Below are 57,671 nucleotides of genomic sequence, written 5' to 3'. Positions count from 1 at the left end.
TTCTTCTTACATTAAAAAAGCTTCCAGAGGAAGCTTTTTACTTGTATAAAAACCGTATCGATTTCAACTTGCTTTCCACATCTTACTTCTTAATATCAATGATTTCGTACTGAATCGTTCCTGCGGGAACATTAATATCCACTTTAGTTCCTTTGGGTTTGCCGAGAATAGCCTTACCTACAGGACTTTCATTGGAAATTTTATTGTTGAATGGATCAGCCTCTGCTGTACCCACAATATTATACTCAACGGTTTCACCAAATTCCAAATCCTTCAGCGTTACAATGGCTCCGACACTGACCGTATCTGTGTTCACATCAGCGTTATTAATAATACGTGCGTTACGCAGCATTTTTTCTAAAGTAATGACTCTGCCTTCAATAAAAGCCTGCTCATTCTTGGCATCCTCATACTCAGAGTTCTCACTGATATCGCCGTATCCAATTGCCACTTTGATCCGTTCCGCCACTTCACGGCGTTTGACCGATTTCAAGTGCTCCAGTTCGTCTTCTAGCTTTTTTAAACCTTCCTGCGTGAGGATGACTTCTTTCTCGGCCACGGTAACGATCCCCTTTCATGTGAAAAATTCCCGTATTATGAGCGTATTCATGGAGTATGAATTCACTGTTAATCATATGTTGACCATCTTAATCTTAATGACTAATATCTCATGAGGATGACTATTGACTGATTATATTGCAAGCCTATACAAATGTCAATCTAAGCCAAACCTACAACTTTTAGACCAATTGTCGCATAATCGGCATTCCATCCTGGGAATCGGTATTGTCCAATGAAGCAACAAATTCCTCCAGCACGCCAGCCATGATATCTCGCTTGGTAGTCTCCATAACGATGTCCTTCACCCGTGCTCCACCCGGTAAACCTTTCAGATACCAGGCCAGATGCTTACGCATTTCCTTAACGGCAACATGCTCACCTTTGAGTGCTACCAATCGATCCATATGCAAAATCGCAATGCGAATTTTTTCCTGACCTGTTGGCTCTGGAGGCAGCTCTCCCTTGGTCAAGTATTGAATGGTCCGGTACAGCATCCACGGATTACCGAGCGCAGCCCGCCCGATCATAACACCATCGACACCAGTTTCATCCAGCATTCGCTTGGCATCCTCAGGTGTTGTCACATCGCCATTCCCGATGACAGGAATCGACACCGCCTGCTTAACTTCTCGGATGATATCCCAATTGGCGTGTCCCGTATACATTTGTACACGTGTCCGACCATGTACAGATACAGCAGAACCACCGCCATTTTCGACAGCTTTGGCATTTTGCACCGCATATATATGCTCATCGTCCCAACCGATCCGCATCTTCACTGTAACCGGCTTACTTACGGCCTTCACGACGGTTGTGATCATCTCTTCAATTCTCGATGGATCGAGCAGCCAACGGGCTCCAGCCTCACACTTCGTTATCTTGGGAACGGGACAGCCCATGTTGATGTCAATAATATCGGCATTCGTATGACGATCCACGTGCTTTGCCGCTTCCACCAGCGTTTCTGTATCTCCACCAAAAATTTGCAGACTGAGTGGCTTTTCACGATCATCTACAAACAGCATATCCATCGTACGATGATTACCATGAATAATGGCTTTGTCACTTACCATTTCGGCACATACCAACCCGCAGCCGAATTCCTTGGCGATCAGCCGAAAAGCCGGATTGCAGACCCCTGCCATAGGTGCTAATACGACTTGGTTGGGTGCGACGACATTTCCTATTTTCAACATTATAGTACCTCCTTTCAATTCTTGCTTATTTTGCAGTTGGAAAAAGCTCTTCCGGGTCAATCCCGAGTACTTCGGATATTTTACTAATAATCTGTGCGTCTGGGCTTCGTGTTCCTCTTTCAATAGCTCCCAGAACAGCAATCGATACATCCAATTGATCAGCCAGTTCCGTCTGTGTAAAGCCCTTCAGCTTACGAAAAGCGCGAATGCGTTGTGCTATTGCATAGGATTCCATACTCTGACACCCTCCTTCCCATCCACCTGATCCAACCGCCCAGCCCACTCATCCGCTTGCCTGGAGTGTCTCTGCTGCATAACCTCGACCAGGGGTACCAATACAAACGCCCGCTCTGTCATTCGCGGGTGCGGCAAAATGAGCTGTGGATCTTCCTGTGAAAGATCATCATACAGCAATAAATCCAAATCGATCGTTCGTGGTCCGAAACGAATCTCTCTTATACGACCGAGCTTATTTTCTATACTTAGCATAACAGCAAATAGCTCCTGTGCCGATAGTCGAGTTTCTACCTCAATTACCATATTCAAAAAAGCATCCTGATCCACATAACCAACAGGCTCGGTTTCATATATGTGTGAACGTCCGGAGACGTAAATATGTTCGTGATTATCGAGGCATTGAATGGCATCCTCCAGATACCGTTCCCGATCACCCATATTGGAGCCAAGTGCAAGGTATGCACAACATGGCAGCTGAGAGCCCATAAAGTTATACCCGCTTTCTGTGAATTTCAACCTTGACACCATCAAAAAACATTTTCACTGGCGGATGCGGCTTCAGTACTCGTACAGTCACTTCAAAGATACTCGCGTACGTTCGCAGCAGTACAGCCGCAATTTCCTCTGCCAGCGCTTCAATGAGCTTAAATACCTGTCCTTCCACGATATTGCGAATGATCTCATAAGCTTCAGCATAATTCACAGTATCCTCAACACGGTCACTTCGACCGGGCTTATCAAGCGGCAGCATCAGCTCGACATCCACCTGATAGCGTTGACCGAGCTTGTTCTCTTCTGGAAACACACCGTGATAGCCATAAAATTGCAAACCCGTCATGATGATTTTATCCAATGCTTGTTCCTCCCTTATGATTTAGCATCGTATCCATCATCAATGCGACACGTTTCATTTCCAATACATCATGGACTCTAATGATCGAGCAGCCCTGATGAATCCCCATGCAGGCTGTGGCCGCGGTTCCTTCTTGTACATCATTCGGAGGAAGCCCCAGCGTTCGAGTAATCATGCTTTTTCTTGAAGTCCCTAGTAAAACAGGATAACCAATAGCGACAATTCGATGCAGCTCATTCATCAGCTGTAAATTCTGCTCGTATGTTTTGGCAAAGCCGATGCCTGGATCGAGTATGATCTGTGAGTCCCGAATACCAGAAGCATGCGCCAAGCGAATACTCTGCAGCAAGTCTTCAATAACATCAGGAATGTAATCATCATACACAGCTTCATTCCGATTATGCATAATCACAATAGGGCATCCGTATTGTGCCGCTAATTGAGCCATTTCCGGTTCTCTTTTCAAGCCCCAAATATCATTCAAAACATGCGCACCCGCTGCGAGAGCTTCCCGGGCAACCTCTGCTTTGTACGTGTCTACGGATAAAGGAACCGTGATGCCGGCTTCTATCAGCGCCTCTACAACAGGAATAACTCGCTGCAGCTCTTGCTCAAGGGTTACTATAGCTGAACCCGGACGGGTTGATTCTCCACCAATATCAATCATATCGGCGCCTGCATCAACCATCCGTTTTGCCTGCTCTACCGCTGCTTGCACGCCAACGTACAAACCTCCATCGCTGAACGAATCCGGGGTCACATTTAAAATCCCCATAATCGCCGTTCGATTGCGCAAATCCAGTGTGACTCCACGGCAATCGACCTCAATACCTCGTTTATGTGATAGTTCCATCTTATTCATCCTTTATATTACCGCTATTGTGCGCTGTCTATATATCTGCAGCAGACGCCCAGTCATGTCGCCAATCATTCCGTTACTCACCATTGTTTGCTGTCCTGTAGGATCAAACAGCTTCGTAATCGGTACGATCTCCTGGATAGAATTCGTAATGAATACTTCGTCCGCTTCACGCATTGTGTTCCAATCATACAAACCTTCCTCTACGGATACCCCAGCCGCTTCAGCCAGACTGATTACAAAAGCACGCGTAATTCCCGGTAATATTCCGGTTGCCAAGGATGGCGTGTACAAACGTCCGTGCTTCGCAAAAAATACGTTGCTGACAATCCCTTCCGCTATGCGCCCTTGTCCATCCACAAGAAGACCTTCAGCCCCGTCAGCCCAAGGATACTGCTGAAGCTCACGCTTGGCCAAGATGTTGTTCATAAAATGCAAGGACTTGAGACGTACAGGACCTTCGGGCGTGTTTCTTGGCAGCTGCAGGAGCTGCAGCGATTTCCCGTAATGGTCCTGCTGTTCATTGTGTGGAGGAAGCGGCTTGATGTAGACAATTACAGAAGGTTCTGCGTAAGAGCCCATGGGTAAACCCAATGCTTCCTGTCCCGCTGTTACTGTGAATCTTATATAAGCATCCTTCAGCCCATTAGCTTCCAGCAGACTATGAACGACTTGCTCCCATTGCCCTGCTTCGGTTTGATAAGCAATCCCTAGTTGTTCACAGCCTGCATACAGGCGTGTTTTGTGCTTTTCCAACAAAAAGGGCTGGCCCTCATACGTGCGGAACGTTTCAAACAATCCGATACCGTATAAAAAACCATGGTCGTAAACCGATACCATGGCCTCTTGTTCGTTCGTCACACGACCGTTGATATAGATCTTCACGCTTGCTTGACTCCTGTTTCCTGCAAAAAGTTTTTCAGTATTTGCAATCCGTGATCTGTGATAATGGATTCAGGATGAAACTGCACACCCTCGATAGGATACTCCTTATGCCGCAATCCCATAATTTCACCTTCGGCTGTTTCCGCGCTAATTTCCAGACAATCCGGCAATGTTTCTCTTTTTACGATTAAGGAATGATAACGGGTAGCCGTAAAGGGCGAAGGTAAACCTTTAAACAAGGTTTTACCGTCATGAAGAATCGGAGAGGTTTTGCCATGCATCAACCGCTCGGCACGAATAACATCGCCTCCGAATACTTGTCCAATCGACTGGTGCCCCAGGCATACGCCCAAAATTGGAATTTCACCTTTAAACCGCTCGATTAAGGCCAGACTAATACCTGCTTCGTTCGGCGTACAAGGGCCTGGAGAAATTAAAATATGATCCGGCTTCAACGCCTCGATACCATCCAGATCAATCTCATCATTACGGCGCACCTCGACCTGCTCGCCAAGCTCACCCAAATATTGCACCAAATTATACGTAAACGAATCGTAGTTATCAATTACTAGAATCATCGTATTCCCCTCACCTTCACACCGGATTTTGAACGTTTACTTCACTATATTGTATTGCTTTCCATAACGCCTTCGCTTTGTTGATCGATTCCATATATTCTTTCTCTGGGATCGAATCAATGACAATGCCTGCACCTGCTTGTACATAGCCTATACCATCCACAACAACCAGGGTACGGATCACAATGTTGAATTCCATATTTCCATTATAGTCAATCCATCCGATCGAGCCCGTGTAAGGACCGCGGCGGACAGGCTCCAATTCTTCAATAATTTGCATGGTGCGAATTTTGGGAGCACCCGTAATCGTTCCCCCGGGAAATTTGGCAGCAATAACCTCAAAGGCCCCGTTGCCTTCCGCTAATTGCCCCTCAACCTGAGATACAATGTGCATCACATGAGAGTAATATTCAATGACCATAAAATCCTTGACCTTCACTGTTCCATAAGTCGAAATGCGACCCAGATCGTTGCGTTCCAGGTCAACCAGCATAATATGCTCGGCCCGCTCTTTTTCATGATGAATCAACTCGTCTGCCAGCTTACGATCCTCCTCAGCGTTTTTGCCGCGAGGTCTTGTGCCTGCAATCGGACGTGCTCTGACCACACCACTTTCCAACTGCACCAGAAGCTCTGGCGAGCCCGATACGAGCTGAAAATCGTCAAATCGCATCATAGCCATATAAGGTGACGGATTGATTACTCGCAGCCATTCATAAATCTCCTCAGGACTTTGAGTGAGCTGCTTATGTTGACGGACGGACAAATTAACTTGAAACACATCCCCCGCACTAATGTAATCCTTGATTGCATTGACGGCATGGATATAAGCTTCCCGTGGGAAATCTGCCTTAATGCCTTCAATAGACTCAACATCAATACGAAGCTGATCATTGTCCATTTGCTTCAGCATCATGTCTCTAGTGCGCAGTGTATCGTCCTCACTATTGATTGCAGCTATCCGGTCCCATATTTCTTTCATCCGATACGTATCTGATGCCGCCTGGCTGTAAAGCTGCTCTAGTTCGTCAGGGCTGCTCGCAGATGGGATCCACTTATGAGAAGATGAGCAATACAGCTCCCGTTTCTCGTGGTCGATGATCCATACCTGATCAAATCGGACAAAAGCATAGTCGGGAATGTCCAAATCGTCCACAGACGTCTCAGGAAGCTTCTCAAGTGAACGGACCACATCATATCCCCAAAAACCAACACAACCACCCAGAAACTTCGGTGCCTCGTCGACGACAGGGGAGAGGAATGGCTTCATCCATCGATGAACCAGCTCCAGTGGAGACCCATGGAGTTCAACGACAGATCCATCTGTATCCTTAATGATCGCGTGATCGTGTTTCCCCCGAATTTCCGAAATTGGCTGAAGACCAAGAAACGTGTAGCGTCCGCCTTTTCCGCTCTCCAATACAAAAGAACCCGGATTTGCTTCCTTCCAAGCATACTCCCATGAAAGTATACGGTCATTCTCCAAAGGAAACGATTGTACATAAGGAAGCATCGTGTAATGCTCAGCCCATTCGTTCCATTGCTTATAGGTTGTTACAAACACCTGCTTCCCCCCTTTATCTACGTAGTCATATAAGTTAGGATTTAGTATACTGTATATTCCCAACGAAAAAAAGCCCCTCAAGGAACTGAAGGGCTCTATCAATGCTACTACTCTTCGAACTGATACAAAGGTGTACTTAAGTATCTTTCACCATTACTCGGAAGAATGGCAACTACGCGCTTACCAGGACCGAGTTCTTTGGCAACTTTTAATGCTGCAAAGATAGCTGCTCCGGAAGAAATGCCACCAAGAATACCTTCCTCTTTGGCAACACGACGAGAGGTTTCAAAAGCTTCCTCGTTATCAACCTGAATGACTTCGTCATAAATATTCGTATTTAAAATTTGCGGAACAAAACCGGCTCCGATTCCTTGAATTTTGTGCGGACCTGGTTTACCTCCAGACAAAATAGGAGACGCACTTGGCTCAACCGCATAAATCTTGATATTAGGGAAGTTTTCTTTTAATACGCCACCTGCACCTGTAATCGTTCCGCCTGTACCGATACCTGAGATGAAAGCGTCAAGTTTGCCATCATGGGAATTAATAGCTTCCACGATTTCAGGACCTGTCGTTTCCGTGTGAACCTTAACATTGGCAGGGTTGTTAAATTGTTGAGGAATAAAATAAGACGGGTTCTCGGCTTGAAGATCTTCCGCACGTTTAATTGCACCCTTCATTCCCTCAGCCCCAGGTGTCAGCACCAGCTGTGCCCCATAAGCGCGAAGCAAATTACGGCGCTCCAAGCTCATTGTTTCTGGCATAACAAGAATAGCCTTATATCCTTTTGCTGCAGCAACCATAGCTAATCCAATTCCGGTATTGCCACTTGTAGGCTCGATAATCGTATCACCAGGTTTGATTTTGCCTTCTTTCTCAGCAACCTCAATCATGCTAATCGCGATACGGTCCTTAACACTAGCTCCCGGATTTTGATATTCCAGCTTTACATAGATCTCTGCACTACCTTCAGGTACAACACGATTTAATTTAACCAAGGGAGTGCCACCAATTAAATCCGTAATACTTTGAACTAATTTCGCCATGCCGAGTTCCTCCTAGAATCGTTATAAATAATATCCGAGTTTTTTGGTTGGTATTCTGTTCTTATCTTATCAACCTGTGCTGAGGTTGTCAATATCCAATTGGATTAAAATGTAATGCTAACCTTCCATCTCTCGCGAAGCTTGAGCATTACATCTTTTAAAGGTGGTGCTTCTCGTAGTGCCATCTCTTTCCTTACTATTTCCTTGAGTTCATCCTTTTTGGCTTTGGAATCTTCCTTCAGTTCCTTCAGCTTGAGGATATAAAAGTTATCGTTGAAAAGAACCGGTTTGCTGACTTCACCCACTTTAAGCTTCTTGGCAGCGCTCATAATGGAGGGGGCCATAAACGGATCATTCTCATCCAGCCAGCCCAGATCGCCACCTTTGTTGCGTGTTGAATCATCAAGCGAACGGTTCTTGGCCACTTGTGCAAAATCCATACCTTTGTTCAGATCTGCCGCTACCTTATCCGTTTGCTCCTTGCTGCCGACAACAATCTGTTGAAGCCGTAGCTGAACGGGCGAAATAAATTCATCAGGGTGTGCCTTGATATAAGAATCAACCTGCTCATCTGTGATGGTGATCGATTTGGTTGCTAACTTCTCCAGCAACAATTTATTAAACAAATCGGTTCTTAGTGATTCTGGTGTAAAACCTAACTGCTCTTGCATAGATTCATAAAACTGCGTTTCACTATCATACCCTTGCTGCATACGTTTTAATTCTTTTGTTATCTCGTCTTCGGTGACGGTCACGCCCTCCGCGTTTCCTTCCATACGAACGACTTCATGGTCCACCATTTGATCTAACAATTCCCGACCGTGTTTTTGCAATAACTGCTGATTCAAATCCTCACTTGTAATCGTTTTGTCACCCAGTTTGGCGATCACGCGCCCACGGGGATCCGACGGGTCAGGCTTCATTGTAGTTGGAGGCTTCTTAAACAATTCGGCAAATATTACGGAGGAAAGGATGACAACGACAAGCAGCAACAGTGCATTGACTCCCCACAATATCTTCATGTTTCGCATTCCTAGTCCCCTCGTATGGTCACTCTCCGTAGATTGAGCTATTTCTTCTATAAAGTACGTGTTCAAAAAGTCGACTTTTCTGCTCCGAGCAGTCAAAGTTTTCGAGCCTGAATGCAGGATGCAATCACGAGTAAGCAACGTGTACATCTTCCTGATCAAAAGGGGACTTTTTGAACAACAACCTCTAAAACTGACGTTTGCTCAAACTTCTGGTTATAGCTCCTGGATAAGACCTTCAAGATTTTCCCGATTAAACAGATAGGCTTCATTACAATAATGACATGAAACTTCCGCTTGCCCATCCTCCTGAAGCATCAATTCAAGCTCTTCACGTCCCAGTGAAATCAAGGTCTGCTCGACCCTCTCTCTGGAGCATTTGCAGCGGAACCTGACATCCATTACTCCAAGCACCTGCACCTCTGGAAGAATTCGATGCAAAATATCCTCAAGATCCATTCCCTGGCTTAATAAGGTTGTGATTGGTTCAATGCGAGAAAGCTGTAGCTCGATCAAGGAAATATCATCATCACTCAAGCCTGGCAGCAGTTGAATAACAAAACCACCAGCAGCTATAACCGAGTAGTCAACATCTACCAGCACACCAAGAGCTACTGCGGATGGCGTTTGTTCAGACTTGGCAAAATAGTAAGTAAAATCTTCGGCCAACTCTCCTGATATTAATGGAATACTTCCCCGGTAAGGCTCCTTAAGTCCCAAATCCTTAATGATATTCAAAAAACCTTCCGTACCGACAGCGCCGGAAACGTCCAACTTGCCCACCTGATTCAACGGCAAATCCACTTGAGGATTGTCCACATAACCTCGAACATCACCATTGGCATTTGCATCTACCACAACTTGACCAATTGGCCCTCCGCCTTTCACAATAATGGTCAGCTGCTCATCACCTTTAAGCATGGCTCCCATAATCAGGCCTGCTGACACCGTCCGACCTAAAGCGGCCATGGCTGTGGGCGACATCGCATGCCGCTTGCCTAATTCTTCCACAATCCCAGTGGTACGAACAGCAAACGCCCTGACCTTTCCGTCCATCGCTGTAGCTCTAATCAATTGATCCTGCATCGCTTACCCTTTCTGTGTTGAAGTAATTGTATATAATCGCTGTAGTTATTGGTTGCGTTCATAAATAATTCTCAGACCTTGCAGGGTCAATAATTGGTTGGTCGTTTCAATGGTACGCGACTCCTTGGAAATCAATTCAGCCAGCCCACCGGTTGCAACAACTTTGGGGTTCGTCGCAAATTCCTCGCGAATACGATCAACGATTCCATCAACCTGCCCGGCAAAACCGAAAATGATGCCTGCTTGCATAGAGGCTACCGTATTGCGTCCCACAACGCTTTTGGGCTTAACCAACTCTATTCTCGGCAGCTTGGCTGCTCGCTGATATAAGGCTTCCGTAGAGATCCCGATACCAGGCGCAACCGCCCCACCAATATATTGTCCAGCCTCATCTATGTAGTCAAAGGTCGTTGCTGTTCCGAAATCAACAACAATAACGGGAGAACCATACATCTCAATAGCCGCAACAGCATTGACAATCCGGTCTGCACCTACCTCGCGAGGGTTTTCGTAACGAATATTTAAGCCTGTCTTTACACCAGGACCCACAATCAGAGGTGCTTTCTTAACATATTTTAAACACAATTGCTCCAATACAAACATTAAAGGCGGCACAACCGAAGAAATAATGACGCCCTCCACCTGATCTAACTTAATTCCGGCATGCTGGAACAAATTATACATCGTCATTCCATACTCATCAGCCGTTGAAGCACGATTAGTGCTGAGTCGCCAGTCATGAAGCAAGTTTTTTCCGTCATAAAGACCTAATACGATATTCGTATTACCGACGTCAATCACCAAAATCATGCTTGCACCCCTTTTTGCGCGTTCAGATCCAGACTGATATCGAGCGACTGTACCGAATACGTCAATCGACCTACCGAAATCACATCAACACCAGTTTGCGCTATGGTACCGACTGTATCCAAATTGACGGATCCTGATGCTTCTATCAGAATATGCGGTGCTACTGATTTCATGCGTATAACGGCCTCTCGCATTTGATCTGTTGTCATATTGTCCAGCATGATGATATCAGGCTGCGCCAGTAAAGCCTCTTCCAATTGCTCTTTGCTCTCAACTTCTACCTCGATTTTCATTGTATGAGGAATCTGAGCACGGGCAGCACGGATTGCTTCTGTTATGCCCCCTGATCCTTTAATGTGGTTATCCTTGATCATAACCGCATCATACAGACCAAAACGGTGATTATGTCCGCCTCCGACCCGCACTGCATATTTTTCTAACAGCCGATGACCTGGAGTTGTTTTACGAGTATCCACGAGTCTGACCGGCAAACCTTGCAGAGCATCGACAAACTGCTTGGTACGGGTAGCTATGCCCGACAAACGCTGCATCAGATTAAGAGCGAGCCTTTCACCCAGTAAAATATGTCGGGTATTGCCTGTCACCACAGCCAACACACAGCCCTTGTCCACAGCCTGTCCTTCCTCAACCTTCGCTACAAAACGAAGCTCGGGATCAACAAGCGTAAACACAGCTGCTGCGATCGGCAATCCAGCGATAATTCCAGACTCCTTGACATGAATAATACCTTTAGATTGATGATCCTTGGGAATGGTTGTCATGGTCGTGACATCACCCATGCCAATATCTTCCTCCAGCCACAGCTGAAGGTTTTTCTTTACAATATCCATCTGCAGCTCAAACATCATCAATCTTCTCCTCCGTAATCCCGTCTTCCCGACTGAATATCGTATGCTTCCTCCAGTTCAGATCGTCCTTCTCCGGAAAATCATCCCTGTAGTGTCCCCCGCGGCTTTCTTTCCTAATCAAAGCAGCCTCAGTTGTTAATAGCGCACATGTCAGCATATTGGCAAACTCATAATCCTCGCGCTTGTTCAAACAAGATTCAAAGATGGATAGCTGGCGACGCAGTTCTTCATAGCCTTTCTCCAGCCCTTTGGCTTCACGCTTTAGTCCTGCATACCGCAGCATAATTTTTTGCAGCTTTAGCTTCTTTTCAACTATTGGCTGTTTGGCGTGTTCATTACGAGACGTTACTTGCTGAACAGATGGATTCGCAGTCAAAGGAGACAATTGGTCAATACGCTCCAAAATTCTCCGACCGAACACAATCGCCTCAGATAGTGAATTACTGGCTAAACGATTAGCCCCGTGAACCCCGGTTGACGACACTTCACCACAAGCAAACAAGCGAGCCACCTTGGTTTCACCGTAAAGATCCGTTTTCACACCGCCCATCATATAATGCGCTGCTGGTGCAACAGGGACCCAGTCCGAAGACAAATCCAAACCATAGTTCAGACAAAACTCATATATGGTTGGAAAACGATGCTTCACCGTTTCTTCCGACTCATGCGTAAAATCGATATAAACAAATGTAGATCTCGTCAGCTCCATCTCATTCACGATAGCCCTTGCCACGACATCACGTGGCGCCAGCTCCAGCTGTGGATGGTATTTCTCCATAAATCGTTCACCTGTAATATTGCGCAAGATAGCGCCTTCACCACGAACAGCCTCGGAAATCAGAAAACGTGGTGCTCCTGGGTAACAAAGTGCTGTCGGGTGAAATTGTATGAATTCAACATCCTGAATAAGTGCTCCTGCACGGTAAGCAATTGCGATCCCATCACCTGTAGCAATATCAGGATTGGTAGTGTACCGAAATAATTGTCCCGCTCCGCCTGTACATAGAATCGTTGCGTTGGCTTTGACAAAAACCCTTTGACCACTCGGCTTTTGCACCAGCGCACCGAGACACTCCCCGTTTTCGGTTATCAAATCTATAACAAAATGATCATCCCAAACCTCAATATTCGGATCCAACTTCGTTTTCTCTGATAAGGATCTTACGATTTCAGCTCCTGTTGCATCCCCGTGAGCATGTAAAATACGGCGGTGACTATGAGCTCCTTCTCTGGTCAGTGCAAACGCTCCATCCTCCAGATCGAACTGCGTACCCATCTTGATCAAATCCCTGACGCCTGCCGGCCCCTCATGCACCAGTACATCAACAGCCTCATGAGAGCACAGCCCTGCTCCAGCTACCAAAGTATCGTGTAGATGATAATCCGGCGAATCATCATCGGCTATAACCGCGGCGATTCCACCTTGAGCATAACGTGTGTTGCTATCGAGCAGCGATTTTTTCGTTACCATCAGCACACTATATTTTTCACTTGCTTTGATAGCGGTAAAAAGACCGGCGATTCCAGCGCCGATCACCATAACATCGGTATGAACTTGAGGCAGCTTGCTGATATCAAAGTCTACTAAATAACGTGGTATCATGAGTACGCTCACTTTCTTCTACAAAGAGAGTAACGCATGCTACTTCACTAGCAGCATGCGCTCCAAGGATGCTCTGGCTTGATCGGCAATATGCGGCGGTACATAAATTTGCGGCTGCATTGTTTCCAGACAGCGTACCACCTTTTTCAAGTTGTTCACTTTCATATTAGGGCAAACCAGGTATTTGGTAGCAAAATGAAACTTTTTGTCTGGGCTGTCTACTCTTAATTGAAACCCGGTTCCATCCTCAGTACCTACTATAAATTCTTGATGCTCTGATTCCTTGCAATATTTGATAATGGCTGTAGTACTTCCCACAAAATCCCCAAGTTTAACCACTTCAGGACGACACTCCGGGTGCACGACAAATTTGGCATTGGGGTACTGCGCTCTCATCTCTTCTACATCTTTAACGGTCAGCATGTCATGGGTGTTGCAGTAACCTTCCCAAATAATCATTTTTTTGTCCGTAAATTTGGAAACATAGTCACCCAGGTTTTTGTCTGGGACCCAAATAATTTCATCGGAATCTACCGACTCGATCACTTTAATGGCATTTGCCGATGTACAGCATATATCGGTTTCTGATTTCACATCAGCTGACGTATTGATATAAGCAACAACTTTAGCATTTGGATGCTGTTTCTTAAGTGCACGGAGACCGTCTACATTAACCATATCTGCCATCGGACAGCCAGCCCGTTCATCGGGAATCAGCACGGTTTTGGTGGGAGCCAGTATCTTTGCACTTTCCCCCATGAAATGTACACCACAAAATACAATGACGTCAGCATCGGTAGTAGCTGCTTTCTGCGCCAAAAGAAAGGAATCACCGCGAAAATCAGCAACTTCCTGAATCTCATCTCTTTGATAATAATGAGCCAATATGATAGCGTTACGTTCCTTCTTTAACTGAAGGATTCGTTCTTTTAACTCGCGCTTTTGATCTTCTTTTCGTTCCAATGCCAGTGCTTCCATAAGAAACCCTCCCTTTCTCTTGAGCTGCAATTGGTTTAATGATATTAATATGTGAAAATGTTCACATAAAGTTTAAAGATTTACACCTAATTTACACAACATCACAGGCTGTGTCAATGCTTAAATAGATGCAAAATGAACTAATTATTCGCACATCCGGCAGCAGGTTCCGTATACCCTCTGCTTGAGTCCAGTTCTCGTTTTTTTGACTCGTTAGCAATAACAAAGCCGACAGCAATGAATATGCCGCCGGCTTGTATAACGCAGTAAATTAAGATTCTTTATTCGGATCTTCTTCAATTGGATGTTTGTCAAAATCAAGCTTATTGGCTTCTGATGTTGTTTCCTGGCCTTGGATATTAATTCTCACATCGGAAGCATCATCAAGACTGCCGTTATCGATGAGTTGAATAATTTCATCCTTTTCCAGAATCTCTTTTACCAATAATGTCTCGGCAATGAGTCGTACTTGATCCGCATATTTCTCCAATGTTTCCTTCGCTTTCGCGTAGCAACTGCGGATAATGGTTTGCATTTCCTGATCGATTTCGTAAGCAATGGCATCACTGTAGTTTTGCTCATGTCCGAAATCACGACCCAGGAATACTTGCCCCTGTACATTGCCAAACTGCATCGGTCCAAGCTTATCGCTCATACCATACTCCATAATCATTTTGCGAACGATGCCAGTCGCACGTTGGAAGTCACTATAGGCACCTGTACCGATTTGTCCGATGAACAACTCTTCCGCCACACGGCCTGCCAACAATCCAGTTACCTTGTCAAGCAGCTCGGTTTTGGTATTCATCATCTTGTCTTCGCCTTCTTTAGGAAGCATCATCACATAGCCGCCTGCGCGACCTCTTGGGATGATTGTTACCTTATGGACCATATCGGCGTTTTCAATATGATATCCGACAATCGTATGTCCGGCTTCATGAAAAGCGACCATACGTTTCTCGCGTTCACTTATAACACGATTCTTCTTCTGGGTACCTACAACCACACGATCAAAAGCTTCGTCCAGCTCACCCATGGAAATATCTTTACGGTTACGTCTGGCGGCGATTAACGCAGCTTCATTCAACAGGTTCTCCAGATCAGCGCCTGTAAATCCGGTCGTATAACGCGCAATCGATTCCAGCTTAACATCTTTATTTAATGGCTTATTGCGAGCATGAACTTTTAATACTTCTTCACGGCCTTTGACATCTGGACGGTCAACCGTAATTTGACGGTCAAAGCGTCCTGGACGCAGTAATGCCGGATCGAGAATATCAGGTCTGTTCGTAGCGGCGACAATAATAATGCCTTCGTTAGCTCCGAAACCATCCATTTCTACAAGCAATTGGTTCAATGTCTGCTCACGCTCGTCATGTCCGCCGCCTAAACCTGCGCCACGCTGACGACCTACAGCATCGATCTCATCGATAAAAATAATACATGGTGCGTTCTTCTTGGCATTCTCGAACAAATCACGTACACGCGATGCCCCAACACCTACGAACATTTCAACAAAATCCGAGCCGCTTATGCTGAAGAACGGAACACCAGCTTCACCAGCTACAGCCCGTGCAAGCAAGGTTTTCCCTGTTCCCGGAGGTCCATTAAGCAATACACCCTTAGGAATTCTTGCGCCTACAGCAGCGAACTTACGAGGATCCTTCAAAAACTCTACAACCTCGACCAGCTCTTGCTTCTCTTCATCTGCCCCCGCGACATCTTCAAAGGTAACGCGCTTCTTCTCTTCGTTATATAGTCTGGCGCGGCTTTTTCCAAAATTCATGACTTTACCGCCGCCACCCTGCGCGTTATTCAGTAAAAAGAAGAACAGGATGAAAATAATGACGAACGGAATAATGGAGGTAAGGAAGCTAATCCAAACATTGTCACCTTCCATTTTCTCAATCGTGATGTTCGGAACCTCAGCCTTTTCAAACATCTGGATTACTTCTTGGTCAAAGGGCGCACGAGTCTCGAAATTTTTCTTATCCGGCAAGGGCGCATTTTTATATTTCCCACGAACCAAGTATGTATATCCGTCAAATTTGACATTGACCGAATCCACATTTTTCTCTACTAAGGCCTGTCGGAGCTTATCGTAACTAATAACGTCTTTCTGTTCATTCTGTGTGCTAATAAAGTGAACGATACCGACGGTGACCAAAAAAATGAGCAAATAAAACCCTGTATTGCGTATAATTCGGTTCATCCCTTACCTCCTCTCAAACGGCAACTTTGTTTATTGTACCACAGCAAGTCTGGGCATAACAAGAAATGCTAATGTGAGTAAACTTCCGGCTTTAAAATCCCGACATACGGCAGATTGCGATACTTTTCCGCATAGTCCAATCCGTACCCGACTACGAATGCATCCGGTATGCTGAATCCTTTATAGTCTGCTTCCAAATCGGTCGTTCTACGCGCTGGTTTGTCAAATAAGGCTGCGACCGTAATCGATAACGCATTGCGACGTTCGAGAACATCTATGAGATAGCTGAGTGTAAGTCCACTGTCAATGATGTCTTCCACAATGAGGATATGCCTTCCCTCAACGGGAACATCCAAATCCTTCACAATCTTGACAACCCCTGACGACTTCGTTGACTGTCCATAGCTGGATACCGCCATAAAATCAATTTCCAATGGAACTGTCATTCGCTTCACCAAATCCGACATGAAAATAAACGCGCCCTTTAATACACAGATGACCAGCGGATTGCGCCCTTCAAAATCACGGCTTAATAGCTCCCCCATCTCCTTAACTTTCTCTTGAATGTCTTGTTCGCTGTAAAGTACTTCGAGAATGTCGTTTTGCAACAGAGAACCTCCTACTGAAATAAAATTAAATGATAGCACTTATACAAATCATCAATCTTGTATGCCCTGTAATCAAGGCATGCGACGATCTACGAACCCCCGGAAGCCACACGATGCGCTCCTGAGCGTCCACGACAACCGGCACCTGCAATCTTAAGCTAGGCGGTAGTTTGGTATCAATGAAGATATCCTTTACCTTTTTGGACCCGTTCAGTCCAAGCAGACTCATTCGGTCTCCATCCTTGCGATTTCTAACCTGCAAGGGAAACTGCAGCTGCTCTGCATCAAACCAGGCGGTATTACGATCATGAACAGGTACAACCCAATGCTCATCCACCGTATTACGCTCCATCCAACTGCATGCCAGCTTGACTCCTGTTTCTCCAATCGTCAGGCTATCGATGTCCTGCTCCCACGTATAGCTGTAGGATGCAGGTGGTACCCCATCATTATGCACATAAATCCGATCGTATTCCCTTGTTAAAACCAAGCTGCCTCCTATATGTAGGCTCAGGTTAGATAGGTCCCCGAGAATAGCGTCCCGCATTTGCTCAAGCTTTAGGAAATCTATGGAATCTGCGTCACCAAGAAGACAATTTAATATTAGTTTAATCAAACGTCTTTGTAAAGCAAGATGAAGCCCTTCAAACCATTTTCTTGACCATTCGCAGAAATCACTTTCCTGGTTAACCCCCTCCGCAAAAGCTGACATGGTCTGCAAATGCATGAAATCATGCTCAGCTGTCATCATAACAGATAGTCGGTTCAACGCTTGCGGCAGTTGATCGTTGTAATTACGAAGCTGCGGAAGCAAGCCAAGGCGAACTTCATTACGGAAATATTTAGTATCCATGTTACTACTGTCTACATAGAAAGCAAGCCGCTGCTGATGACAATAGTCCAATAGCTCTGATTTATATATACGAAGCAAGGGGCGTACAAGTTCCACATCTTTTTCTAAGCGACGAATTGGGATGCCTGTTAGTCCAGCCGGCCCCGTTCCTCGAAGCATCCTCATCAACATCGTCTCCGCCTGATCATCAGCGTGATGACCAAGTACAATACGCGCAGCTTCATAACGGTGTGCAATTTCAAATAAAAACCGATAGCGCAGCTCACGTGCCGCAACCTGTGGATTCTTCCCTGTTTCCCGGATATATTGCGGGAGATCGAAGTTCGCCACTTCACAAGGCAGGCCAAGCTTATCCGCCAGACTTGCCACATACTGAGCCTCCTGCTCCGACTCCTCTTTGCGAAACCCGTGATTTACGTGCGCGAGGACCAGCCGCCAATTCCACCGTTCCGACATTGTAAAAAGGAGATGCAGCAGTGCTACGGAATCCGGTCCCCCCGATACCGCTACAACCATGCATTCCCCTTCCACCAATAACTGCTCCGACCTGATTAAAAATTCCACTCTTGCTGCCAAATCGACTGCTAGATCCATATCCCCCTCCTTCCGGCTTAGTGCCAGGCTATGTCCAGTAAAAGTATACGACTAATCCGAAGAACAACAGAGAGACCGTAAACCCCAATTTCAGCCATGACTCCCGATTAGCAGAGGAAGCAGGTAAGCGCTTATGGAATTTCAACCGCCGCCATGCCGCCAATACCTGACTGGAGCTTGTGTAATGCCCTAGCAGTGCTTTTTGCAGTACAGGCATACAAGGTTCCAATATCGGATTGGTCTTCAGTAAATCAATCAGCATTTGGACATTGCGATTTTGCGGCAGCAGCTTATCAATCCCATGCATTCTCTGCTCTGTCTCCGTGCTGCTTATGAGGAGAACGGCAAAAGCAAACATATCATAGCCTTCATCTGCGGAACGTGTTCCGGCCCCCCAATAGCCACGGTCGTACACTTCTGTAAATTGCTTCACCGATCGTCCTTTTGCCGTGACTCCGCCAAAATCGATCAATTCGACATCACCGTAGCCACACACGAGCATATTTTGTACTTTAATATCTCCAAACACGTAACCCCGCTCATGCAGCTCGACCAGCTTGCGCAATATATTCAAACCAATCAGACCCATCCAATCACGACCATTGTGCCTAATAAAATCGGAAATCGTTTGCCCCTTGATATAACGCATCACATAGAACGGATAGTCTGCACCCTGGTAATGAAAATCATCGACATCCAACAAATAATTTTGAAAGGATGTATTTGATTTCGACAGCACCTTCAAAGCGTTCACCTCGGATTGAAGATCTGCCGCATCTAACCCTAGCTTGAGTGCATATTGACGCTTACCGTGCTTAACTAGATATACCTTGCCATTGGCCCCCTCACCCAGCAAACGTTCGACCTGATAAACGGCCTTATTCCATTTGCCGGTCAGGACGGTATCGGATTGTATAATTTGATCAAACGATGTAGTCACTCAATATCCCATCCTTGCCTATTGGCGCGTTTCCAGTCACGAATGTGTCCTTCTGGCGAGAATTCCCATTTTCATATATATCGGCAGCGGGAGCGCCTATGATAAACTCGGTAACTTTCAGAAGAGCGGGACCCGTCGGAGTCGTACCTCTCATGTTTAATTTATAAAACAAACGGTTTAAATTTGCAAGGTCACGTGTCCAATCCAGATCCATTTGTGCCTCTTCTTGATGAGCACCTGCCCCTGGAAAGTGGAATACAGCCGTTTCGCTGCTGCCTGTACGTGCCTGCAGGCTTAGCTGCAAATCGTAGATAGCCTCTTTGACCGCTGACAGCTTCTGCTTCATACTGGCACTTGTATCAATGAGCAACGCAACCTTTATAGATGCCGTTTCGCCTAAATCATCCATTACCTGTACAACCTGTGCGCGTTGATCCAAAGGAAGGCTCTCCAGCTTGGCATCACCCAATATATGCTGCAGCTCCTTGCCTACGATTTGCTGGATGGTGTGTGCAACCGTCTTTCGGGTCATCATTTGAACCGTTTGCGACAGCTTGGCTGGTGTTACAATTCGACTGGTCCCCCCTCCGGCCCGAGCGATCTCCTGGATTTCATCCGCCCCCATCTCATCAATCTCATGTTCATTGAGCAATCCGATGACATTTACCACTATACCTTCAGCCTTGGCCTGCGCAGCCGCTATAACAGGACTAATACCTACATTCGAGCAGCCGTCGGTTATTAAAAGAATCTGTTTCACAGGTTAACCTCCTATTATTGCAATTAATAGGTTTAGTTTTTCCAGTTTGCAAGTTTCTTAAACTCAACGAAAGGATGTTGATACAGGTCTGCCTTCACATTCACAAAAAAAGAATCGTCGGCATATACCCTACGATTCTCTTCTACGCAGCTATATTCCTTATTTCATTATGAAAGTTGAAAGAAGGAATCCTATTCGAGGCAACATTTATGCAAATATGGAGGGAAACGATAGCCCTAGCTCACCACCTTTGGACGCTCAATGCGCTGCAGCCCGGGCCAACTGAAGGTTGCCCACTCCGGCTTGTACTTTTCCACACGTGCTACTACAACCGTCATATCATCGTAAATCTCCCCGTAGTGATAACGAACAATCCGCTCCAGCAAAATATCGGCAAATTCCTGTGGTGATTCGGTATCAATTTCCGACAGCACTCGCTTCATCCACAATTCTTTATTCACTGCATGTCCGGGTGCGTCATATATCCCATCGGTCATCATCACAAGAATATCCCCTGGATATAACGGCAGACTGATCAGATCTACATCGATCTCATGTACAATCCCGACAGGCAAGTTATTGGCTGTGATCGGTATGACCTCGCTGCCTCGCTTGACAAAGCTGGGTACGGATCCAATCTTCAGGAAGGTCGTATGGGCATCATAAAGATCAATCAACGCCACATCAACGGTTGCATACATCTCATCCGAGGATCGAAGCATCAGGACAGAATTAACAGATTTAATAGCCAATCGTTCATCCATACCGGACTGTAATAGCTGCTGTAAAATCGTAAGTGCGGTGCTGCTCTCGGCTCTTGCCCGTTCCCCATTGCCCATTCCGTCACTTAAAGCGACTGCAAACTTGCCATTACCCAGTTCAATCGTGCTAAAGCTGTCGCCAGACAGTACATCTCCGCCCTTGGCAGCAGCGGCGACACCGGTTTCAATCTCATATTCCTTCGCCGATCCAAAAACCACCGTGCTGTAGCCCTCCTTACGCTCCAGCATCTGCTCATTTTTAACCGTAATGTGTTCTTCCAATATTTCTGATAGCAAGGGGCCGATGATTTTTCGACATTCATCAAAACCTTTGGTGTATTGGTGAATAATCTCGATTTCGACATTGCCCTCATCCAGACTAATAATATCGATACTATGAATGGAGAGTCCAAGCTCCTCCAAAGCGCTGCGAATCTGCTCCTCCTGTACGAACAACTCCTGCCCCTCGCGCTTGATCTCATTGGCCAGGTCCTCCATGACCTGGGAGACACCAAATAGCTGCTCGGCTACCAAATGCCGGCTGTCCACAATCTGCTTTTTCCAATGCTGATCGTTCTGATACAGCTTGTATTGCTGCTGCATGACCTCGGCAACCTGATCCGGCTTTACACACAGCTTTTTCCACTGTGGCTGCATGTCCTTACGTTTGAGCCCATGACCAAGCTCCACCTCTGTCATCATTTCCGTCATAAACTTATAGGTCTGATAAAATTTCTCGTCCCAGCACTGATCCCGCTTCCAGCAAGAGGCGCAGCTGCGGTTCGCAACAGAATTCATAAAATGACCGATCTCTTCCTCCCTTTTCATAGGCTCTGTTTCCGCTGTAATTTGTCTAAAGCTCCGGGACAGCTGACGAAATACCTCCGAGAATTTTTCCACACGGTCAGCAGTAATATCTCGTACTCTTTTGGCATAATCATGTTGTGACTTCATATTTTCCTGCGTACCCGGCACATATTTGGCAAGCAGCAGAAGCACCCCGCGAGGCGTCAACAGGAACAGCAGCACAGCAGCCAGCGACTCCCAAGTCGAATTCAATATTTCGGACTGATTCCCGATATAGATAGATAGAATCGAAGAGCCGAGCAGCATGCCCAGAGACACCGCCATCCGCTGTCCCTCCTTCAGCAGTCCAGCCAGCATTCCTGCAAAAGCGAGCAAACTCATCTGGTAAATGGCCGATGAATTCGCCAGGCTCAAAATCAGCCCTGTAATAACTCCGACCGAAGCCCCCAGTGGCGCACCTCCGACCAATGCAAACAGTAGAATCAAATAACGGGACAGTACATGCTCCATAGTAACCGGTCCGATCAACCAGCCTACTGTACCTGTCATAACGGAAGCGAGCAATATAATCAAACATATAATTTCCTCATGCTTCAAGCTGTAATGCTTGCGCGTAAGCGTAAAGACGGGAACTGCCTGCAAAAAGATATGCGTCAGGATCAAGCTCAATACCGATTCGACACCCGTTATCGTCAAGGTATACCAGGTAAGCCTGCCAGCAGCCAATACGGCAAAAAGCTGAACAAAAAAGGTAGCTGTAAAAACAATCAATGGTGCATATGAAATGTCAGAGCGTTGAAAGCGCTCTATACCTTTTTGTATAAGCAGTACCACCAGCATCGCTACTACCATATATCCGGTATGCCCCGGCGCCTGCGAGAACAAGCTTCCTCCAATCAAGAAAAGTGCGGTTCCGACTAACAATTCCTTGCGCAAAAAATAAATCACAGCAAAAAATGCAACGGCAAACGGAGCCAGCTGATCAAGAATCATCGCTCGTCCAAGCAGGAAGGCCATACCCAGTATGAGGATTGAGCCTTTTCGTGCTGCTATCGATTGCACCCATCGATTGTCCGCAAACCTGCCGACCACATTTTGTTTTGTCTTTTGAAACCAGCGGTTTCGTTCCATTCCTGTTTGAGTCCATCCTAAACTTTTCAACATACTTGGCCAACACCACCCATATTTGATTAGTGTTTTCTAGTATATCGAGAGTCTTTTGTAAAGTTTGTCACAATCAGTTGGTAGACTAATAATTTTTTCCGACAAAAAAGAAGCCGTCTGTATGACAGCTTCCCTTTAACAGCAAAAAAACACCCCACCGGACAGCAAGTCTCGGCAAGATGCTTTTGTTCTCTTGCAATAGCGGCGAAGGGAATCGAACCCCCGACCTCACGGGTATGAACCGTACGCTCTAGCCAGCTGAGCTACACCGCCACAACATGTATGACTATATAACAGGCTTGGCCTGATTGTCAAGCTTGGTTTAGCCCTGTAAACAGGGTGCATCAGACAGCAATCAACAAAAAAGCCGCATAAGCAATTCGCTCATACAGCTTCATCACCTTACTATATTTAATCGCGTCTAGCGCCGCGACCTCCACGTTTCCCTTCCGTGTTCTTCTTCAGGGAAGAGATGCGTTCCTCGCTATCCTTTAAAAAACGCGAAACCTTGTCCTCGAACGTTAATTTGCCTACTGGAGGTTTACCTCCACGGCCTCCACGATCGCCTCCACGGCCTCCAAATCCACCGCCGCCTCCGCTGCTGCGACCGCCACGATCGCCTCCACCACTTCCGCCGCTGCCACCCATACCGCCGCCACTGGAACTACCAGCTGGTCGTTCGTAGCGTTGAGGTCTTGGCGCTTCAGGGGGTTTGTCAACTGCTTGCTTGATGGATAAACCGATTTTGCCGTCTTTATCGACATTGATAACTTTGACGGTTACCACGTCGCTCAATTTCAAATGATCGTTGACGTCTTTTACATAGTTGTCTGCGATCTCCGAAATGTGCACCAGACCTGTACCACCCTCTGGAAGCTCAACAAACGCCCCAAAATGAGTAATGCCTGTTACTTTGCCTTCCAGCTTGCTGCCCACTTCAATTGCCATAAAGTAAAATGTTCCTCCCTTAAATAGTTAACAAAAGACTTCAACAATGGAGATTATAACGTACACGCTGCAATACGGTCAACCAAAGCTTTCTCGCATAGACCTATTTCTTTAGCTCTTTGGGCACATAAAATAATGTTTCCCCTTGCTTCACATAATGCAGCTCTTTTCGAATTTTTTGTTCAACGTATTCCGGATCATTCAATCGGACAATTTCACGCTTCGTCGCTTCATTGATTTTCCGAGTCTCATCCAGCTCCTGCTGCAAAGAGCTCATTCTCTCATCTTTGGCACCAAGCTTACTTACCTGATTCCACAAGGTTACGCCAGCCCAGCTCATAAAGCAAGCAAGAACAATCAGGACCAAGCGGCGTCTGCGGAAAGAGCCTTTATTATTTGGTTTCGTATTGTTGCTTGTTATGGAGACAGCTCGCATCGTTTGAGAATCCTCCTACGTCCGATGAAAAAACCGACGAATGAACTTTACCATCGTTTGAACGGTTGTATTGTTACCTATTTGAGCACGAACATATCTTATTAGTGGGAATGTTAAAAATCTAACTATTTTCCACACAGTATATAGCAATTGTAACATAACTTGATACAGGAAAATAGCTATTGCCGATAAAAATCCAAAAAATATGATGATTACTCTAAAAAGCAGCACAACGGGTCTTATCATGAGTATATTAACCAATTGTGCCACCCAATGAAACACAATTTTCACCATACGGATAAGAAACTGCAAACATTTAATCAGTATTCCGCTGAATAACCAGAAATAGACGATAACCCCTACCAGCAGACCGATAAATATAAACAGTCTAACTTGACCCCAGTTGATGTCATATAGCAATTTAAAAACAAGCAAGGTCCCGATAATCCAGAATACGAGGTCCAACACATAGTAGGCATAACGAGGAGCCCTTAAATGATGGGCAAGCACCCGATACAAGTCAAACAATCCCCCGAGCGACAGACCTCCCAGCAGCATGGTACCCATCGTGGCAAATTGCATCTCCAGCGTCATTTAAACATCTTGCCCCATAATCCCTTAGGCTTCCCCTGTGCATTCGCATCCACATACAGCAGCTCATTTATCAAGCCCTCTATGACGACGAATCCTTGCTCCAAACTAAGGTTCTTGATATGCAGGTTCTGTCCTCTGATTCTAAGAAAGCCATAGTCCGTCTCCAGCATAAATTCCTCACTATCGAAGCTCTCCACGTTTAAAACACCGGACACCTCAAGCAGCTTGCGGTTGAGCATTTTGATTTCTTGTCGTTTCACTTTTCCCTGCTCAATGGCCATGAACCGATCCCTCCCATCAGCTTTGATTGTCTGCAAAGCTTGTATACTCTACACATATGGGGGGATGTCCACATTTAGAACACAAAAGAGACTGAAAGATCAGTCTCTCTGGCCTTGCCATAATTCGGTTTTGTGCATTTCCTCTTTGAGCAGTGTATACATGTGGGCTGCATCTTCCTTGCGGGTAGATTCGGAAAGCTGTTCCACGCGAACCGTGATACTTTTCTGTCCGAATTGGATTTTCAGCTCGTCCCCGACCTTCACCGCACTGCTCGGCTTGGCATCTCTGTCATTGATCCAAACGCGTCCTTGGTCGGATACATCCTTGGCCACTGTCCGTCGTTTGATCAACCGCGATACCTTAAGGAACTTATCAAGACGCATTATTTTACCGCTTCTTTAAGCTTGTTACCTGCTTTAAAAGCCGGTACAGTCGATTCTGGGATTGAGATTTCTTTGCCCGTTTGCGGGTTGCGTCCAGTACGTCCAGAACGCTTACGCGTTTCAAAAGTACCAAATCCGATCAATTGGACTTTGTCACCAGTGGAAAGCGCATCCGTAACTTCACCTAAAAAGTTATTCAGGACGGTTTCCACATCTTTCTTGTTCAGTCCGCTTTTTTCAGCAATATTCGTAATCAAATCTGTTTTATTCATCGTTATATATTCCTCCTCAAAATAAAGCTTATTGGTATGTATTCTTGATACCTCAGGAAAATCCTGCTAAAAGCCTGCGATCTTTATATTTTTTTTGCTTCCTGCCATAAAGCTTCCATCTCTTGTAAATCAGTTTGCTCCAATTTCCGACCCTTTAATCGTACCTGCTGCTCAATATAACCAAAACGATTAAAAAATTTACTATTGGCTGTACTCATGGCTTCCTCAGGCTCAATTTTCAGGAATCGGGCCAGATTGACGACAGAAAACAGCAGATCACCCAGTTCTTCCTGCTGTTCGGTTTTGGATAAAGACGCAATCGCTTCTTTAAGCTCCAACAGCTCTGATTCCACGACTGCTATAACTTCCTCCAACCGGCTCCAATCGAACCCGACAGCTGCTGCCTTCTTCTGCAGCTTGTAGGCTCTCATCAGGCCAGGCAGCTCACGAGGCACTCCGGAAAGCAGTGGAAGCTGATCGGGATCGATCCCTTTCTTGCGCTTCTCCTCCTGCTTGATCTGGTTCCAATTAACAAGGGCCTCATCGGCATTATCCGCCTGAGCAGCACCAAACACATGAGGATGACGGCGAAGCAGCTTTTCATTGAGACCAGCGATAACGTCCCAGACGTTGAAGCTGCCTTCCTCGGCCTCGATTTGTGCATGCAGCATGACCTGCAGCAGCAAATCGCCCAGTTCCTCAGCCATATGGTCTGTATCCTCTTCATCAAAGGTTTCCAGCACCTCATAGGCTTCCTCGATCAGGTTTTTACGCAGCGATTGATGCGTCTGCTCCCGATCCCACGGGCAGCCCTCAGGACTCCGCAAAATATCGACAATTTCATGCAGGCGGGCAAAGGTACGATTCCGCAGCCTTTCCTGTTCGCTTCTTGGTACCCACACCAAGGAGAGGTTGCCAAAATCCTGCAGATGGTCCAACTCATACAGCGGGATGCGGTGAATACGTTCCTCGCCCGCCACACCCAAGGCATGTCCAACAACAATCTCATGCTCATCCGGGTACAATTCCATCAGCGATAGCTTGACATCAGAGGCACTGAGGGTATCGTATACCTGAGTAATGACGGTGTGCAGCAGCGGATTCAGGCTGTACAACGACAGATCCGATCCATTCAGCAGCTGAAAGCCTTCTATTGGATCAAAGCCAAGCCGCAGGAAGGCTTGATCGAGAAAGCTCTCCCCACCCAGCAGTGTCAGCTGAATGCCCGCTTCTGGACATCGCTCCCTTAACAGCTGGACGGTTTTTTCGGCCACCATCGGATGTCCAGGTACAGCGTACACAATTTCACCTGCTGAAGCAGCTGCCTTGGCCTTAACCAGCAGCTCAGCGGTTATCGCTTCATACACCTGCTCGAACTGATCATAGCTTTCGTAAATAGCATCAAACGACTCGTAAGCAATTCCGTTACGTGTCAGCATCTGGACCATCGGATGCTGATTCGTACGCAGATACAGCTTGTCGGCAGCTTGAATTATTTTCCAGACACCTAGTGTCAGCTGATCTTCGTCGCCCGACCCAAGGCCTATAATGATAATATGGGGTTTCATGATACTATTCGCCTCCAATGGATAAATAAGGGGTGTCGCCGTTAACTGAAATCATGAAAAGCTCTTTGATTCAGGATGAATCGAAGCGGATTTATCGCTTAGCGCAGCAATCCGACTTTGCGCAGAAGCGCGAGCGGCTTGCCTCGCAGCTTGGGGATTTGCTCCAGCTCGGCGGCGCTTATAACGCCGAGACGAACCAGCGCGAGTATGTATACGAGCGCGCCAACCGCTACGCCTGCGAGTGCGACCGTTGTGGCTGAGCCCCTTGGGGGCAGAGCCACAGGAAGCGCGCCCAGCAGCGCGGGTAAGCCGTGCGTCACGGCGAGCAGGCTTGCCGCCATCAAGCCGACGCAGAGCAGCGGCTTGATCACGGCACGGCCGACCGCCGGCGTGACGCCGGTCGCTCGCAGCGCGTGCACGAGCGCCAGCAAGCCTGCGAGCGCGTATGCGCCAACAGCCGCGAGCGCGGCGCCATCGATGCCCCAATGGGGCACGAGGGCGGCGTTCGCCGCGATCTTGGCCGCCGCGGCGGCGAGCAGGTACAGCGCCGGAGCTACGACGGCACCGAATCCCTGCAGCACACTGCCTGCGATAATGTTAAGCGTGCTGAACAGTGCCGTAAGGCTAAGAAAGCTCATCGCAAGAGAACCATCAGTGCTTTTGTAAAACATCAGATTCAGTGGCTCAGCCAAGAGCGATAAACCAACCGCAGCCGCCAATCCGATTACCCAGGTCAACCGAAGCGCTACGCTTGCACGGTTTCTCAGAATCTCTGGGTCGGAAAGAAGCTTTGCAGCCGCAATGGAGGGAACAAGAGCTGCCGACATCGAGGATGCAATCATGGCAACCAATTGTACAAGCGGCATCCCATGATTATACAATCCAAATTGATAAAGGGCTCCTGTCTCATCCAACCCATAGAGCTTTAGTAAACGCGGCAATGTAAAGGAATCGACCAAAGTTAGAATAGGCAGTGAAATCGTTCCCAGACAAATTGGCAGTGCGTACAGCAGCAGCCTTCGGACCAGAATCCAATCGCTTTCCCTGCTTTGCCGACGCTGCAATGTGTGCGGATCGTCTAATTGGTGCGGTTGTTCTGCTTTACGAATCATAGGGCGTCCTGCATCACTCTGTTCCCGTTTGCCGTGTTTCCGCTTATCCTTTTGGTGGTAAACCAGCATAACGATAAGACCAGCAGCAGCACCTGTAACCGATCCGAAGGTAGCACCCGCAGCAATCCAATCAGCTCCGTAGCCCCAATGCATAAATAATAGCAGTAAACCAAACATGGTTGCTACCCGAACCGTTTGCTCGATAACTTGAGAGACTGCTGTAGGAATCATATTCTGGTAACCTTGATAATAGCCACGAAGCGCTGACATAACCGGTACCAGCAGCAGCGCAAATGACACACTGCGAATCGCCAAACTCGTCTGCTTTGCATCCATCAACTCCGCCAGCCAATCCGCACCGAAGAAAAGCAGCAGGAAACAGACGAAACCTGAAACTATCAATACGTAAGAGGCTACCCTCAGTACGCGACGCGCTTCTTCATATTGCTGCATGGCGACTTGCTCTGATACAAACTTGGACACAACAAGTGGAAAACCGGCTGTCGCCAAAAACAATATCAAAATGTATAGAGGATATACCGCATTATAAATACCGAATACCGCATCGCCAGCCATGTTCTGCAGCGGGATTTTTTGCATGGTTCCAATCAGCTTGGACACGATTGTAGCAAGCCCAAGAACGACCGCTCCTTTTAAAAGCATCGATCCCATCGGCTTTTCGGTACCTTGAAGCTTTTGCTTACTGTTCATTCCGTTTCCCCTTCGTCTCGTCAATCCCCCTTATTATAGCACATGCATGCGTCCGTCTCTCATCGGTTCGTTGGTCTAAAACTTCCGAAGTCCCCTGTCGATAACACATTAACATTCATCAAAAATAGCCCCCTAGCCAACGTCTCAACAAGCTACGTTAATAAGGGGACCTGTTATTTAAGCTATTTTACAACCTATTGTTCCATTTGCTTAGCTAAAAACCCAGCAGCCGTTTCTGCCATCTTGGTTTCCATTTGCCCCATTTTGACTTGTTCATCTTTATTCAACAAGATGACCGCACCGATCGGATCGCCGCCTGCGATAATAGGCGCTACTACATATGAGGAGTAGGCTTCATGGAGATCCTTGATCAGTTCGTATTGTCCTGCTTCACCTTCGAGAGTGGTCTTACGATTTTCCATACACGCTTCCACTAGAGGACCGACCTGTTTTTCCAAATATTCCTTTTTGGACCCGCCGGAAACCGCTATGATGTTATCCCGATCCGTAATCATGGTCGTATGATTGGTGCTTTCGTACAAGGATTCTGCATATTCCTTTGCAAAATCACCCAATTCACCGATAGGGGAATACTTTTTCAAAATCACTTCCCCATCACGATCAACGAAAATTTCCAGCGGGTCCCCTTCCCGGATCCGTAACGTGCGGCGAATTTCTTTGGGGATAACCACTCTGCCTAAATCGTCAATACGACGAACAATTCCAGTTGCTTTCATGATTCTAGATGCCTCGCTTCCCTTGAGGAGTTAAATACTGCTGGATTTGAATCTGTTCTATACCTAACATCAAATGGGGATTCGACTAAGTAACCATAGTATTCATTCATTCCCAGCAGTTTATGCATGTGAGGCTATTATTCAGACGACCGTTTTTTTCAGCTATGTAACTTTGGGGCGCCGTTGTTTACATTATGTCCATAATTGTGAAATAAAAACAGGGTACCCTTAGGGGTACCCTGGTAATATATTACTTTGCTGCTGGTGCCTCTGTTTTTGGTGCTTCAGCAGGTGGAGCTGCTGGTGCAGTTGGTGCAGTTGGTGCAGGAGCTGCTGCCGGTGGTGGTGTAGGCGTCGGCAGTGTATTGGTTTCAATTAAGGTCGGCAATTCTTTTTCCACAAAATCATACACTTGGGTTTCTGCTGCTTCCGAACGCAGACTTTCTTTCACTTCGTCATATGTTTTGGTCTTACGTGATTCGACTTTCATAATATGATAGCCATAGCTCGTTTCAACGGGATCGCTGATTTGATTGATTGGCAGCTCAGCTGCAGCCTTCTTAAATTCAGGCACCCACATCGAAAGCTCGACATTTTCGTACTTTCCGCCTTTATCTTTTGAACCCGGGTCGTCAGAATATTCCAATGCCAGTGCAGCAAAATCACCGCCAGCTTTCAGCTTGTCCTGCACTTCTTTTGCGCGCTTCATAGCCTCTTCCTTGGTTCTGGTCTCCTTGCCTGTTGCCGCATCCGAAGTTCCCACCAAAATATGGGATACTGTAGCAATATCATAGATGTTTTTGTCGGCAGCCAGTTTCTTGTCGTACGCGTCTTTTACCTGCTGTTCGGATACCTTGGATTCAAGGGCCGAAATGGCGAGCATGCTGCGTCCAATAAACTGTTCAATATCCTTGGCGTTCAGATTAGCGTCTTTCAGCTGCTTCTCCATCCCGCCTTCTTGCATACCAAGATATGTGTTAATTTGCTCAACCTGCTGCTTGGTTTTTGTATCCGCCTCAGCCTTGGCCTTATCATCGGCACGCGCAGACAATACTCTGAACGTAACCAGCTGCTTCATCATATCCTGCTGAAATGCCGGATCTTCTTTGTATTGCGCATATTCCTTATAGAAAAAGGTGTTAATATTGACAAACGTATCGAACTCGCCACGAGTTACCTTGCCACCATCTTTATAAGTAACGAGCACCTCACTAGCATCACCCTTTGCTGGTGTTGCTGGCGTCCCCGTTGGAGCTGGCGCTGGCGCTGCTCCTGTTCCTGCTTTATCCCCTCCACAGCCTGCGACTACTGCCGCTACTGTCATGACTGTCGCTAAAGTAATTAAACCCTTTTTTGCACGATTCCATTTAATTGATAACATTCTGTAATTCTCCCTTCGATTTCAAAGCTCGCTTATATTGTACCAGAAACCTTTCGAGCAGATCGATGGATTCTTCTGGCTGTAAACCTTTACCCTTGAGCTGGATATGAATTTGCGGACCCGCTATCAGCTTGAATCGTTGATCAAAATCACTTGCCAATGCAGCTAAAGCCTGACCATCCAGATTAGGAGTTTGATCAGCATGAATCTTGATCTCATAATCGGCAGCCTTTTGTGAAATCGTTTCGATGGCATACATAGCACCGTACACCTTCAATCTGGCAACAGCAAGCAGATGATGCACCGCCTGCGGCAGATCGCCAAAACGGTCTACAAGCTCGTCGTGCAGCTCGGCAACTTCATCTAACGTTTTGAGAGCCGCTACCTTTTTGTAAATTTCAATTTTTTGTACACTATCATAAATATAATCCCCAGGAATGTACGCATCTAATTGTATATCCAATACGGTTGACCACGGCTTTTGGACCACAGGCGCTTCACCAGTAATTTCATGCTTACGCTTGGCGATTTCCTCACCCAGCATTTGTGAATACAAATCGAAACCAACCGAGGCAATAAAACCATGCTGCTCCGAACCGAGTAAATTGCCTGCGCCGCGGATGGACAAATCCCTCATCGCAATTTTAAACCCTGATCCAAGTTCTGTAAACTCTTTTATAGCCTGCAGCCGCTTTTCAGCGATCTCTGTTAATACTTTGTCCCGTTGATACGTAAAGTAAGCATACGCAATTCGATTCGAGCGTCCTACGCGTCCTCTAAGCTGATACAGCTGAGACAAGCCCATCCGGTCTGCGTCATGTACAATCAGGGTATTGACATTGGGGATGTCCACACCCGTTTCGATAATACTGGTAGACACCAGAACATCGAACTCTCCATCCAAAAAGTCGAGGATTGTTTTTTCCAGCTCATGCTCGGACATTTGGCCATGTGCTACCGTCACTCGTGCATCTGGAACGAGCATCGAGATTTGCTCAGCCATTTGATTGATACCCTGGACACGGTTGAACAAATAGTATACCTGTCCTTCACGTGCAAGCTCTCGCTCAATTGCTTCACGAACAAGTCCTGTATTGTGTTCCACAACATATGTCTGCACAGGAAACCTATTCTCTGGCGGGGTCTCGATAACGGATAAATCACGGACACCCAACATCGACATGTGCAGCGTACGTGGAATCGGCGTTGCTGTTAATGTCAGCACATCCACATTCGTTTTTAGACGCTTGAGCTTTTCCTTGTGGGAAACGCCAAACCGCTGTTCTTCATCGACAACCAGCAGCCCAAGGTCCTTAAACTTCACGTCAGCCGATAGCAAGCGGTGCGTCCCGATAACAATATCAACAGTTCCAGCTTTAACTCCCTTCATCGTCTCCGCTTGATCCTTCTTGGAACGGAAACGGCTCAATACCTGAATATTGAAAGGATAACCCGAGAAACGCTCACGGAAGGTCTCATAATGCTGCTGTGCCAAAATAGTTGTTGGTACCAGTACGGCCACTTGCTTGCCGTCGATTGCTGATTTAAAGGCTGCTCGAATGGCGACCTCGGTCTTCCCGTACCCAACATCGCCGCATAGCAGTCGATCCATAGGCCGCGGTTTCTCCATATCTTCCTTGATTTCACTAATAGCCCGCAGTTGATCCGACGTTTCTTCATAAGGAAACATACCTTCAAATTCCTGTTGATAGGTGCTGTCGGGATTAAATCCGTAACCTGTCGTAGCCTGACGCTCCGCATAGAGCTTGATCAGATCATCAGCGATATCCTCTACAGAGGAACGCGCCTTGCTTTTCACACGATTCCAGTCCGCACCGCCCAGTTTATAAACCTTCGGTTCCTTCTCCTCAGAGCCAACATACTTCTGAATCAAATCAATTTGGTCGATAGGCACTGACAGCTTGTCGCCACCCGCATACAAAATATGCAGATAATCCTTGTGAATACCGCCAACTTCCAGGGTCCCTATACCTACAAATTTACCGATACCATGATTGACATGGACAACGTAATCTCCCAGCTTCAGCTCCTGGTAGCTCTTAATGCGCTCGGCATTTTCAATCTTCTTATCAACCTTACGTACTTTGCGCTGCTTCTGGGTGAACATTTCACCTTCGGTAATAACAACCAAATGAATATTAGGCAGCTCGAACCCGGTCTGCAGATTGCCATTAAGAATCGTCGGCTCATCGATGTGATAGTCCGCCAATACACGGCGCACCCGCTCCACACGCTCCTCGCCATTGGCCAGTATGAGCACCTTGGCGTTAGACTTTTTCCAGCGCTCCATCTCGTTTTTGAGCACATTCATTTGGCCGTGAAAATTTTGCATCACCCTGCACATGAAATTAACAATATTTTGCGGCTGTGTTTGCGGCACCTGGCGCAGGAACAAGGACATATATAAGGTCGGATACGGCTTGCGCTGCAGTAACGTTTCATATGGCTTGGAAATAATAAGGGCTGGGATGCTTTTTCCATCCTGCAGTGACATCGTCATCCATTCCGCCTCATCGCGCTCAAGCTGTTTGGCTGTTTCCAGTAAACGAGCTGGCTCGTCTATGAGCAGAATCGAGTCTTGCGGCATGTAATCCAATAAGGTTTTACGCTCTGGATACAGTAAAGAAACATATTTGAACAAGCCGGGGAAAAAGCTGCCTTCCCGCATCATTTCGATTTCATGTCCAACACCCTCAAGCAGCCGATCCTTTGCATTGCGGTCGGACATTTTATCCAGCTGCGCCTGCAAAAGGTCCGACGCATGCTGAGCTGAGTCTTGTAAACGTTTTCCATCGGCAACAATCTCACGGCATGGCGTTATGACCAGCTCATTCAATTTATCAATCGAACGTTGGTCCGCTATATCAAAGCTGCGAATCGAATCAATTTCAACATCAAACATTTCAATACGATACGGCTGAGGCGAAGATAACGGATAAAAATCAATAATGCCCCCACGGACACTCATTTCTCCCTTGGCTTCAACTCTTTCCACACGCTCATAGCCAAGACCGATCATACGAACAATCAGTTCGTCCATGGGGATTTGCTGACCGACTCGAATCGTGATCCGGGCTGCTGCAACGTCTTCCTTGTATGGCAGCACCCGTCGCATCCCGGCATAAGGTACAACCACGATGCCGTGGAAATCTGCCGCAAGCCTCGTCAACGCATCAATCCGCTGTGCAAGCATCTCTGGACTCGCTACGGCTGTCTCAGCAGCCAACAGCTCCTGGGCTGGAAATAGCAGCACCTTGTCACTGGGCAAGCACTCTATCAAGTCTTCAAATATTTTTTGCGCGGAAAACATATTGTGCGTGACAATAAACAAGGGCCGCTGAAGCTCCTCGTACACGGCTGCCAGCATAACCTGCCGTGAGGATCCGGACAAGCCGGATAATAATTGCTCCTTCATCCCCGAGCGAACGCCCGAAACGATACTTTGTAAATCAGGATCCGCGGAGAATGCTTGTATTAAAGCCTGCAAAACGGTACACCCCTCTCACCCATTTAAACCCATATACCTATTTCAAAATCCTCCGCAAACGGGGATAAGGAGCTTCACCAGTTGCGGGTGAGGCCCCTTGATAAGCCATATGTGAAATCTTTAAGTCCTTCATCATTGCCCTGAGCATGGCACGAGACATCGTTCTGATATTTGAAAAAAGCCTAGACTTTCAAGCCTAGGCCGGTATCAACTACATTTGTTTGTCGTGTGGATCTTGAATCCAGGTCAATTACTGCAATGGACTCACTATCAAAGCTAACTCCGGATTGCTGTCCAAAGCCTCTTTACAATAATCACAAATTACTTTGACCTTGACATCACCATTCGGGCTATACGATATTATACTCTGACGCTCCTCAGGGGTCAAGAAATGGAAACCCAACAACTGTTCATTCACCTGCTGCTGGGGCAGTTCACCAATTAATGTTTGGCAGTGACGGCAAATATAAGTAACAGTCAAAGCGAACACCTCCTTTTCATTCATTATGACCCAAAAAGGAAAATGCTAGCCTTCATCACACCGACTATACGTTAAACTTGGCCATCGTTTTTTCAAAAGGATTTCCCAAAGCGTACTCCATAGCCTCACAGGTCGTATCCAGCAGCTGAGGCATCGATTTGACCTCTTCCTTGGAAAAAGAAGACAGTACATAATCTGCAATATTATAGCCCGGTAAAGGGCGATTAATTCCCATCCGAATCCGGTTAAAGGACTGGGTTCCCAAATGCTGAATCGTCGATTTAATTCCGTTGTGCCCACCGGCACTTCCTTGATAACGCAGCCTGATTTGCCCAAATGGAGTATCCAGATCATCATAAATGACGATAAAATCCTCAATCGGAGCTTTAAAAAAATCCATAAATGCCCGTATCGATTCGCCAGACAAATTCATATACGTCATCGGCTTGATCAAATATACCTTTGTACCGTTCACATTGCCTTCACCAAGCAGTGCCTTGCATTTGCTTTGTGTTACTTTGATCCCGTGCTTTTCCGCAAAACGATCCACAGCCATAAAACCTATATTATGACGGGTCGATTGATAGGGAGTACCCGGATTACCTAAACCTACAATCCACTTCACTCTTGTTATGCGCCCCTTCCAGACTGCCAAGCTTTCCAAATATCTTATATATATCATACCACAAACCGAACACCATTTTGCAGCGTGCCAGCTTGTCCTTTTATAAAAACATCTTAATCTCTCTGGAAAAGAGTGCAAAAAAAGCGCATCGAATAACGATTCGATACGCTTCTAAATTTAACGATGGTTACAATCGATTACTTATCATCCTCAACTTTGGAATCCGCAGCCTCTGCAGCAGCGCCAGATGCCTCAGTGGTATCTGCTTCCACTTCTTCCTCTGCTTTCTGAGGAGCCAGAATCGATACGAGCACATCATGCTCGTCGGTTTTGATCTCCAGCTTATTCGATAGCTTCAGCTCGGACACCAGAATGTTTTTGCCCACTTCCAATTCACTGATATCCACTACTATAGATTCCGGAAGGTCATCGGGTAAACAACGAATCGAAATTTCATGATGCTGGATTTGCAGAATACCGCCTTCTCTCACACCAATCGAGTCGCCATGAAAATCCAGACGAACGGTTGCTGTAACTGGCTCATTCATATTGATTTGATGAAAATCAACATGGGTCACAAATCTAGAAATCGGATCGCGTTGAACTTCGTTGATCATCACAGACTGTTTGCCTAATTCAGGCACGTCCATTTCAACAATCGCATTAGGGTGAGAACGAAGCAACGCCAATAATTGCTTTTCTTCTATCGCTATAGCCTGACTTGTAATGTTCGAGCCGTATATAACACCGGGAATTTTTCCATTTGACCGCAATCCCTTGCGCTCAGACTTGGTTGTACCTCTCCGTGCTTCTGCTTTCAATGCTAATACCACGGGTTGTGCCCCCTTCAAATTTCGATGATTTTGCGGATATGCTATTACATTACCCCAAATCAAAGAAAATCAAACACCCGTTGTCGATTCCATCCCAACAACACATATGCTAACAATTCTGTATCATCGTTTACTCAGGATTTGGTCTGCTGCTTCTTCTCGCTGAATTTGCTTCTCAGCTTGGCCGCATAGCCTGCTTTGTTGACCTGACGTTCACGCGCAATAGCAACATCGTTGGGCTCCACGTCGTGTGTAATTGTTGAGCCAGCTACGACATAGGCACCCTTGCCGATTTTTAGTGGAGCGATCAAGTTCACGTTGCTTCCGATAAAGGCATCCTCGCCGACCTCAGTCAATTGTTTATTGAATCCATCATAATTAACCGTGATCGCGCCGCAGCCAAAATTCACATTTTTCCCCACGATGGCATCCCCAATATAGCTCAGATGGGAAACTTTAACGTCATCAGCCAAGGTCGCATTCTTGATCTCGACAAAATCGCCGATCTTCACATTCGATCCCAGCTTCGCACCCGGTCGCAAGTAAGCATAAGGTCCAATTGCCGTTGCGTTCCCCACCTCAGCCTCCGACAGCACTGCATACTTGACCTGAACACCGTCAGCTATCGTACTATCCGTAATATCAGCTTGTGGGCCAATGTAGCAATCCTCTCCGATCACCGTATTGCCTCGAATAACACTGCCTGGCGCCACAATCGTATCGGCACCGATTTGTACATCTGTCTCGATATAGGTGGTTAACGGATCCAGCAATGTAACCCCGGCTAGCATATGTTTGTTGTTAATTCGCGCACGCATGATCCGCTCGGCTTCAGACAACTGCACCTTATCATTCACACCCAGTGTTTCCATAGCGTCATGGGTACAGTAAGCCTGAACGATTTCATTATCGCCGACCAAAATACCAATAACATCCGTTAAATAATATTCCCCTTGCGCGTTTTGATTCGTTACTTTATTCAGCGCATCAAAAAGCTTGCGGTTCGTAAAGCAATACATGCCTGAATTAATTTCTTTAATAGCCCGCTCCTGATCATTACAGTCCTTCTGCTCGACAATGCTTGAGAGTCTGCCGCTGGAATCGCGAATAATTCTTCCCAGACCTGTAGGATCTTCCATGATCGCGGTCATTACTGTTGCCGCCGCACCTGTTTCCTGATGCAACTTGATCATATCCAGTAGGGACGCATTCGTAATTAGCGGCGTATCTCCATACAGAACGACGGTGAGCCCGTCTTCTTCGCCCAATAGTGCCTTTGCTTGAAGAACAGCGTGCCCGGTACCGAGCTGCTGCTCCTGCATCGCATACTCAACACGTTCACCCAAGTATGATTTTACGGAATCGGCTCCATGTCCGACAACTACGACCTTCCGTTTTGCATCTATCTGCTCCAGGGCACTAACCACATGGCCCACCATTGGCTTGCCGCATACTTTGTGAAGTACCTTATATAATTTAGATTTCATCCGCTTACCTTGCCCAGCTGCAAGTACAATCCCCATAATACTCAAATCCGTCAACTCCATTTCCCCTGAACATGTTTTGCCTTCAATTTTATATGAATATGTACCAAAAGAAAAGAGAGCCTCGAAAGGCTCCCCGGAATACGTATTATGCTCCTTCAACGATAACGGCTTCTTCTTCTGTTTCAGACGCGGCCAAATCGTATTCTGCCAGAACAGCAGCTTGGATTTTTTCGCGTGTAGTTGAAGAAATCGGATGAGCGATATCTCTAAACTCTCCATCCGGTGTTCGCTTGCTGGGCATCGCCACGAACATCCCGTTATTCCCGTCAATAACTCGTATGTCATGAACGACAAATTCGTTATCTATGGTAATGGAAGCGATGGCTTTCATTCTTCCCTCGGAGTTAACCCGACGGAGTCTTACGTCTGTAATTTGCACTAGTGTTCACCACCTTTTCACATCTTGAGAAGACTTGGTGTTTAAATTCCACATTTTGGTGCTAAATCCTTCTTTTTTTTGTAACATTTTAACTATTTTTTTAAATAATTATTTAATTAAAAATTATTCGACAATTCTCGCCGCTATCAGTTCTATTTCGACAAAAACATCCCTTGGTAAACGGGCTACTTCCACGGTAGAGCGGGATGGCTTATGTGCTCCAAAGTAGGTTGCGTAGATTTCGTTCACCTTTGCAAACTGATTCATATCCTTTAAGAAAACGGTTGCCTTGATCACCGTATCGAAACTCGCTCCGCCTTCAGCCAATACGGCCTCCAGATTGCGAAATACTTGGTGGGTCTGCTCTTCGATTCCACCCTCAACCACTTGTCCATCAAGTCCAAGCGGAATTTGTCCGGATGTAAACAATAGATTGCCAAATTGAACAGCTTGTGAATAAGGCCCAATGGCCGCTGGTGCTTTATCGGTCGCAATTGTATTCAAAGATATCGTCATAAGTCACTCTCCATCAGAAAAATAGTTTCCAGGTTCTACCGTTATATGCTTCGTCCGCGGATCTACACCTGACAGCTTGGCCAGTGAAATATAGTCCTCTACCAGATGCTCTTCCACCTCACCGGATTCAACGAACACCCCTACGCCTTTAACTGTCGCTTTAAACTCCTGCAATAAATCCATCATGCCATGAACCGTACCGCCCACACGCATAAAATCATCTATAATCAATACGCGCGACTCTTCCTTCATCGCCCGACGCGACAAGGACATCGTCTGAATCCGTTTATTGGAGCCAGAAACATAGTTAATACTCACTGCCGAACCTTCAGTCACCTTATTATCACGTCGTACGATAACGACAGGTAAATTCAAAAATGTCGCTGTTGCATATGCAAGCGGTATTCCCTTCGTTTCAACGGTCATCACCACATCGATATCTTTCGCAGCAAATGCTGTTGCAAACATTTTGCCAACCTCATTTAAAATAAGCGGCTGTCCCATGATATCGGACATATACATATACCCGCCGGGCAGGATACGTTCCGGCTGCTCCAATTGTCGGCATATCCCTTGGATAAATTGCAAAGAGTACGCTTTCGAAACCTTAGGAATAAATTTCACCCCTCCGGCCGCTCCAGCCAGCGTTTGCAGATCGCCAAGTCGCTCCTCCTCAAACACTTCCTTAATGATCGCCAAATCCTCACTGATTGAAGACTTTGCTGAATTGTACCTATCGGCAAATGTAGTTAAAGGAATCAGTGTATGGGGGCGAAAAAGCAAGTATTGCGTCATTTCGACCAACCTTGCACTTCTTTTCATTTTTTTCATAGTGCACCCCCTCATGGTAAAATTCATTAAAATCCGAATATTATAATGAGAATATACCATTTTTATACGTATTTATTCAAGATGTCCATGAAAATTATTCTAACATAGAACTAACATTTCATCATTTCTGCAGATAGCTTTCCCCCTAATCAGGTCAAAAGACGAACCGCATACACATCCTTGCAAAATCCCCGCAGCCCATTGTATATTCTCGCCACTTTCGCTTCCCTCGAGACCAGTCCGAATACGGTCGGACCGCTGCCTGACATCAATACGCCATCGGCACCCAATCTGACCATGCACTCCTTCAACTGCCTAACCTCGGGATAAAGATCCAGTGTAACCTCTTCCAGCACGTTGCCCAACCGCTCACATAATAAATCAAACCGCTTTAACCGAATTGCCTCCAGAACATCAGAGGCTGAAGGATGGTTGGCAATCTGATTGGCACGCAGCTTTCCGTAGATCTCAGAGGTCGATACATTGATCGGAGGCTTCGCTAGCACAACCCAGCATTGCGGAGGCGCCTCGATAGGCTCCAGCTTCTCTCCACGGCCGCGAGCGATCGCTGTCCCTCCCGTTACACAAAAAGGCACGTCCGAGCCCAGCTCAGCTCCCAGAACCTGCATCTCCTCAGCCGGAATGTTTAATTTCCATAATCTGTTCAATCCACGCAGAGTGGCTGCCGCATCGCTGCTGCCGCCTGCCAAGCCCGCAGCTACCGGTATCTTTTTATCCAAATGTATGTAAACACCTTGCTTCACATCATAACGGTCCTTAATCAACCGAGCCGCTTGAAACGCCAAATTCTTCTCATCCAGCGGTATGTAGCCAGCTTGACTGGAAATGATAATCGTATCGCGAGGCAGTTCCTGCATCTCTATTCTGTCGGACAGATCGACCATCGTCATAATCATTTCAACCTCATGATATCCATCGTCGCGCTTGCGCAAAACATCCAGTAATAAATTAATTTTGGCCGGAGCCTTCTCAAAAACCTTCATTACGACACCTTCTTTGCGGCTCTATGCTTCTATATGTTTATACTATACCAAAAAACGAACAAAAAAAAGCTAAAGCCGCTTAATGCATGCTTCAGCCTGGATAGAATCGCTGTGAGATCACCTGAACGGAGGCTGTGATTGCTGCTTTAAAGCCTGCTCTGCAATCTGAATCGCCCTTTTCACCATATTTCCCGCGTCCTTAGTACGTATACCGCCCCAGCCTTCCCGCTGTACGGTTTCATAAAATCCTAAGTCCTTTGCAAGCTCGTACTTAAACCCTTCAGACATAACTCCACGGCTTCGGCCTCTGCGTGACATACGAACCCTTCCTTTCGGTAAGATGATTGTAGTATCCCCGCGTTGCCCCGCTCTCATACGATCCACTGTAACAAAAAACAGCACACCCGCCAGGGGCATGCTGTTTATGTAATTATTGATGTATAGCAATCCGTAGTTCTCCATCAGCCTGACACACCGTAACCTCAACAGATTCAGTGAGTATGTCTGCATAACTGTAAGAAACACGTTTAAAGGCATTTTGTTCCTGATCAAGCTTCACAATAAAAACAGATGGGTAGGTTTCTTCTAACACACCGGAACGTTCAATCGTTTTACGGCGACCACCATTTGCTCTTAACATGATTTTTTGTCCGACATGAGGTTCCAAACTGCGTTTGATATCCAACAGCGCATTTTTAGCCATTTGACCACTCCACCTCTTTCTTACTAAAGTATACCGCATTAAAGGGGTTATGTCAAATGAGGGTTAAATATTATAGCAGTGGTCCAAAGCTATTGTCAACGGCATTTTTGCTTAAATGAGTCAATTTTAGGTGAATAAAAGTTTAATACCGTTCACAGAAATGTCAAAATTGTATTGGAAGACACTATTCTGTATGGTTACTCCAAATAATTGCCCAAAGAAAAAACGCCCTAAGGCGTTCTGGTCAACCGTCCTATTGAAATTGAGGAACTCCTCTGCGAAAGCTGCCGCGCGACTCAATGCCGCCCATTCCCTCAAAGCCGCTATGGGTCAAGCCTATAACACCTGCCACATTAACAGTATCACGAATCGGGGTAAAGGCAACCTTAGCTGCCACACAGAGCGGATCTAGCGCATGAATAAGCACACGGGCCGGTGAGCTGGCATAATTTGCACCTGCCTGCAGCAGCGCTTCAAAATGGGATTGACAGGCCCCGGCAATAATGGTCAACTCATCCTTGTTTTTCTCATATTGTCTGGCCACCTTGACCGCCTGAACGAAATGATAAGAGTTTTTGTAGCTACCCAGCTGGTTCATATCACTTCTGCGATTTTTGAGAATGCCATCATGACCTGTAATGACGAGAATATCCGGCTTCGTTTGCGGCAGTAAGCGGTACAAGGCCTCAGCCATCTTGATCTCGGACACATAAAAGCCTTCTGCTGGCACCCTGAGCTCACCATACAGGTTCATGCATTTTCGTAAGTAAGCGGGATCTCCGTCCAAGTGCAGCACTTTGCCCGGTATTTCAAAATATCTCATAGCTATGCTCTCATTAGGCGCTGCCTTCGCCCCATGCGAATCCATTGAAGGCAATAACATTTGTTGAACCTCATTACTGCGAATCATGTCCATCCAAGGGGGATGCACTCTACTTGCGGGCGGATATGAATCCAGCTGTGGGGCACTTAGCAGGTCACTCAGAGGCGCATCAGCAAGCAAACGATAATCCACTCCTCTTAGGAGAGCCTGCCGCTGTATAACGTCCTGAATTTTAAACACAATATCATTATCATAAGATCTACGAGTAACCAGATCTCCCTGTTTCATGGGCAATCGCCTCCTCGTGTATCTTATGGCGCTCCTTAGCCATTGGTGAATACCGAGCAGGGTCACAATACAGGCGATTTACGCTCTGCCCAGTGCCTTGGACAAACAACTGCTTAAACGGGCATACTCCTCCATAGACAGCGTTTCACCGCGTCTCACAGGGTCAATGCCAGCCTCCAGCAATATAGCCTCCAGCTGCCCCTTGGTTTCTTTTGTGAAATAGCGGACTGCCAGATTGTTATAGATGGTTTTCCTGCGTTGAACGAACGATGCCTGGACCACCTCAAAAAAGAAAACCTCATCCTCGACCTCGACAGCCGGCTTCTGACGCACTTTCAGTCTGATAACAGCTGAATCTACGTTCGGTTGAGGGATAAACACGGTTTTGGGTACAATCGTGACGACCTCAGGCTCGCAGTAGTACTGAACAGCTATACTCAGGCTTCCATATTCCTTGCCACCCGGTTTGGCTGACATCCGACTGGCTACCTCCTTTTGAATCATGACGACGATATACTCGAGAGGCAGCTTCTCTTCCAGCAGCTTCATGATAATCGGCGTTGTGATGTAATAAGGAAGATTGGCCACAACACTTACTTGTGCAAAGTCCTTAAACTGTTCTTGAAATAAGGCCTGCAGGTCGACCTTCAATATATCGCCATGAATAACGCTCGCATGAGCGTACCCCGCCAAGGTTTCCGTGAGCAATGGGAGCAGTCTTTGATCAATCTCGATAGCGACAACCTTACCCGCTTTCTTGGCAAGCTGTTGAGTCAAAGCTCCGACACCAGGACCGATCTCCAATACACCTTTATTTACATCCAGATCTGCCGAACTTACGATCTTATGTAGAATGTTAGGGTCCACCAAAAAATTCTGACCCAAGCTCTTTTTTAATACAAGGCTATGTTTTTTCAGTAAATCATTTGTTCTTTTTGGTGAGGCAATATCCTCTTGCTCTGTCCGTTGGTTCGTATCCATCCTTCAGCCCTCTTCTTGTTCAAGTTGCTGCCAGGCAGCTGCAAATTCTTCACGTGTGATTCGAAACATCCGACAGCGGTTGTAGAACTGTTTGCCATTGCAGTAGCCTATGCCAAGCCGCTTGCCCATCTCCATGCGTCTCGCCGCTGCTTGGGGATGAACGATGAGTCCCGCTGCTATCAGGTCCTCCAGTGTAATATCCGACTCCGCCGCTTCATAATCGGTACGCACGTTCTCTAGCGCTTTCCGTATCGTATCGACCGACGCATTCTCGACTCCTATGTCCCCTTTGCTGGTCGCATCCTCTCGCGTAATAAAGGCGTGCTTGCATCCCGGAACCTGAGCTGTAATGATCTTGCGAATTCGTTCCCCCGCGTGGTCAGGATCGGTAAACACAATGACTCCCCGCCGCTGCTGTGCCAGCTTGATCCGCCGGATAGTATCCTTGTTAATCGCAGAACCTCCGGTCTCGATCGTTTCGGCATCAACAGCGCGTTTGATTGCCGTTGTATCGTCTTTCCCCTCTACCACAATCATTTCTTTAATCACACCTGCACCTTACCTTTCAAAGCAGAAAAAAGAAGAGGGATTCCTCTTCTCTTCCTGTAATGCTATATATGATGAGTCTGCCCCAATTGCCGACTGTTAGTCTGACGTTGGCTTGTTTGGTCCGATTACATAGATAGTATTTCCTCGCTTCATGCCAAAGCGGTTCGCATAATCGTTGCTATCAAAATAAACATCGATTTTGTTCCCCTTGACTGCACTACCAATATCCTCTGCTCTGCGGAATCCAAGCCCGTCTATATATATCCACCAGCCAAGTGGAATCACTGTGGGATCCACCGCAATCGTTCGACCTTCCATTACTCTCGTACCTGTCGCAGTGAGCCCATATTGCGGGTGCTCGCTGCTCTTGCCAGTCGATGATACACCAGCTGAATAAGCAGTCAGGGTCACATTATTTATAACCTGTTTTACGTTAAATTTCAAACCACTCTTGGATAATTCCTGAATGCTCGGTGAAGAAGCAGATAAAACCGTAACCGGATTTTTTGTACCTATTGCCACAATTTTGTTAACACGCTCGGATTGAACCTTTTCATCCACTACTGCTTCTGATACCAGCTTTCCATCCTCAAACAACTTCTCTTTTGTTTTTACAATTACGCCCTCTTGACCCTCTTGTACAATCTGTTCCTTGCCTTTAGGGAGCTGCGCATCGCTTTGCTTCTCAACATCAAAGGCTATCTTTTCCGAGAACTCTTCTTTTTCTTTCTTAACGCGAACAATTTGAACTACACCGGTTTCAGATAATTCAGTGTCAAGCGCAGGACTCACCTTATCAAGCTCTCCGATCGAGACTTGAAATTCCTGCAAAGCGCTTCCTACAGTTTTGGCCACTGTGTAGAAGGTTTTTACTTCTCCGTCAGCTGTAAGCTGTAACGGTTTCGCATGGTCAATGGCAATCCGGTCGCCCGTATTCACCTTTGCATCCAGCGATGCGGAGAGACGATCATGCTCTCCAATAGAAATCCCCTGTTCATCCAGTAAACGTTGCAGAATCCATTGCTTCGTATACACAACTGATTCTTGTCCATTGACAACCACAGATACCCGCTTGGTAGCCGTGCCGTATAACATCATTAAAAACATGAAAGCGATAGCGATTGAAATCAGTGAAACGATCGAAATCAAACGCAAGTTTTCATGCTTCCATCGCAATGCGAAGGACATGCTGGATGATCGTCTTACATGGGGTTGCTCATACTCAATAGCTCCCACTTATTCGGTCCTCCTTAAAGCCCCGCCGTCGAGTGTATCACATGATTCATCTGACGCGACTATGGTTTAGGTTTTGCAATCTTTCGTTAAACGAGGATAAACGGCTTCGGCTTCTCCATTCAAGATCGAGGCGCGTTTGTCTAGAAACTAAAGGGCTGCAATCTACGTTCCATATCGTTCTTTCTGAGTGCGTTCAACACCTCCCCAGTGTAAGATGTCGGCCTGTTCCGGAACCCCTGCTATAATGACGGGAGAACACAAAAAAAGTCAGCGGAGAAGAGGACTCTTCCCGTGACTCTTATATTATTTCACCGGCATGATGAAATAAAGTACACGACAATCGTTACCTCTCTCTTAACGCTTACGAGGTTAGCTGACGGATTCGGACTTGAGAGTCGCCCTACTTTGGATTGAATCGTATACACGTAAACACGTGATTCTATCCGAAAGATTCACCCCAGAAATCGTGACTTTTGCCCCATTGATTGCAATGAGCAAATCACTTTTTGGTTCCCCCGTTTCCCATTAGGAAACTCAGCGAAAATGGAAAATTGGTAATCGTATTAAGTTAATATTGAGTTTACGCTCTCCGGTGTGAACTTGTAAAGTATACAAACAGGGCAAAAAACGGTGAATTTCAATTGAATTAGGTCATAATTCAGGTTTTTACCGATAAAAACCCTATTTATCTCTCATTTTCATTATGCCTGTGTATATTTACTTGCAATATCCCCTAGAGCGAGAAAAACAAAGCTTCTCTACACCCAAAAATGATTCATTTTAGATCGAATAATGTAATGGCATTTTGGGTAGTAATTTGAGCAATTTGCTCAAGTGTAAGGCCTTTAATTTGAGCAGCAGTTTCTGCGACTAATTTCACATAAGCAGTCTCATTCCGCTTGCCACGGTAAGGGTGAGGCGTTAAATAAGGGGCATCCGTTTCGATCAACAATCGATCCAGAGGTACCTTGTCCAGCACTTCTTTTGGCTGCTTGGCATTCTTAAAGGTCACAGGTCCTCCAAAGGAAATATAAAAATTCATATCCAGACATTGCTTCGCCGTTTCCCAGCTGCCAGAGAAGCAATGCATCACGCCGCCGACCTCGGCTGCCTTCTCCTCACGCAGTACCTGAATAATATCATGGTGAGCATCACGGTTATGAATGGCTATGGGCATACCCAGCTTGCGGGCGAGCCGAATTTGTTGACGGAACACCTTGTCTTGAACATCCTTGGGAGATGTATCCCAATAATAGTCAAGTCCGATTTCTCCAATAGCGACAACTTTGGGATGGCTGCAGAGCTGCTCGATCCATTCCAGATCTTCAGGCGTCATATCTTTGGCATCTTGCGGATGCCAGCCCACAGTCGAATAAATACAATCATATTGCTCAGCCAAAGCGATCGAGCTTGGAATCGTTTCTCTATTAAATCCGACATTGATCATTCGACTGATTCCGTTCTCTAACGCGCGCTGTATGACCTCGTGTCGATCTTCATCGAACTGGGGCGCATTTAAATGTACATGTGTGTCGGTTAGCATAATGGTTATGTCTCCTTCTATAGTTAGTCTTCCGCATCCAGCAGGTTTCTGAGCTCGGTCGGGATGGTGCTACGATCAACCTGCAGCAGCTCCTCAGGGAAATATAAATGGTATTGCCCTTTATGAATGCCGCTGATTGAGCGGATAATTTCTGACTTCTGCGAAATTTCAGTTAATTGATCATGCTGATCAAGCAGCAATATCGGCAAGTTTTCATCGTGCTCACCCGGACGGTACACATCATACGAAAGATCCGAGGGAAAATCAATTTCCATGTAAAATGTCGGATCAATGCCTGCATCCTGCATCACAACACGTAATTTTTCCAATTGCTTGATATCCAATTGCTCAAGCTTCACATACTTAAACAATCGGCGATTTAGAAACCGTGAGCATAAATCCGACAAAATCGGATCCTGCTCGGTTGACCATTGTGCCAACACAGTCTGCATGAACGCCTCGTCCAGCATATGGTATTCCTGCACAGTTAACGTTTTGCGGAATAAGCTTAATAGGGGCGGAAGCATAAAGGAGAACTCGTAATTTTCCTCATACAGATGCTTGGCACGTCCGAACACCTTTTGCAAAATAATTTCAGCGCTTCGCGTAACCGGGTGAAAGTAGACTTGCCAATACATTTGGTAGCGCGACATCAAATAATCTTCGACGGCATGCATCCCGCTCTCCTTGACAACAATATGGCCTTGAAAGGGGCGAATAATTCTTAATATACGTTCCAGATCGAAGGTGCCATAATTGACCCCTGTAAAATAAGCATCACGAAGCAAATAATCCATACGATCAGCATCGAGCTGGCTGGAAACGAGGCTGACGACAATTTCCTTGTGGTAGGTTTTGCAAATAACACCAGCAACTTGCTCTGGAAAGGTGGGTGATACCTGTTTAAGGACACGATTGATCTCGGTTTCGCCAAGCACGATCCTGCAGGACCAATCCTCATGGTGGGTGCCAAATGTCTTTTCGATGGAATGGGAAAAGGGACCATGCCCGACATCGTGAAGCAGAGCAGCGCATAAGGAGAGCAGTCTTTCTTCCCTAGGCCAATCCTCATACTGGTTGCGTTCAAATTGCGAGATGATTTTTCGAGTCACCTCATATACGCCAAGCGAATGTGAGAACCGGCTGTGCTCCGCCCCATGAAAAGTTACAAAGCAGGTACCAAGCTGCCTGATCCGGCGCAGCCTTTGAAATTCCTTGGTATTAATCAAATCCCAAATCGTCTGATCCTGAACATAAATATATTTGTGAACAGGGTCCTTAAATACTTTTTCTTCTTGAAGAGAACGAGTCATGATCCTTCACCTGCACTTTCTTCGATTTTTCGACATAAACAAACAAAAACCCGTATATTTGTCGAATAATATCATATTCATATTTCCAATTTTATCATATATTTAACTGACTAAATCCCCCTCGTAAAGCCTTTATTAAATCAATTCAAGAAAAATTTAGCTATTTTGAATGAATTTTTAATCAAATTTGAACAAATTCGACATCATGATTGTCAAAAATCGACAAGTTGAGGTTGACTATTATGGGAATGGTTGGTATCATAGAAAATAAGAATTATGTCGAATAATGACGATTATTTTTTTCTGAGAGGGGACTTATAACATGTTAAAATCAACTGGTATTGTTAGAAAGGTCGATGAATTGGGTCGGGTTGTTATTCCTATCGAGCTTCGCAGAACTTTGGGTATCGGCGAAAAAGATGCTTTGGAAATTTATGTAGATGGCGAGCGCATCATGCTCAAAAAATATGAACCTGCTTGTATCTTTTGCGGTAACGCTGAAAATGTTTCTTATTATAAAGGTAAAATTATTTGTCACGAATGTTTGTCTGATATGCCAATACCTGTGACAAAATAAGAAAAATAGTTTATAATAAGGATAGCAATTCTTACTTAGGTAATTCTAACCTTTTTCATATCTCCTCTTGTCCCTGAATCATAGACAACTATGACTCAGGGATTTTTTTTGGGAAAGGAGACCATTCCGTAGAAGGCCGACTATCAGTGGTTTTAAGCCATTCGATTCATTCTTCTTTATGTAGGAAGTTATACAACTCTCGCTTGGGCATCTGACGGTCGGAGGCGGCACGTTTCATGGCTTCCTTACGGTCGGAGCCTTGCAATTCATAATGCTCGACATGTGCCTTGATGGTGTACGATTCCCACCATTCGACAGTCAACGCCATCTCTGAGGCCGTGCTGCCTTCAACAATGATACAATATTCACCTTTGGGCTCATATTCGCTCAGGAAATCACAGCATTCACGTATCGTCCCTCTTGCAGCCTCCTCATACTTCTTGGTCACTTCACGCATCAAGCAGACCTGACGTTCGGGATTCCAGACCGTTAGCATAGCCTCAAGCGTCTTAACAATCCGGTGCGGGGATTCATAAAAGATAAGGGTTTCCTTTTTAGGCTGCAGCAGCTCAAGTTCTTGAAGCAAGGATTTTTTGTCACGGGGCAGGAATCCCAGGAACGTGAATCGCTCTGTCGACAATCCAGAAACAATCAAAGCCGATAAAGCCGCATTGGCACCCGGTATCGGAATTACATCAATACCCGCTTCAATCGCTTGCTTCACCAATTCCGATCCTGGATCACAGATCGCCGGCAATCCGGCATCACTGACCAGAGCGATAGAATCCCCCGTTTCCAGCAAGCGAATCAATTCTGGCCCACTGGCGTGCTTATTATGCTCATGATAGCTGACGAGCCTTGCAGGGATGTTGAAATGCGTCATCAGCTTTCTCGTTTGTCGTGTATCCTCAGCAGCGACCCACTGTACCTCTCCCAATATTCGAATGGCTCGGAAGGTCATATCCTCCAAATTACCGATCGGGGTTCCTACCAGGTACAGCTTGCCTAATCCATTCTCTTGTCCATAGCTTTTTTGAATATTCATTATGATTTCCTCTTCAGTTCTCAGGTTGTTGGATTAGTTCATCACGTTTGCCATAATAAAGCTCCATGAGCTCATCGCAATATTCCGTCTTATTTTTATACACCAGCAGCGGCGGCAGCGTCCTTAGCTCCGGTTTGCCGTCCTTATGCGCTTCAATCAACACCATGTTGGCTTCTTCCCCCGCACGTGGATGAACGAAGCGAATTCGCTTAGGCTCCAACTTATAGGCCCGCATCATACCAAAAATCTCTACCAACCGGCTTGGTCGATGAACCATCGCGACACGCCCTCCGGCACGCACTAATTTACTGCTGACCCTGACAACATCCTCCAACGTACAAAACACCTCATGCCGGGCAGCAGCAAAATGCTCATTTCTGTTTTGCTCTCCGTCCTGAATCGGCAAGTATGGCGGATTGACTGTAACCACGTCAAATGCCCCATGGCCCAGTTCGGTGCAGGCATCCTTCAAATCACCATGAATAATACGAATTTGCTGCTCCAGTTCGTTCAGTTCCACATTACGTTTGGCCATATCTGCGAGTCTTTCTTGTATTTCGATGGCTACGATCGAGGCTTTGGTTCGCGTACTTAGCAGTAAGGGGATCACACCATTACCTGTACATAAATCGATCATTCGTCCCTTTGGTGGCGTATAGCAAAAGCGACCCAGTAATACAGCATCCAGAGAAAAGCTGAACACCTCATCACTCTGGATAATTTTCAAATCATTTGTAAGCAGATCATCAACCCGCTCACTGGCATGTAAAGATACTTTTCCCATATCGTTCCTCTTTCTAAAAAAACCGTAGAGAAGCTTGCTCCCCTACGGCGGTTTTATTTGCAGTTTATCACTTCATCGCATGCGCGTTTCGATGCTGATTATTTATTAAGAAAAGATAAGCAGAACAAGCAATCTCCTTCTGTCCGCAAATGCCCATAATACACATTACATATATGGAATCCTTCTTGGTACAGTCGAGACAGGTTGTCATAACCTTCCCCTGTAAGCTCTTTGGCCTGTGCCGGTGTAATAGGCGCTTGTGGCACAATGACCTCAGACGGTAAGGTGTCCATCTTCATCAGCTTGCGCAGCTGCTGATTTTCTATACTCAGACGTTTATTTTCTTCAAGAAGCTCGACTATTTGCCGCTTCATCTGACCAAGCTCGCCGTATATCGTTCCCATTTGTTCTTCTATCTGCTCTATTTGCACAAATACGTTTCTTTTATCCACGCGTTCACCTCAAGGAAGCTTGAACTTGAACTACCATTAATGCTGCTCAACCGCATCGTCAAAAGAAAGCTCCATTACTTTACCCAAATCATAGACTTGAATTTTTGCAGTACGTTCGTTCATGTTCAGCGAAACTACGCGTCCGCTGCCCAATGATGTAATTACATTACTACCCACACGCGGCACATCTTCCTTGGCACTCTCATAATTATCGTGCTCATATTTCAAGCAGCACATTAACCGGCCGCAAAGCCCGGATATTTTCGTTGGATTCAATGATAAGTTTTGATCTTTCGCCATTTTAATCGAGACCGGCTCAAAATCACCCAGAAAGGAAGAACAGCATAGGATTCGTCCGCATGGACCAATTCCCCCCAGCATTTTGGCCTCATCACGAACACCAATCTGCCTGAGTTCAATTCGTGTACGGAACACACCAGCCAAATCCTTTACCAGCTCCCGGAAATCCACTCTACCTTCAGCTGTAAAGTAAAAGATGATCTTGTTACGATCAAATGTATATTCAACATCAACCAGTTTCATTTTCAACTGATGATCCTTGATTTTTTCCTGACAGAGCACGAATGCATTTTTGGCTGCCGATTTATTGTCTTCCACCAGCTGCGCATCCGTATAATCCGCTATCCGTATTACTTTTTTTAGCGGTAAAACCACATCCGATTCTTTAACCGTGCGCTTACCAATGACGACTTTTCCATATTCAATGCCACGAGCCGTTTCAACAATCACAGCACTATCTTTATCGACCGGAAGATCGATGGGATCAAAATAATAAATTTTCCCAGCTTTTTTAAAGCGTACACCTACAACCGAGTACATGTTACACCCCCTTCAAGTGCATTAGCATTTTTTCAAGCACCAGCTGCGGGTTTGCATGGAAACGAAGCCTTTTTTGCAGCTCGATCGCCTGCTCCATGCAGCGGACCCAGTGCTTCATATCGTAACTCAAGGCTTGTCCGCCCATCCATTCGGTTTGATCTGTAAAAACCAGCTCATTGTGATCACCCAGACTTAATCGAACCATATCCTTCAGCCACAAAATGAGCATATCCATAAATAATGGAAGCTGATCGGTTAACTCCGATTTGGCCAGCTTCTGTTGTGCGGTCAGCATCGATGTCGGTAGTCGGGTCAAGCTCTCCCTCGCTAATTGTATCACTAGGTTTCTAATTTCTGCAAACCCATTTCCTTGAATCAGCTCTCGTGCCGCCTCAGTTCCTGCCGCCAAACGAACGGCCGGTTGGATCAAAAAGGACGGATGTCCCTCCGCTTGCAGCGTTTCTATCATCAACACCCGGCTGAGTGGAGCAAACGGCACCCACTGTGCTCTTGAACGAATGGTAGGCAGCAACGCTTGCCCGTTATCCGTAATCAAGATCGCGACTACCCGAGAAGTCGGTTCTTCCAAAAATTTCAGCAAGCTGTTCGCCGCCTGCACGGTCATCGTATCGGCATTCTCCAGCACGTACATCTTTAAGCCGGAAACCCCTGCACGATACGCAAACTGCTTTTGCAGCTCACGAATCTGCTCGATCTTGATCGATGCTCCGTCAGGTTTGACCCAATGGAGGTCTGGGTGATTACCATGCTCCACCTTGCGGCAGTCCAGACATTCTCCACAGGCATCATCGGGAAGCACCTTGCAATACAGGGCCTGAGCAAAAGCAAGTGCCATCTGCCTCCGCCCTGTTCCGTGCTGACCTGTAAAAATATAGGCATGGGACACTTTATCCGTCCGCAAACTATTTTGCAATATGCGCTTGACGCGTTCCTGCCCAGCTATGGACTCAATAGACATCTCGGTCTGTAAAATCCTTTCCTACTCTATAATATTTAAATGTGGGGCCATTTCTTGTCATTTAGAAGACAAGGTTAATCAGCATCCCCCGGATTTCGCCAATTTTGTGTAAGATGTCGATCCGCCCCTGCTCGCTCTCCAGCATATCATCAGCAAGCGTCAACAGCTCTTGATCAACCTCTTCCAGCAGTTTATAGCGTTTGGAGCGGCCCCGTCGGTCCCAACCCCGTGTATCACGCAGTTGGACACCCCGACGCACCGTTTCCTCCAAAAACCTCATAACAAGCAATTTATACTGGCGCAGCTCACGTACCGTCATGGATTTGCTTAGACGATCACCCTGCATGTGTATCTCCTGCAAAATACGTTGAAGCTGTTCCTGATTCGCTCCTTCATTTTGCTGCTGCATCATATCTGAGAAAGACTTCTGCTGCAGCTGCTGGGAAGCTGTATTTTCCATGCGTTGAATTTCTTTACCGAAAGGTCGCCAGCCCGGATTAATTTTCACTCCGCGTCCACCCTTCCTTCTTTAATAGTGCTCGAATCTTTCAACCGGAAGCACGAATACAGCAGCTCCGCCTACCTGTACTTCTACAGGGAAAGGTATATAGGAATCGGTCGTTCCACCCATAGGGGACACAGGAGTAACCATCTGCTCACGAATCTTGCAATTGGCTTTAATCACCTGCATCACATCGCTAATGCGCTCGTCTTCAATACCGATCATAAAGGTTGTATTCCCTGCTCGCAAAAATCCACCCGTACTGGCCAATTTGGTTGCACGAAACCCTTCCTTGATTAACGCATTAGAAAGACGATTGCTGTCTTTATCCTGGACAACGGCAATAACTAGTTTCATTAGCATCAACCTCCTCGTGAAATATGTTCTCCCACTCTATAATAATTTGACATCCATGTGTACAATTCCTGCAATGACAAGTACTGCTGTACGCTAAAAACGATCGAAAACGAGCGATAAACGAACTATTTTTGGAGAAAATGGGTAATTGCCGCTTTCACTTGCCTAAAGACGGCCTCGATTTCCACATTAGCATCTATCGTCACGATTCTTTCCGGAAAACGTTCCGTCAGGATCAAGTAACCCTCACGCACTTTTTGATGGAAAGCCAGCTCCTCCAAATCAAGTCTGTTGATTTCCCTTTCCTCATTGGCATGAATCCGCTTAAGTCCAACTTCCGGATATACGTCTAGATAAATCGTGAGATCGGGAAGAATCTGATCAATCGCAAATCGATTAATACCCAGTACCTCATCAATACCCAAACCTCTGGCATGACCCTGATAAGCTAAGCTGCTGTCAATAAACCGATCACAGATGACAACTTTACCTGCCTGCAGTGCCGGTACAATTTTTTCGACCAAATGCTGCCTTCTGGCTGCCGCGTATAATAATGCCTCGGTGCGTCCGTCCATCCTTGTATTCTGTGTATCTAGAAGGACCTCCCTGATTTGTTCGGCAATTTGAATGCCTCCCGGCTCACGAGACGTCATGACTTCATAACCTAAAGCAGATAGATGGTTAGTGAGCAAATGGATGATCGAAGTCTTCCCTGCGCCCTCGCAACCCTCAGTTGTAATGAAAAATCCTTTATACATCGTGTTTACTCCAATACTTAGTAATCACAGCTTGTTGCGATCCTCCTTTTCACCGCCTCCGAAGCGAGTTTTCTACGAAAACTTGTACTTCACAGTGCTGAAAAGCGACTTACGAACACATGTTTAAAGCTGTTTCTTCTATTATATATCGTTTGCCTTATGATTACCTCACAATTTTAATAAAATATCGCACCACTTAAGATTTGGCACTACTTAACACCGAAAGCATGGGCTGCTCGCCCTCAATTAACCCATGAATTCTTGCTCCCATAGCGACCAGTTGCATTAAATAACGCAATACTTCAGCAGAAATCAGCTCTCCTGGGCATAGTACCGGGATACCGGGAGGATAAGGGACTACCATTTCGGCTGAATGCATCCCTTCCACATCCTCCAGCGCAACCTGAATCGCACCTTTCTGGCGAACGTTGGATTCGTCAAAAGAAACAGGCTTGGATAAACCAGGCATCACTGTAGAGGAAAAGCTGCGTAATGTTTCTATGCTGTTGTCTCCCACTGTTTTTTCGTTATTTGCCAAGCTTATCGCCTTCAGCGCCTTCAGCACTTTGAGCACATCCTGCTCTGTCGATGCCAGACTAAATACGAGTAGCACAGCTTGTGGATCAGCCAGCTCTACAAAGCAGCCCTGTGCCTCCAATTTATCCTTCAGATCAAAGCCGCTTAGTCGATGGTTTGAATCTTTGATCGTCACCTTAAAGGGGTCCTTGCAAATGATCTCATTATCCGTAATAGGCTCAAGTATCGTAAAGTCACTAAGTAATTCCAAACCCTTGTTAAATTTATCAACAACGGTAAGTGCTTTGTCTAACAATGCTCTGCCTTCTGTATGCATCTGTCGACGGCTGAGATCCAGGCTAGCCATTAACGGATAGGACGGACTGGAGCTTTGCAGCATAGTCAAATAGCGTTTTAATTCATTTCGATCTATGAGCTCGCCTTGTACATGAAGCATCGATCCCATGGTCATGGCTGTTAACAGCTTGTGCGTTGACTGGACTACCGCGTCAGCCCCGCAGGCGAGCGCAGATGGAGGCAGAGCGGGATGAAAGCCGAAGTGCGCCCCATGTGCTTCATCGACAAGCAGCAGTCTTCCGTGCTCGTGAAGCAGATGGGCGATAGCTTGCAGCGGCAGCGCCATACCGTAATAGCTGGGACGTGTCACCAGCAGTCCTTTTGCTTCGGGATACTTCTCAAGAGCCTCCTGTATGGCTTCCAGACGCAGCCCACGCGTCATTCCTGTAACCAGGTCTACTTCAGGGCTTACAAACACTGCGCGTGCACCAGCGAGCATGAGGCCGTGAATGACCGACTTATGGGCATCCCTTTGAATTAGTAGTAGGTCCCCCCTGCGACATACACTTAATATCATAGCCAGATTGCCCACTGTACTTCCGTTTACGAGGAAAAAGCTTTCCTCCGCACCAAAACAATCTGCTGCCAATCGCTGTGCTTCCAAAATCGCTTCCTCGGGATGATGCAAATCATCCAGACCTGATATTTCCGTTAAATCCAGACGCATTATAGATTCATAGTAAGGTCTAGCAGCCTGATCCAAGCCCTGCCCTGATTTATGCCCTGGTACGTGTAAGCTTACATAGGACTGTTCGGCATGTCCCATTAATTTCTCGAATAACGGGGCTTTGTGCTTATCTATTGTCATAAGTTGTTTCTCCAGTCGGCATGTGAAAGTATAGTTCTATTGTAACAAACAAAAAGACTCTCTCCAACGTTTTAACGTCGAAAGAGAGCTTTGTATACATGGACAAGAGCTTATGCATTTTTTTTGTAAAAAATTCGCTTCATTTGGCGGATAAAAAAAGGGTATTTGGCATCCATGACGTCCGTTTGTACCATCTCATGTTCGCAATCTTCGCAAATAAATTCGGATATAATCATGATACCGTGTTCCTTTGTCTGTCCACAGATGATGCAGCCTTGGGCTTCCTCTAGTTCCTTGATAACCTTTCCCATTAGACTCACCTCTATTCTTCTTTTCTATCAGTATGTCCGTATTCTCTTAACTTAAACTCGGGATACTATATGATTATGAATATAGCTTATACAAGGTTCCAAAGCTTAACATTTGATTCATTGCAGCCGATATATATAAATGCAATATGCATACATATCTTCACTACTATTGTAGCTATGCCCTACTCAAAGACGAAATCGAATTCTATGAAATGGACGCGTGAAGCTATCGTGAATAAACAAGAGCTTTCTAAAGAATCCACCGTATACCACTATCGACTTCTCAAAAGAATTCATTACAGCACTATTCTCAATCTCATCTATTGGGGCATCCTTGTAAGCATGCTCGCCCGGGAGTTAATCCATCTGCGTCCCTATGCAATGTTATTGGGAATAGCATTCCTTCCACTACTCCACGCCCTACTCATCTACTTGCATATCACTTTAAAGGAAAAACGACCACTTACGCATTGGCAATTCCGATTTCGTTTGCCGTGGCTCGGTTTAGCGCCAACCAATCATATAGGTTTAAAGAGATTCAGAGGACTTCAAATGCAAGTATTTTGGGTTACAATCATGATTATTGGATGTTTTTATCCATGGGCACCATTAGATATGATAAGCCTGCTTTTCGTTCATCTATGGATTTTTTTGCCGCGATTGATCATATTGTTCCGTCTGAGAAAGCATTCCTCCAGAGGATTTATAAAACTCAATGACAAAGATACTTCATGTTACTCGCAATAAAAAATTGCAATTTGGATATTGGTTTGCACTTAGGTTACGTTTAGATTCATCAAACAACGTTACATACCTATCCTTACGGCCTTGCCCTTCTATGCAGACTGCTCTGTATGTATACAAACGGCAAGGTCGTTATGCCAATAAAAAATAGCCTTTTCGGATAAGTATCCAAAAAGGCTATTTTACTGTGCTTGGCAACGTCCTA

At 46.1% G+C, this 57,671-nt stretch carries 60 protein-coding genes, 1 tRNA gene and 1 riboswitch; of the genes, 1 reads left to right on the top strand and 60 read right to left on the bottom strand.

What is annotated here, in order from left to right; genetic code table 11:
* Nucleotides 1–82 precede the first annotated feature (82 nt).
* The 50 genes from greA to OB236_RS22320 form a co-directional block, all read right to left on the bottom strand.
* On the bottom strand, nt 83–559 hold the full coding sequence (greA, locus tag OB236_RS22565) for a transcription elongation factor GreA (RefSeq protein WP_076237372.1): 477 nt from the start codon (nt 557–559) through the stop codon (nt 83–85).
* 181 nt (nt 560–740) lie between these two features.
* Nucleotides 741–1,757 (bottom strand): tRNA dihydrouridine synthase DusB, encoded by a 1,017-nt coding sequence (gene dusB, locus OB236_RS22560; RefSeq protein WP_076237369.1) that lies wholly within the window; start codon nt 1,755–1,757, stop codon nt 741–743.
* Between the two features lie 25 nt (nt 1,758–1,782).
* Complete coding sequence (locus OB236_RS22555; RefSeq protein ID WP_076237366.1) at nt 1,783–1,992, bottom strand: helix-turn-helix domain-containing protein; 210 nt, start codon at nt 1,990–1,992, stop codon at nt 1,783–1,785.
* Nucleotides 1,974–2,480 carry a 2-amino-4-hydroxy-6-hydroxymethyldihydropteridine diphosphokinase gene (gene folK / locus OB236_RS22550; RefSeq protein WP_408638508.1) on the bottom strand — a complete coding sequence of 169 codons (507 nt, stop codon included), beginning with the start codon at nt 2,478–2,480 and terminating at the stop codon, nt 1,974–1,976. The genes OB236_RS22555 and folK overlap by 19 nt, the downstream gene beginning before the upstream one ends.
* A 4-nt stretch (nt 2,481–2,484) precedes the next feature.
* Nucleotides 2,485–2,847, bottom strand: a complete 363-nt coding sequence (gene folB, locus OB236_RS22545; protein ID WP_262685990.1) for a dihydroneopterin aldolase — start codon at nt 2,845–2,847, stop codon at nt 2,485–2,487.
* The gene (gene folP, locus OB236_RS22540; RefSeq protein WP_262685989.1) at nt 2,840–3,700 is read right to left on the bottom strand and encodes a dihydropteroate synthase; all 861 of its coding nucleotides are present in this window, start codon (nt 3,698–3,700) and stop codon (nt 2,840–2,842) included. The genes folB and folP overlap by 8 nt, the downstream gene beginning before the upstream one ends.
* A gap of 12 nt (nt 3,701–3,712) precedes the next feature.
* On the bottom strand, nt 3,713–4,591 hold the full coding sequence (gene pabC / locus OB236_RS22535; RefSeq protein ID WP_262685988.1) for an aminodeoxychorismate lyase: 879 nt from the start codon (nt 4,589–4,591) through the stop codon (nt 3,713–3,715).
* On the bottom strand, nt 4,588–5,169 hold the full coding sequence (gene pabA / locus OB236_RS22530) for an aminodeoxychorismate/anthranilate synthase component II (protein WP_262685987.1): 582 nt from the start codon (nt 5,167–5,169) through the stop codon (nt 4,588–4,590). The genes pabC and pabA overlap by 4 nt, the downstream gene beginning before the upstream one ends.
* Nucleotides 5,170–5,185: 16 nt before the next feature.
* Nucleotides 5,186–6,733 (bottom strand): anthranilate synthase component I family protein, encoded by a 1,548-nt coding sequence (locus tag OB236_RS22525; protein ID WP_262685986.1) that lies wholly within the window; start codon nt 6,731–6,733, stop codon nt 5,186–5,188.
* A 107-nt stretch (nt 6,734–6,840) separates the two neighbouring features.
* Nucleotides 6,841–7,779 carry a cysteine synthase A gene (gene cysK / locus OB236_RS22520; RefSeq protein WP_076237346.1) on the bottom strand — a complete coding sequence of 313 codons (939 nt, stop codon included), beginning with the start codon at nt 7,777–7,779 and terminating at the stop codon, nt 6,841–6,843.
* A gap of 104 nt (nt 7,780–7,883) precedes the next feature.
* Nucleotides 7,884–8,801 (bottom strand): peptidylprolyl isomerase, encoded by a 918-nt coding sequence (locus OB236_RS22515; protein ID WP_256711596.1) that lies wholly within the window; start codon nt 8,799–8,801, stop codon nt 7,884–7,886.
* 222 nt (nt 8,802–9,023) lie between these two features.
* The gene (hslO, locus tag OB236_RS22510; protein ID WP_262685985.1) at nt 9,024–9,893 is read right to left on the bottom strand and encodes an Hsp33 family molecular chaperone HslO; all 870 of its coding nucleotides are present in this window, start codon (nt 9,891–9,893) and stop codon (nt 9,024–9,026) included.
* Nucleotides 9,894–9,938: 45 nt separating this feature from the next.
* Nucleotides 9,939–10,703 carry a type III pantothenate kinase gene (locus OB236_RS22505; RefSeq protein ID WP_262685984.1) on the bottom strand — a complete coding sequence of 255 codons (765 nt, stop codon included), beginning with the start codon at nt 10,701–10,703 and terminating at the stop codon, nt 9,939–9,941.
* Nucleotides 10,700–11,572: a carboxylating nicotinate-nucleotide diphosphorylase gene (nadC, locus tag OB236_RS22500; protein ID WP_408638507.1), complete on the bottom strand. Its 873-nt coding sequence runs from the start codon at nt 11,570–11,572 to the stop codon at nt 10,700–10,702. The genes OB236_RS22505 and nadC overlap by 4 nt, the downstream gene beginning before the upstream one ends.
* Nucleotides 11,562–13,175, bottom strand: coding sequence for an L-aspartate oxidase (gene nadB, locus OB236_RS22495; RefSeq protein ID WP_262685983.1), 1,614 nt, complete (start codon nt 13,173–13,175; stop codon nt 11,562–11,564). The genes nadC and nadB overlap by 11 nt, the downstream gene beginning before the upstream one ends.
* A gap of 39 nt (nt 13,176–13,214) precedes the next feature.
* Nucleotides 13,215–14,153, bottom strand: coding sequence for a quinolinate synthase NadA (gene nadA / locus OB236_RS22490; RefSeq protein ID WP_076237336.1), 939 nt, complete (start codon nt 14,151–14,153; stop codon nt 13,215–13,217).
* 271 nt (nt 14,154–14,424) lie between these two features.
* Nucleotides 14,425–16,365 (bottom strand): ATP-dependent zinc metalloprotease FtsH, encoded by a 1,941-nt coding sequence (ftsH, locus tag OB236_RS22485; RefSeq protein WP_076237335.1) that lies wholly within the window; start codon nt 16,363–16,365, stop codon nt 14,425–14,427.
* Between the two features lie 68 nt (nt 16,366–16,433).
* Complete coding sequence (hpt, locus tag OB236_RS22480) at nt 16,434–16,973, bottom strand: hypoxanthine phosphoribosyltransferase (protein WP_076237333.1); 540 nt, start codon at nt 16,971–16,973, stop codon at nt 16,434–16,436.
* Between the two features lie 25 nt (nt 16,974–16,998).
* Complete coding sequence (gene tilS / locus OB236_RS22475) at nt 16,999–18,420, bottom strand: tRNA lysidine(34) synthetase TilS (protein ID WP_262685982.1); 1,422 nt, start codon at nt 18,418–18,420, stop codon at nt 16,999–17,001.
* Between the two features lie 28 nt (nt 18,421–18,448).
* A complete protein-coding gene (locus OB236_RS22470; protein ID WP_262685981.1) occupies nt 18,449–19,360 on the bottom strand; it encodes a protein kinase domain-containing protein in 912 nt (303 codons plus the stop codon).
* Nucleotides 19,344–20,120, bottom strand: a complete 777-nt coding sequence (locus tag OB236_RS22465; protein ID WP_262685980.1) for a VWA domain-containing protein — start codon at nt 20,118–20,120, stop codon at nt 19,344–19,346. The genes OB236_RS22470 and OB236_RS22465 overlap by 17 nt, the downstream gene beginning before the upstream one ends.
* Nucleotides 20,121–20,356: 236 nt before the next feature.
* Complete coding sequence (spoIIE, locus tag OB236_RS22460; protein WP_262685992.1) at nt 20,357–22,819, bottom strand: stage II sporulation protein E; 2,463 nt, start codon at nt 22,817–22,819, stop codon at nt 20,357–20,359.
* A 232-nt stretch (nt 22,820–23,051) separates the two neighbouring features.
* A tRNA-Met gene (locus OB236_RS22455) sits at nt 23,052–23,125 on the bottom strand.
* A gap of 138 nt (nt 23,126–23,263) precedes the next feature.
* A complete protein-coding gene (locus OB236_RS22450) occupies nt 23,264–23,800 on the bottom strand; it encodes a S1 domain-containing RNA-binding protein (RefSeq protein ID WP_076237322.1) in 537 nt (178 codons plus the stop codon).
* A gap of 103 nt (nt 23,801–23,903) precedes the next feature.
* A complete protein-coding gene (locus tag OB236_RS22445; protein ID WP_076237320.1) occupies nt 23,904–24,236 on the bottom strand; it encodes an FtsB family cell division protein in 333 nt (110 codons plus the stop codon).
* A gap of 15 nt (nt 24,237–24,251) precedes the next feature.
* Nucleotides 24,252–24,830, bottom strand: coding sequence for a spore cortex biosynthesis protein YabQ (gene yabQ, locus OB236_RS22440; RefSeq protein WP_076237318.1), 579 nt, complete (start codon nt 24,828–24,830; stop codon nt 24,252–24,254).
* Nucleotides 24,827–25,111, bottom strand: a complete 285-nt coding sequence (yabP, locus tag OB236_RS22435; protein ID WP_076237316.1) for a sporulation protein YabP — start codon at nt 25,109–25,111, stop codon at nt 24,827–24,829. The genes yabQ and yabP overlap by 4 nt, the downstream gene beginning before the upstream one ends.
* 99 nt (nt 25,112–25,210) lie before the next feature.
* Nucleotides 25,211–25,495, bottom strand: a complete 285-nt coding sequence (locus tag OB236_RS22430) for an RNA-binding S4 domain-containing protein (protein WP_076237314.1) — start codon at nt 25,493–25,495, stop codon at nt 25,211–25,213.
* On the bottom strand, nt 25,495–25,767 hold the full coding sequence (locus OB236_RS22425) for an HU family DNA-binding protein (RefSeq protein WP_076237312.1): 273 nt from the start codon (nt 25,765–25,767) through the stop codon (nt 25,495–25,497). Before OB236_RS22425 ends, OB236_RS22430 begins: the two co-directional genes overlap by 1 nt.
* 83 nt (nt 25,768–25,850) lie before the next feature.
* Nucleotides 25,851–27,335 (bottom strand): bifunctional methyltransferase/pyrophosphohydrolase YabN, encoded by a 1,485-nt coding sequence (gene yabN, locus OB236_RS22420; RefSeq protein WP_262685979.1) that lies wholly within the window; start codon nt 27,333–27,335, stop codon nt 25,851–25,853.
* 98 nt (nt 27,336–27,433) lie between these two features.
* Nucleotides 27,434–29,158 carry a putative polysaccharide biosynthesis protein gene (locus OB236_RS22415; RefSeq protein WP_262685978.1) on the bottom strand — a complete coding sequence of 575 codons (1,725 nt, stop codon included), beginning with the start codon at nt 29,156–29,158 and terminating at the stop codon, nt 27,434–27,436.
* Between the two features lie 194 nt (nt 29,159–29,352).
* Nucleotides 29,353–29,895 carry a stage V sporulation protein T gene (gene spoVT, locus OB236_RS22410; RefSeq protein WP_076237306.1) on the bottom strand — a complete coding sequence of 181 codons (543 nt, stop codon included), beginning with the start codon at nt 29,893–29,895 and terminating at the stop codon, nt 29,353–29,355.
* A gap of 250 nt (nt 29,896–30,145) precedes the next feature.
* Nucleotides 30,146–31,276, bottom strand: coding sequence for a peptidylprolyl isomerase (locus OB236_RS22405; protein WP_262685977.1), 1,131 nt, complete (start codon nt 31,274–31,276; stop codon nt 30,146–30,148).
* Nucleotides 31,263–34,784 (bottom strand): transcription-repair coupling factor, encoded by a 3,522-nt coding sequence (mfd, locus tag OB236_RS22400; RefSeq protein ID WP_262685976.1) that lies wholly within the window; start codon nt 34,782–34,784, stop codon nt 31,263–31,265. Before mfd ends, OB236_RS22405 begins: the two co-directional genes overlap by 14 nt.
* A 250-nt stretch (nt 34,785–35,034) precedes the next feature.
* A complete protein-coding gene (locus OB236_RS22395; protein WP_262685975.1) occupies nt 35,035–35,265 on the bottom strand; it encodes an anti-sigma-F factor Fin family protein in 231 nt (76 codons plus the stop codon).
* 64 nt (nt 35,266–35,329) lie between these two features.
* Nucleotides 35,330–35,890: an aminoacyl-tRNA hydrolase gene (gene pth, locus OB236_RS22390; protein ID WP_262685974.1), complete on the bottom strand. Its 561-nt coding sequence runs from the start codon at nt 35,888–35,890 to the stop codon at nt 35,330–35,332.
* Nucleotides 35,891–36,087: 197 nt separating this feature from the next.
* Entirely contained in the window at nt 36,088–36,723 is a 636-nt protein-coding gene (locus OB236_RS22385) for a 50S ribosomal protein L25 (RefSeq protein WP_262685973.1), read from the bottom strand.
* A 134-nt stretch (nt 36,724–36,857) separates the two neighbouring features.
* The gene (gene glmU, locus OB236_RS22380) at nt 36,858–38,255 is read right to left on the bottom strand and encodes a bifunctional UDP-N-acetylglucosamine diphosphorylase/glucosamine-1-phosphate N-acetyltransferase GlmU (RefSeq protein ID WP_076237379.1); all 1,398 of its coding nucleotides are present in this window, start codon (nt 38,253–38,255) and stop codon (nt 36,858–36,860) included.
* A gap of 100 nt (nt 38,256–38,355) precedes the next feature.
* Nucleotides 38,356–38,649, bottom strand: a complete 294-nt coding sequence (gene spoVG / locus OB236_RS22375) for a septation regulator SpoVG (RefSeq protein ID WP_076237295.1) — start codon at nt 38,647–38,649, stop codon at nt 38,356–38,358.
* Between the two features lie 123 nt (nt 38,650–38,772).
* A complete protein-coding gene (locus OB236_RS22370; RefSeq protein ID WP_262685972.1) occupies nt 38,773–39,165 on the bottom strand; it encodes a RidA family protein in 393 nt (130 codons plus the stop codon).
* A 3-nt stretch (nt 39,166–39,168) separates the two neighbouring features.
* Nucleotides 39,169–39,996, bottom strand: coding sequence for a pur operon repressor (gene purR / locus OB236_RS22365; RefSeq protein ID WP_076237291.1), 828 nt, complete (start codon nt 39,994–39,996; stop codon nt 39,169–39,171).
* Between the two features lie 149 nt (nt 39,997–40,145).
* Nucleotides 40,146–41,000 (bottom strand): 4-(cytidine 5'-diphospho)-2-C-methyl-D-erythritol kinase, encoded by an 855-nt coding sequence (gene ispE, locus OB236_RS22360; RefSeq protein WP_262685971.1) that lies wholly within the window; start codon nt 40,998–41,000, stop codon nt 40,146–40,148.
* Nucleotides 41,001–41,117: 117 nt separating this feature from the next.
* Nucleotides 41,118–41,318: a small, acid-soluble spore protein, alpha/beta type gene (locus OB236_RS22355; RefSeq protein WP_076237376.1), complete on the bottom strand. Its 201-nt coding sequence runs from the start codon at nt 41,316–41,318 to the stop codon at nt 41,118–41,120.
* A 112-nt stretch (nt 41,319–41,430) separates the two neighbouring features.
* On the bottom strand, nt 41,431–41,703 hold the full coding sequence (veg, locus tag OB236_RS22350) for a biofilm formation stimulator Veg (RefSeq protein WP_076237287.1): 273 nt from the start codon (nt 41,701–41,703) through the stop codon (nt 41,431–41,433).
* A 253-nt stretch (nt 41,704–41,956) separates the two neighbouring features.
* Nucleotides 41,957–42,814 (bottom strand): sporulation peptidase YabG, encoded by an 858-nt coding sequence (gene yabG, locus OB236_RS22345; RefSeq protein ID WP_076237285.1) that lies wholly within the window; start codon nt 42,812–42,814, stop codon nt 41,957–41,959.
* Between the two features lie 78 nt (nt 42,815–42,892).
* Complete coding sequence (gene rsmA, locus OB236_RS22340) at nt 42,893–43,795, bottom strand: 16S rRNA (adenine(1518)-N(6)/adenine(1519)-N(6))-dimethyltransferase RsmA (RefSeq protein ID WP_262685970.1); 903 nt, start codon at nt 43,793–43,795, stop codon at nt 42,893–42,895.
* A gap of 3 nt (nt 43,796–43,798) precedes the next feature.
* Nucleotides 43,799–44,344, bottom strand: a complete 546-nt coding sequence (rnmV, locus tag OB236_RS22335; protein WP_317259370.1) for a ribonuclease M5 — start codon at nt 44,342–44,344, stop codon at nt 43,799–43,801.
* A gap of 96 nt (nt 44,345–44,440) precedes the next feature.
* The gene (locus tag OB236_RS22330; RefSeq protein ID WP_076237279.1) at nt 44,441–45,580 is read right to left on the bottom strand and encodes a 3D domain-containing protein; all 1,140 of its coding nucleotides are present in this window, start codon (nt 45,578–45,580) and stop codon (nt 44,441–44,443) included.
* Nucleotides 45,581–45,922: 342 nt separating this feature from the next.
* Nucleotides 45,923–46,130: riboswitch (cyclic di-AMP (ydaO/yuaA leader) on the bottom strand.
* A 225-nt stretch (nt 46,131–46,355) separates the two neighbouring features.
* Entirely contained in the window at nt 46,356–47,123 is a 768-nt protein-coding gene (locus OB236_RS22325) for a TatD family hydrolase (RefSeq protein WP_076237277.1), read from the bottom strand.
* A gap of 23 nt (nt 47,124–47,146) precedes the next feature.
* A complete protein-coding gene (locus tag OB236_RS22320) occupies nt 47,147–48,436 on the bottom strand; it encodes an HD domain-containing protein (RefSeq protein ID WP_262685968.1) in 1,290 nt (429 codons plus the stop codon).
* A 322-nt stretch (nt 48,437–48,758) separates the two neighbouring features.
* On the opposite strand from OB236_RS22320, the gene OB236_RS22315 reads away from it, so the two are divergent.
* Nucleotides 48,759–49,013, top strand: a complete 255-nt coding sequence (locus tag OB236_RS22315) for an AbrB/MazE/SpoVT family DNA-binding domain-containing protein (protein ID WP_076237273.1) — start codon at nt 48,759–48,761, stop codon at nt 49,011–49,013.
* 166 nt (nt 49,014–49,179) lie between these two features.
* Here the strand turns inward: OB236_RS22315 and rsmI are convergent, their stop codons facing one another.
* The 10 genes from rsmI to OB236_RS22265 form a co-directional block, all read right to left on the bottom strand.
* Nucleotides 49,180–50,058 (bottom strand): 16S rRNA (cytidine(1402)-2'-O)-methyltransferase, encoded by an 879-nt coding sequence (gene rsmI, locus OB236_RS22310; protein WP_262685967.1) that lies wholly within the window; start codon nt 50,056–50,058, stop codon nt 49,180–49,182.
* Between the two features lie 13 nt (nt 50,059–50,071).
* Entirely contained in the window at nt 50,072–50,842 is a 771-nt protein-coding gene (locus OB236_RS22305) for a tRNA1(Val) (adenine(37)-N6)-methyltransferase (RefSeq protein ID WP_262685966.1), read from the bottom strand.
* Between the two features lie 98 nt (nt 50,843–50,940).
* Nucleotides 50,941–51,294: a DNA replication initiation control protein YabA gene (yabA, locus tag OB236_RS22300; RefSeq protein WP_076237267.1), complete on the bottom strand. Its 354-nt coding sequence runs from the start codon at nt 51,292–51,294 to the stop codon at nt 50,941–50,943.
* A gap of 36 nt (nt 51,295–51,330) precedes the next feature.
* Nucleotides 51,331–52,134 carry a PSP1 domain-containing protein gene (locus OB236_RS22295; RefSeq protein WP_262685965.1) on the bottom strand — a complete coding sequence of 268 codons (804 nt, stop codon included), beginning with the start codon at nt 52,132–52,134 and terminating at the stop codon, nt 51,331–51,333.
* Between the two features lies 1 nt (nt 52,135).
* Complete coding sequence (holB, locus tag OB236_RS22290) at nt 52,136–53,113, bottom strand: DNA polymerase III subunit delta' (protein WP_076237263.1); 978 nt, start codon at nt 53,111–53,113, stop codon at nt 52,136–52,138.
* Between the two features lie 61 nt (nt 53,114–53,174).
* Nucleotides 53,175–53,621 (bottom strand): YaaR family protein, encoded by a 447-nt coding sequence (locus OB236_RS22285; RefSeq protein WP_076237261.1) that lies wholly within the window; start codon nt 53,619–53,621, stop codon nt 53,175–53,177.
* Between the two features lie 21 nt (nt 53,622–53,642).
* Entirely contained in the window at nt 53,643–53,972 is a 330-nt protein-coding gene (locus OB236_RS22280; protein WP_076237259.1) for a cyclic-di-AMP receptor, read from the bottom strand.
* A 125-nt stretch (nt 53,973–54,097) separates the two neighbouring features.
* The gene (gene tmk / locus OB236_RS22275) at nt 54,098–54,730 is read right to left on the bottom strand and encodes a dTMP kinase (RefSeq protein ID WP_076237257.1); all 633 of its coding nucleotides are present in this window, start codon (nt 54,728–54,730) and stop codon (nt 54,098–54,100) included.
* 196 nt (nt 54,731–54,926) lie between these two features.
* Nucleotides 54,927–56,411 (bottom strand): aminotransferase class I/II-fold pyridoxal phosphate-dependent enzyme, encoded by a 1,485-nt coding sequence (locus OB236_RS22270; RefSeq protein ID WP_262685964.1) that lies wholly within the window; start codon nt 56,409–56,411, stop codon nt 54,927–54,929.
* A 110-nt stretch (nt 56,412–56,521) separates the two neighbouring features.
* Complete coding sequence (locus tag OB236_RS22265) at nt 56,522–56,722, bottom strand: sigma factor G inhibitor Gin (protein ID WP_076237253.1); 201 nt, start codon at nt 56,720–56,722, stop codon at nt 56,522–56,524.
* Between the last annotated feature and the right edge of the window lie 949 nt (nt 56,723–57,671).

It is taken from the genome of Paenibacillus baimaensis (genome assembly GCF_025567575.1).
The sequence above is the reverse complement of the archived record's forward strand: the minus strand, read 5'-3'. Positions and strand labels throughout refer to the sequence as shown.

What these genes read in the sequence shown, in the direction of transcription:
- dusB (WP_076237369.1), bottom strand. Translation starts at nt 1,757, where the DNA reads ATGTTGAAAATAGGAAATGTCGTCGCACCCAACCAAGTCGTATTAGCA.
- OB236_RS22555 (WP_076237366.1), bottom strand. Translation starts at nt 1,992, where the DNA reads ATGGAATCCTATGCAATAGCACAACGCATTCGCGCTTTTCGTAAGCTG.
- folK (WP_408638508.1), bottom strand. Translation starts at nt 2,480, where the DNA reads ATGGGCTCTCAGCTGCCATGTTGTGCATACCTTGCACTTGGCTCCAAT.
- folP (WP_262685989.1), bottom strand. Translation starts at nt 3,700, where the DNA reads ATGGAACTATCACATAAACGAGGTATTGAGGTCGATTGCCGTGGAGTC.
- pabA (WP_262685987.1), bottom strand. Translation starts at nt 5,169, where the DNA reads ATGATTCTAGTAATTGATAACTACGATTCGTTTACGTATAATTTGGTG.
- cysK (WP_076237346.1), bottom strand. Translation starts at nt 7,779, where the DNA reads ATGGCGAAATTAGTTCAAAGTATTACGGATTTAATTGGTGGCACTCCC.
- OB236_RS22515 (WP_256711596.1), bottom strand. Translation starts at nt 8,801, where the DNA reads ATGAAGATATTGTGGGGAGTCAATGCACTGTTGCTGCTTGTCGTTGTC.
- hslO (WP_262685985.1), bottom strand. Translation starts at nt 9,893, where the DNA reads ATGCAGGATCAATTGATTAGAGCTACAGCGATGGACGGAAAGGTCAGG.
- OB236_RS22505 (WP_262685984.1), bottom strand. Translation starts at nt 10,703, where the DNA reads ATGATTTTGGTGATTGACGTCGGTAATACGAATATCGTATTAGGTCTT.
- nadC (WP_408638507.1), bottom strand. Translation starts at nt 11,572, where the DNA reads ATGATGTTTGAGCTGCAGATGGATATTGTAAAGAAAAACCTTCAGCTG.
- nadB (WP_262685983.1), bottom strand. Translation starts at nt 13,175, where the DNA reads ATGATACCACGTTATTTAGTAGACTTTGATATCAGCAAGCTGCCTCAA.
- nadA (WP_076237336.1), bottom strand. Translation starts at nt 14,153, where the DNA reads ATGGAAGCACTGGCATTGGAACGAAAAGAAGATCAAAAGCGCGAGTTA.
- ftsH (WP_076237335.1), bottom strand. Translation starts at nt 16,365, where the DNA reads ATGAACCGAATTATACGCAATACAGGGTTTTATTTGCTCATTTTTTTG.
- tilS (WP_262685982.1), bottom strand. Translation starts at nt 18,420, where the DNA reads ATGGATCTAGCAGTCGATTTGGCAGCAAGAGTGGAATTTTTAATCAGG.
- spoIIE (WP_262685992.1), bottom strand. Translation starts at nt 22,819, where the DNA reads ATGGAACGAAACCGCTGGTTTCAAAAGACAAAACAAAATGTGGTCGGC.
- OB236_RS22450 (WP_076237322.1), bottom strand. Translation starts at nt 23,800, where the DNA reads ATGGCAATTGAAGTGGGCAGCAAGCTGGAAGGCAAAGTAACAGGCATT.
- OB236_RS22445 (WP_076237320.1), bottom strand. Translation starts at nt 24,236, where the DNA reads ATGCGAGCTGTCTCCATAACAAGCAACAATACGAAACCAAATAATAAA.
- yabQ (WP_076237318.1), bottom strand. Translation starts at nt 24,830, where the DNA reads ATGACGCTGGAGATGCAATTTGCCACGATGGGTACCATGCTGCTGGGA.
- yabP (WP_076237316.1), bottom strand. Translation starts at nt 25,111, where the DNA reads ATGGCCATTGAGCAGGGAAAAGTGAAACGACAAGAAATCAAAATGCTC.
- OB236_RS22430 (WP_076237314.1), bottom strand. Translation starts at nt 25,495, where the DNA reads ATGCGTCTTGATAAGTTCCTTAAGGTATCGCGGTTGATCAAACGACGG.
- OB236_RS22425 (WP_076237312.1), bottom strand. Translation starts at nt 25,767, where the DNA reads ATGAATAAAACAGATTTGATTACGAATATTGCTGAAAAAAGCGGACTG.
- yabN (WP_262685979.1), bottom strand. Translation starts at nt 27,335, where the DNA reads ATGAAACCCCATATTATCATTATAGGCCTTGGGTCGGGCGACGAAGAT.
- OB236_RS22415 (WP_262685978.1), bottom strand. Translation starts at nt 29,158, where the DNA reads ATGAACAGTAAGCAAAAGCTTCAAGGTACCGAAAAGCCGATGGGATCG.
- spoVT (WP_076237306.1), bottom strand. Translation starts at nt 29,895, where the DNA reads ATGAAAGCAACTGGAATTGTTCGTCGTATTGACGATTTAGGCAGAGTG.
- OB236_RS22405 (WP_262685977.1), bottom strand. Translation starts at nt 31,276, where the DNA reads ATGTTATCAATTAAATGGAATCGTGCAAAAAAGGGTTTAATTACTTTA.
- OB236_RS22370 (WP_262685972.1), bottom strand. Translation starts at nt 39,165, where the DNA reads ATGACGATATCTTTGAATACAATTGCGACCGATAAAGCACCAGCGGCC.
- purR (WP_076237291.1), bottom strand. Translation starts at nt 39,996, where the DNA reads ATGAAAAAAATGAAAAGAAGTGCAAGGTTGGTCGAAATGACGCAATAC.
- ispE (WP_262685971.1), bottom strand. Translation starts at nt 41,000, where the DNA reads ATGAAGGTTTTTGAGAAGGCTCCGGCCAAAATTAATTTATTACTGGAT.
- OB236_RS22355 (WP_076237376.1), bottom strand. Translation starts at nt 41,318, where the DNA reads ATGTCACGCAGAGGCCGAAGCCGTGGAGTTATGTCTGAAGGGTTTAAG.
- veg (WP_076237287.1), bottom strand. Translation starts at nt 41,703, where the DNA reads ATGGCTAAAAATGCGCTGTTGGATATCAAACGCAGTTTGGAACCTCAT.
- yabG (WP_076237285.1), bottom strand. Translation starts at nt 42,814, where the DNA reads ATGAAACAGGGAGATCTGGTTACTCGTAGATCTTATGATAATGATATT.
- rsmA (WP_262685970.1), bottom strand. Translation starts at nt 43,795, where the DNA reads ATGGATACGAACCAACGGACAGAGCAAGAGGATATTGCCTCACCAAAA.
- OB236_RS22325 (WP_076237277.1), bottom strand. Translation starts at nt 47,123, where the DNA reads ATGCTAACCGACACACATGTACATTTAAATGCGCCCCAGTTCGATGAA.
- OB236_RS22320 (WP_262685968.1), bottom strand. Translation starts at nt 48,436, where the DNA reads ATGACTCGTTCTCTTCAAGAAGAAAAAGTATTTAAGGACCCTGTTCAC.
- OB236_RS22315 (WP_076237273.1), top strand. Translation starts at nt 48,759, where the DNA reads ATGTTAAAATCAACTGGTATTGTTAGAAAGGTCGATGAATTGGGTCGG.
- rsmI (WP_262685967.1), bottom strand. Translation starts at nt 50,058, where the DNA reads ATGAATATTCAAAAAAGCTATGGACAAGAGAATGGATTAGGCAAGCTG.
- OB236_RS22305 (WP_262685966.1), bottom strand. Translation starts at nt 50,842, where the DNA reads ATGGGAAAAGTATCTTTACATGCCAGTGAGCGGGTTGATGATCTGCTT.
- OB236_RS22295 (WP_262685965.1), bottom strand. Translation starts at nt 52,134, where the DNA reads ATGTACTCGGTTGTAGGTGTACGCTTTAAAAAAGCTGGGAAAATTTAT.
- holB (WP_076237263.1), bottom strand. Translation starts at nt 53,113, where the DNA reads ATGTCTATTGAGTCCATAGCTGGGCAGGAACGCGTCAAGCGCATATTG.
- OB236_RS22280 (WP_076237259.1), bottom strand. Translation starts at nt 53,972, where the DNA reads ATGAAACTAGTTATTGCCGTTGTCCAGGATAAAGACAGCAATCGTCTT.
- tmk (WP_076237257.1), bottom strand. Translation starts at nt 54,730, where the DNA reads ATGTATAAAGGATTTTTCATTACAACTGAGGGTTGCGAGGGCGCAGGG.
- OB236_RS22270 (WP_262685964.1), bottom strand. Translation starts at nt 56,411, where the DNA reads ATGACAATAGATAAGCACAAAGCCCCGTTATTCGAGAAATTAATGGGA.
- OB236_RS22265 (WP_076237253.1), bottom strand. Translation starts at nt 56,722, where the DNA reads ATGGGAAAGGTTATCAAGGAACTAGAGGAAGCCCAAGGCTGCATCATC.